Raw genomic sequence first — 52,554 nt, 5'->3', positions numbered from 1 at the left:
GGACGACAACTACCTGATCATTCCGTCCATCCGCGAAATTGACGGCGAGGAACGGTTCAAGGTTGTCGGAGTCGTCGAGGAGAAGCTGTTTACCGGCGTTTTCGTCTGGCGAGGCGATCTGCCGCGCTTCATCTCGGTGAATTGGGTAAGCAGGGTGACATCCCTTCACAACTTTGGTCCGTGGCGCCGGGGACTTCTCCCGGCGCCCCCGAGTTAGAGCTCTGGATGGCAGCTGGCCGCTGGTCAGAACAGCAGGACCAGACCCTGTCTGGTAATTTGCCGACAGCTGGAACCCACTAACCTCACCCCCCCCCCCCCCCCCCCCCCCCCCCCCCCCCCCCGGGACACATAGACACAGCCAAAAAAAAAACAGATTGCAATATATCCAAAAAAAAAAAGATGGGACTAGAAACCACAGCCGGGACATCTCTGACCTAGTAGGGATGGAGGCACTCCTCACAAGCAAAAACAAAACAGTTTTAAACAAAGCAGGGAATTTGCACGGTAGCAAAGTAGCCCCACCACCAGACAACTTAACCTCTGGCAGACCGCAGGACGAACGGGAGCCAAACTCTCTCCAGTGTTGAGACTGATCAGGCATCTCCATAGCAGTAATGGCATGGTTTTGTTAATGGAGGTGATTCCGTTCCTCAGCTGGGCCTCTGTTCATTCTTCTGAGCCCATGCCAGCCTCAAAAATGCAGGCTCCACCAAAGTGTGACTCTCAAGCCTTTGAGACCATTCTCAGGCGTGTGGTGTCCTACCACTTGGTGCATTCCTCATGGACCTGGCTCCCTGCTTTTTTTTTTTTTTTTTTTTTGTATTTTTGATTGTCCCGCCCTTTGCCGCGCTTCGTTTTCAAAACCTGTGCATCACTCAGGTTATGGGCAATCGCGACTGCAGCGATAGGTGCTTATGCCGCTTCATCCGCTTCTCCAATATGCTCAATGGAGATTTTCATGAGTGACACTTTCAAGGTCTACGATTTCGACCCTCGGAACCTTCCACAAGAACTTCTGTCAGCTATTGGCCTCATGGCCGCGTCAACCGCCCAGACTGAGCACATTGTCGAAATGGCCATCCACTGCTTTCTAGGTGTTGATATCGAATACGGTCAGGCCATTACATCCCACATGTCCATGCCTCAACGACTGAATTGCTTAATGGCCTCCGCAGAAATCAGAATAGACGATATAGAATCTCTGGTCGAACTTGAAGAAATCGTCGAGAAGATTGAGTCGTCATTCAATTTAAGAAACGCGGTCATCCATCACACTTGGTGTGTCGATCCGGAGACTGACCAGATTTCAACCGTAAAAACTTCTGCGAGAGGAACCGTCAAGACGGACTTCGTCCATATGACCGTCGACAAGGTCAAAGCGGACGCGCTCGTCGTCTACGCCGCTGGGATAAGCCTCATGGAATTTCTTATAGCGCGCGAATTTCGCCAAACGCTTCCGCCTATTGGCCGCCAACGTGGTCATAAGACTAAGGCGGCGAGAAAAATATTCCGAAAGAACAGATTGGACGGATCTGGGCGAAAGTGACCCATTGCTATCTTGTTCATTCATTTGCGTGTCCCTTCTTTCGTTGGGCCTCATTGGCGATGTAGACGAGGCGAGACGCTGCGGCAGTCATGCGCGCGCTCCCGACCGGCGCTTCCGCGAGAGCGCGAAACGCTTTTCCCGCCCGCGGATCAGTCAGAAGACGGGCAATCTCGCCTGTGTTCCGGCCAAGGTTCCAGCGGTCGAATGTCTCTTTGACGCGTGTCGGTAGCTTTAAGCCGCCGCCAGCGGCTACCGACGCCACTTCGCCAATTGGCGATCCGGATTTGAGCGCAGCGTTGATCTCTTGATTGAACGCTGTCTGCGAGCCAATGCGCTGGCGCTGCCCGGTCGCTTCCATGACTTTGAGCATCCGGTCAAAGCCGGGGAGGATAGCGTCGCCGCCGGGGAGCCCACGGATTGCCGCCGATAGGTTCTCAGCTTGCTGCGAGTTTCCGACAAGTTGCGCTCGGAATGACGCGCCGCCGAACTGGTTTGCTCCCGCCTGTAGATCGCGGGTCGCAGCGTTGAAGACGCTTTCGACATGGGCGCGGACGAGTTGACGCGCGGCCATCGGGTTACGCGCGGAGACTGCCTGCACGGCCGTCATGACTTCCGGCGCGCTATTCGGGATCGGGTTGCGGGGAAAAGCGCCTCGATCGCTCCTTTCACCTCCGGTCGTTCGGCGAGCTTTCCAATTGGGCCAGCCATAAGGGGCTCGAGAAATTGCGCGCGCATCGCCTCTTGCGCGCCGCGCGCTTGCGTCAATTCAGGCGATGCGGCCGGAATTTCGATAGGCGGTCTTCTGCGCGTCGCCATAGTTCGCCGCAGCGAGATTGGACGAATCCGCCTGTCCAGGAACGGCCGCGTTCGTCGCGCGCTCGCGAAGGCGACGTTGAACTAGATCGGCGACGACAGGGCTTTCATCCGGCAGTTGTGCAATCGTTCGGTTCAGCGCCGGGTCATTCCTGACCGCTTGCAGCTCGCGGGCGTAAAGCGGGTCAGCGGCGAGAGCCTGCGTCGCCGCCGGCCCCATGCTCTGCTGTTCGGCGGCCTGATACAATGGCCGCGTGCGGCGGTTGATGGACCCCTGAACGTCCTGGATCGTCCCTTGCGCGGCCCGCTGCACTTGCGGGCCGATCATGGATGGATTGGCGGGAGCCGGCGCAATTCGATCGATCGCCGCGCGCCCGGCCTGCTCCACCTGCTGCGGCCGCTGCGCCATCAAGTCGCGTAGGCCGCCATTGCCCTCGACGATGCGCTGAAGATCGGCGAGGCCGGTGCCGCCCTTGGTGACGGCCTGCGCGGCTTCCGCACGGGTCAGATCGACGCCCATCGTCTTGGCGTCGCGCATCAGCGCTTCCATGGCGTCGAGCTGCGATGACGTCATGCCGCGGGCCGCTGACATGACCATTGCGCCCGGCGTCCGGCTGTGGGCGAGAGCGGACAGGCCGCCAGCGCCGATTCCCGCGGCGACGCCAGCCGCTGCGGGAGCCCATGCAGGAAGACTACCTTCCGCCGCCAATTCCTTCGTGGCTTCGACAGCTGCGCCGGGCGCCACGGCGTATTTCGCGACGTTCCCGGCGCGGGCGGCAAGGCCGGCCCCGCCGAGCGCCGCCAAGGGAGCAAGTTCGCCGATGGTCCTGGCGTATTCTCCGGCGGTGGTCTGGGGCCGGTAGTTCATGCCGGGGACGATGGCTTCTAGGGAGCCGACCGTATCTCGCGAGGTTGGGGCGGTTTCGCGGCCGAAGATGCGGCCGAATAGCGAGCGCTGGGGGCTCGAAACCGAGCTTCCTACCGATAAAGCGCGAAGCCTCTTGCACGTCCCCGACAATGCCAGGGAAGGTCGCGACCCCGCGCTCTAAACCGGAAGCGGTTGAGCGCCCGACGTCTTCCGCGACTCCGGGTTTCTCGCCACTGGCGGGTGTGATAGGAATATCGTCGAAAACCCCGGCGAACTGGCTTTTTGCCGTAGCTGCCGGAATATCGTCGAACACTCCTTTGAACTGAGACATTATGAACCGATCCCATCAAGCATGGCTGCTTATCCAGTCAGTTGTGATGCTGGCTGTTGGAGCTTGGCTTTATGATGTCCTGAAAGATGCGAAAGAAATCGCTCCCGGCAATAAAGCGCTGATCATTTCTGTTATTTCTTACGTGTGCGCATGGCTCACGACGAAGGTCATAACCTTGACGGGTCGAATCCTAGGCTTTGGATTTTCTTTACTACGGCGTCGCGAGGCTTCCCCGCCTTCAAAGCGGATTGAGCCTCACTTATGAGATCGGCGGGAGGCGCCTTGAGGTCACCCACCTGGTTCGCCTGACCTTCGGCGCCCTTCTGCCGCACGGCGAACTCAGACCTGACCTTCTTAAACGCCTCATAGGGGCTCGGCAGGGCGCGCAGTTCCTTGATCGCGTCCTTATAGGAGATCTCCCCGGTCTGAGCACGTTCCGCGATTACCGCGCGATCGATCTTGCTTTGCGCGAGGCCAGCAAGCGTCGTCTGGATGATCGCGTTGCCCTCCGGCGTGTTGATGAGGCTCGGCAGGCTGTTTCGGAACATTCGCGCGTCATAGTCGGATGTGGCGCCAGAGCCCGGAACGCGCTGTTGCGGCGTCATCTTGTCGACAAGAGCGCTGTAGGCTTCGACCTGTCCGACATTCGCGCCTAATTTGATCCCGTGCGACGCGAGCCATCCCTGAAGCGCCGCGCCGCCGCCCGTCGAGATGTTGCCGCCAATATCGCGCAGCTCTTTAATCATCGCCATGTCTTGAGCGGCGGCGCTCCCTTCGTCTGAAAGATCCTGGAACCTCTTGGCGAGGCCTTTCCCGGTTTCCTTCGTGAACTCACTTTCTCCCCGGCTGTCGATATTAACCTGCGTATCAGGGCCTGCTTTCTGAACGCGAACTTGCCCCGTTTTTGCGTCCCGCTGGACGACGCCTTTGAAATCTCCAGGGAGGCCAACGTCAGTCGGGCGCACCGTGGCCCAGCTTTCGCGGTCGCCTTCCTTCAGCCGAAAATCGATGGCGTCGAGACGCTGTTTGACGGCTCTTTGCATCGTCTCGCTGCCCGGCATGATGCGAGAGAGTCGTTCACGCTCGGCGACAAGAGCCGCGCGCTGGTCTTGCGGGACGGCGCTTGCGGGAATCGCGCCGGAAGCGTCGGCGACTTGCACGGGCTTCGCGCCGCCAAGCGCTTGCGTAAACCGATCGACATAGCCGCGGCCCGTCATTCCGTTGACGTCGCTGGCGCTGACCCTTGCGCCAGCGGCTTCCCGGTAAACCACATGGATGCAGCATCCTGCGGATTGCCGTATTTCTGGACATAGCCGCCGAAGATCGTATCGAAGGTCTTGTCTTGCGCTGCTGGGTCCGCGAGAAACTGATCTGGCGTCAGCGAGTGGCCAAGCGCCTGCAACGTCCATTGCGGGACGTTTTTCCCCATGACTTGGTAACGGCCATAGGCGCGATCCCCGCCGGTGACCGGGCCAAGAGCCGAATAGTCGCCGCTCCCCTTGCTCTCGATTGAAGCGATCGCGTCTCGATAGGAATTGGGGGACGCGCTGCTGCCAGCCGGATTCGGTGTGACGCCTCCCGTCATCCCGCCAATGCCGCCGAGCGCCTTCCGCGCCTCGTCGTCGAGCGTCATCTGACGGCCAAGATCAAGAAGCTTTAGGCCGGAACTGAGATCGCCCCCGGCCAACGCCTTTTTCGCGGCTCCGGCGTAGTCGCCACTGCCGATAGCCGAGCCGAGATCAGATAGCAATTGCTGCTGGCGCTGCGACTCGCCAAACTTCTGCACGCGGTCGCCAAGGCCCGTCAGAAGCGAGTAAAGCTGCATCCCATCAACGGCCATCAGAACATGTTCCCCTTCGGGAGAGGGTTGCCGAATAGACCGAAACCAATATTTTTCAGCCCGTCAGCAACCCCAAATGGGTTCCCTTGCAAAACGCCCATTCCGAGATTGAGCCCGCCAAGGATGCCGCCGAGAAGGCCATTTTGATTTTGCTGCTGGCCCTGCTTCATCATCATCCCACCGAGGTCTTCACTGAGATTGTTCCAGACACCAGCGGCGTTGGAGCCGTAGTTCATGTCAATGCCAGCTTGCGCTCCCTGACGACTGGTCTGGCCCTGAGCGGCGTTGAAGCCCATCGTGCGCCGCCGCCGATGCGGGACAGCCAATCGCCGAACTTCTGATCGGCGAGGTTCTGTCCGAACTTCATCAGGTCCATCGAGTTATTGCCGCTCGCGAGCATGCCTCGCGACGCCGCAGATCGATTGATCGCCTCGAGCCCAGTGTCGAGTTCGTTCTGATAGCTCGGATTGGCGGAGCGGAAGGCGTCGAGCGCCGTCTTGCTCCCGTCTGCGCCGTTCAGCCCGAGCCCATTCCCGAGCATGGCGAGGCTTTTGTCGCCAAAGCCCGTATAAGGCGTATAGAAATTCGTATCGAACCGGCTCTGGGCATTCTTGTAGCCGTCGCCAAGCGCACCAAGAGCCTGCTGTCCGCCGACCATGCGGGCGAGCATCGCGAGTTGCTGATTGTCGGCCATTACGGGATGAGCCCTTTCATCTCTTCAAGGACGGCCATCAGCTCGACCAGGAAGGTATACCATTCGAACGAAATCTTTCCCGTTCCAGGATTCACGAAAGGGACATCCGGAGGGGGAGCGAAGGAAGATTTTTCGTCACAGGCATCAGTAGGGCGCCTCAAAAGCGGTAAACATGGCCCCGCCAAGCAAGCCGACATAAACGGGATCGCTCACCTTCAACCGCCACTGCCGGCCATAGACGGATGTGCGTCCTGTCCGGTTCACCGCAATGCGGTTGGCGTATTTCCCTTGCTGCCCGAGCTTTCGAATGAGCGGGACAGACCAGGACGCCCCGCCGTCATCACTCCATTCGATGGAGACGGATGGGTCGTAATCCGTGTTCGGATCGCCTTGCGCGATTCCGGTTCCCGCCGCAAAATTGAAATCCGCGCGCGGCACATTGAAGCGCGTCGGGAACTTCTCGACAGGAAGGCTCGTCGTCTCCCAGATAAGCGGCGACGCATCCTCTCGATAGGCGTCTTTGTCTGGGCGGAAAATATATCCCGTCGCGGCGTCGCCGATCAGCCAATCTCCCCACATATAATGCGACTGAGACGCGCGCCATGTCGGGGACAGATAGCTCTGCCTCTCCTGCCATGTCGAGGTCAGGAGATCGCGAACCCAGCACCATTGCGAGCATTTCAGCGCCCAAAACGGATGCCCAGAATTCATGAAAACGAACGCTTGTAGCTCGTCCTTGTTCGCGAGCCTTTGAAGATCGTTTTCGATATCATGGTTGGAAATCCGAACCGGATTGTAGCCGTCGAGCGCATAGACGATATTGTCAGAGCCGACCCAGATCAGGCTTTGCGTGAAATTGCCTTCCCACCCGGCGACAGCGTTCGTCGCGGCGAGCCCGCGAGGAATGACCGCCGCGCGGTTGAGAGGGAACCCAGAAGCATTTACCGGCCGCCCCCATGCTTCGATCGTCTCTTCCTTCATCAGGAAGAGTTGGCCGCGATAATAGACGCCACGGCGCAATTCTCCGGAGGAGGATTCGGCTTTCACGACATTGAGCGCGTTGATGCTCGTCGAATTCAGATCACTCGACTTGCATCGCCCATCGCCATAGGTGAAGAAGAAATATCCCTCACCAAAGCATACGCTGTTCGGGCTTTCAACGTCCGCGTCTGGATAGTTCGCCGGAGCGCCCCCGCCGTCAGCACGTAGGCGCCTGTCGCCGGCGACACACACACGATTTGCGGCGTCGTCGCGTTGTTCTTGGAGAGCGTGACGATATCGCTTCCAGGAAGGGCCCCAAGGACCGTGCTCGTCGATCCGCTCCCGGTAACGGCCTCGACTACACCATCATAGACGACGAGCAGCGTCCCGCTATTTGCGTCGATCATCCCCCGGCAATGCGCATTGCCATCCGCCGAGGTGATGAAACGCCGAAGTCCCGGCGCGCGCTTGCGGATGATCTTCCCGCCCTCGATTTCCTCGAGGATCGCATTGACGAGGCGGCCTCCGGAAAGCTGCTTGCGCTCCCCAGGGCTCGAGATCGTCGGGAAAGGGATATCGACGGCGCCGGCCATCAGAAGTAGTCTACGACCTGGGGCATGTAATGCGGAGAATTGGCGGTCACGCGCGCAAGAGCGCCAAGCAGGATATCCATCCCGGCGCGGTCCGCCTTGGCCCTCCCATAGGACTGCGCAACCTCGTTCGCCAGAAGATCGGCGAGCGGCGAAAGCACCTCTTCCGGGATGCTCTCATAGGCCTCGTTATCCGGGTTGATCCGAACATCCGCCACGTCCATGCGGCGCAGCATCGCGAGAAGCGACGGGAGCGCCTTGCGAAGCGTTTGGATGTCGTCTTCTTCGACCGGCTGTCCGGTCCCGACGACGCCAAGCGCGTTCTCAAGGGTGTAAACATACAAATCGCGCGCGGTCTTCATCGATCAGCCCTCAGCCGCCCGCGCTTCCGCAGCAGCGATCTCGGATTGGATGCGGGGCAAGCCCCAGCGTCCATCCACGGCAATCCCGAGCGCTTCGGCACGCGCAACAAGCGCGTCTCGGTCCTCAGAGAGCGCGACGGGTCGGCGCTCCACTTCAACTGGCTCCGCAGCCGCTCGGCGCTCGAAATGCGAATTACCGTCGAGCTTCGCGGCAAGCTCCGCGTCTTCGACCAACGTCCAGCCATCGCGCCTGAAAACGTGTCCACGGAAGTCGAGCGTATTCGGCCCAGATTTCCTGTCGCGCGGATCGCCAATGAAACGGTATTCCGGCATAATCGCCTCACAGTTGAATAAGGCGGGGATTTCTCCCCGCCTGTCGGATCAAGGAACGACGTAGAGCAAGACGACGCTCAGCGTCCCGGTCCCGCCCGCATTCGCCGCGGCGTTTATCGTGACGGTGACGGTCGTCTCAGCGGAGAAAGACAAGGGGCCGAGGTCCGCCAGTTTGCTGCCGGTGACCGAAGGGAGCCAATAATTGATGCCGGCGCTCATCGACAGATTTCCGGCGGAGAAGGCGTCTCCCGTCACCACGCCGAAATTGCCGAACCCATCCGGGTCAGCCTCTTCGACGCCGTTCGCGGCCCATCCGATATCGAAATCGAGCGCTTCCGTGCCAGTGTCGAGATCGTCGCCCATGACCCAGCCGCCAATAACGACGGCGCCGGCCGGCAGCTTGCACATTTCGATGGTGTCGGCCCCAAGCGCCGCAGCCCACGTATATTTCCCATACGCCGCAGCGACGGCCCCGAGCCCGCAGGCTTGAATACGGGGAATCCGTCCGCCGCGCGGTCAGCCGTAAGAGTTCCCATTTGAGATGCTCCAAATTCAGAAAAAGAAGGGAGAGCGTTGACCCTCCCTTTGGTTCATCAGGAGAGCCCGGCGGTCGCGAACCACCCCGTCACGATGCCGTGATCTTTCTGGTCGTCCGTATCCCCGGCGCCGGAGCCAAAACGCATCTTCTCGATCCCGTAGATCGACTCGATCGCGACGCCGTATTTGTCGCCGTAATCGCGGGTCTGCGTCTTCGACTGCCAACGCTTGGCGTAGGCCGCGCCGAACGCCTGAGCGCCGCACAGGAATGCGCCGACAACCGTCGTGTTGGCGCCGTTGCCGACCAAGCCGAGATTCCACTCAGACGACGCCTGTTCGATCTTCTTGATGATGCAGCCGTCCCAATAGAGATCGCCGCCTTCGAAGAGGCGCTCGTTCTCCATCGTCAGCACCACATCCTTTTGCGCCGCCTGAAGTGCGGTATCCGACTTCAGATCGTCGAACGCGTAAGGGTGCGCGTAGATGATGAAGTATTTGCGGCCGTTCTTGGCGACGGTCGAGCGAACGGGCTTGATGCGAGGATTGGCGATCGTCTCGGCGATCGTCTTCATCTTCGAAATCGCTGCCGTGTTGAACAGGTCGTTCGTCGTATCGAGATTCGCCAGAGACGCGCTGTGATCGTTGGCGGAGTTGTTCGAGCGGACCTTGCCGAAGAGCACGCGGTCGGCGTTGTCGACGAGCCACGCGTCCTTCTGGGCCTCACTCGCCGAGGAATAGCGGACGCCATTGATCGACGTCATCGAGCGGATGACGAGATTTTCCGTGTCCTCGATTGCCCATTCCTTGAGAGTGAACTTGGCGGCCTGGCGGATGCTGACGGCGGAATACTGCTCGTCGATCTCCGCAACCTGCGTGCCGTTGCGGCGCTTGTTGACGGTGACTTCGAACGAGCGGAACTTCTGCTGCTCTTCGTTGCCCTCGAGCCAATTCGAGCCGGTCACGGCCTCATTGGTCAGGCGGTTCGCGAGGGCGAAGACGACGCGGTCGCCCGGCTTCTTCGTCAGGTCTTCGCGGACCTGGATGAGAGACGTCTCGGCGGTGCCGAATTCTCCGGCAAAGCGATTGTCGCGGGAGACCTCCGTGAAAAAGTCGGAGTCCCACTGTTTGACCTTGAGGCCGTCAGCGACGGTAGTGTCTGCCATTTGCGTGATCTTTCTAAGAGACGACCGCCGTCACGCGCGCTCGTAAGCGCACGCGTTCAATGCCAAAAAGGCGCTGATTATCGACGGTCGAAGATGTCTTCGAAGGACGGCGGCCCGGACCATGCGGGGCCGCTGCGGGAGCCGACGTTGCGCCCCGTCGCGAAGTTCGAAGGCATGGCGGGCTTTTGGGCCTGCTGCGTCTTCTGACCTTCGTTCTGGAGTTCGGCCAACAATTCGGCTTTGAGCTTTTCCCGATAGCTGGCAGGATCGGAGCCGATCTCACTCATGAGTTGCTCGCGGCCGTGCCATTCGACCAAGGCGCCGTATGGGTGCGGCGATGACATGATCTGACGATAGACATCCTGATACTTCCCAGGATCAGACCGAAGTTTTCGGATAAACCCTGGTAAGCCGCCGAAACAGCTTGTTCGCCGTGCTTTTCGGTCGCCATCATGCGGGACATGGTTTCCCGCTGCTGCATGATGGCCTGCTGAAGAGGCGCGGCGAATTGGCTGACTTCGTGCTGAACCGCAGCGCGCGGGTCTTCGAAGAAATCAGGGGTCTGCTGCGGCTGCTGCTGCGGTTTGAGCGTCGCGATCAGTTGCTCGAACCGGCTTTCCCATGCACGGTTCTGTTGTTCGAGCTTCTGTTCGAACTGCGCCACTTGATCCGTGTAGCGCTTGGCCTTCTCGCGTTCTTTCTGGAGAGCGGCGACAGGGACCATGCGCTCGCCATCAGCGCCTTCCGTCGAAGCGTTCGCATCGGCGGTCTGGGCCTCTTGCTCTGCGCCTTGGTTGGCGTTCGCATCGGCGTTCTGATCAGCAGCGGACGCAGCTTCGCGCCCGGCGACATCATCGTCAGGTTCAGTCATTTGATCTTTCCGTTTTTACGTGAGGATCACGATGCGCCCGAGGCCCGGCGACGGCCGCTCGTTCATGGAGTGAGCGAATCTCCTAGCGCCCGTTACGCACGGCGGCGGCGGACCTTTGTCGCTGGTCTAGCGATTCTTCTTCTGGCGAGCGCGTGTTTTTGCGTAAGCGTCGGCAAGATGAATGAAGATGTGCTGGATCGAGTAAGCCTCGAATTCAGGAGATGGATTGTCTTCCCCCATTTCATCCCTGATCTTCTGCCAGACATGCACGGCTTCATGAGCGATCAGGCCGAATACGGCATCCTTCGAATGCCATCGATCTTTCTTCGATAGCGTGACGATTGCGGCGACATCTCCCTTGCACTCGAAAAACGTCACCTTCCCATCGGACGATGGGTATGGTTCGCTCTTGACGCCGAGGCGTCGCATCTCGCGCACCCACGCTGCCTCATTCGGACAGAAGCCAAAATAAACCGGGAAGAAACTGCGATCACACCAAATGACGCGGTCTTTGCCTTTCGCCATTTACTGCGAAATCCGATACGTGGCAGTCCCGGACGTGTAGGCCGTGCAGTTGAGGCGATACATCACATCGGACTCGTCATCCTCGAACTGTTCGGACGCTGGCGCCGTCCATGAATAGATGGAAACGCCGCCCGCAGTGAGCGGGTGCCACGTGCTTCCGCCGTTGAAAGAGCGCTCCAACTGAACCGTCGCGGAGAACGTCCCGCTGATGGTGACGTTGAACATCGGCCCAGGGATCGGCCTGAACGCCGCGCTTTGTCCCGTCGCCCCGAACGTCCCTGACACTGCCGCGATTTGTGACGGCGGATAGCGAACCTGTGCGACGGCATGGGCGGCCCCGGCGGACATGAATGCGGCGATGACAGCGGCAAGGACTGCCCTCATCATAGACCTCTCTGCATATTTTCGCGCGCCATCTTCTGCGGCGCGAGCGCAATATCCTGCATGATCTTCGCCGTGCTCGCTCGTTTCAGATCAGCGGAGGCCAGCGTATCCTCGATCTTCGCGCGCGATTCAGATGCTTGGATGTGCTGGTCGAATAGCGACGGGCCTTCTTCGCCTTGCATCTGCGGAACAGTCGCGCGCGCCTCAGACATGGCCTTTATGGCCTGTGCCTGTTTCAACTGCGCGCTCGCTTGCGCCTCGTCCACCTTCGCTTTGGCTCCAGCGAACTGCAACTGCATAGACGCCTGCTGCATCTGCGCGGCCTCCGGAGACGGCTGCTTGCCTTGATCCATCGCGGCGAGAACCTGTTCGCGATTCCGAAGATTCGGCATAGCGGCGACGATGGCGCGGAAAGGAAGCTCCCCATTCGCATCCATCTTCTTCAACTCGACCAGGCTCTGGAACTGCTCCATCTGAGGCGTCAGGCCGTCCGGCGCATCCTCAATGATAATGTCGCAGTCGAGTTCCGCGATGTTGCCGATGACGCCGGCGATCTTTTCCGCCAGTTGAGGGTTCTGCGCCGCCGCCATCTGAACTTGCATCGGATCGACGTTCAGACCGAGCCAGCGCACATTGCGCTCGTCGTCGGTGATCCTGATCCACTTCTCAGCCGTCCAGAACTGGCGGATGCGATACCATACGGCGCGAAAGACGCGAATGTCGAGACTGCGCAGCGAATCCATGATCGGCGCGATTTCCATTGCGCCGCCCTGCTGGGAAGCAATGATAGCGCGACCTGACGCCGCCGTCTTTTGCAGCGCGTTCCCCTGGAGCGCGATGTTCCCCGCCATCATATCGATCTCGTTTTTCGCCTCCTGCAACATCTGCATGTCAGCGGCGGCGAGGTCGGTTCGCGTCTCGAATTTGAACTTTTCAAAGTGGCCTGGGTTGAGCTCAATCTGTCCATCCGGACGCGCGGCCTGCGTCCGAGCCCGCTCCGGGTCCTGAAAGGCGCCGCGCTCGAACACCATCTGCGTCGTGCTCAAGCGATGCAATGCCTTCGACCGACGCTTGTTGATCTCGTCTTGAGGTGAGATCATCTCCCGGACGATGCCGTAGCGCTCATTGTCGCGAGAGACGTAGGCGGATCCGTAGATCAGGCCGCAGTCCGATTCTCCATCATCCGTCAGGTAAGGAGACGGCCCGGCGACGAGAATGCCTCCCTTGGTGAACTCAGCGAAATTCCAAGAATCGCCGCGCTTCACCCAAATCTGGCAGATGCGGACGCGCTTGCGCCGCTTGTCCGCCCAAATCCGATATTCCGGCTTGTCGTCGTATGTATCGCTGATCGAGACGCTGTTGAGCGTCGCGTCCAGGATTTCCTCGCTGCCGGGATATTGCGCGAGGGCTTCGCTGTAATCCTCCCAGCGGACGAGCCCGAGATATCGTGCGTCCGAGAAATCCCGCTCCCTGGAATGAGGATCGTAAAACATCCGATCCCACGGGACGCGGTCGATCGTGATATCGACGCCGCGAGCGTGCTCCATCACGCCGATGGCGTATCCGCCCATGCCCTCAATGACGAGGTTTTCGAATACGTCTGAGCGCTTATAATCGAAATTCTCTTCGTCGCACACGAAGCGAAGCGCCTGTTCGATAGACGAGGCGTCGTCGTCATGCTGAGGCGTGCGGGGGAGCGCGCGCGGATTGACGCGCTGCGATTGCTCGAACCCACGAAGGTAATCGACCTTACGCTTGATGCGGTTGATGATGACCGGAGGCTGGCGGCGTTTCGACAGGGCGGCCAATTCTGCGGAAGTGAGCTGGTCTCCGTCGTAATAGTCGCGGTCGCGCTCAGAAAGTTTGCGCGCGTCGGAAGTCGCTTCTTCCGAGTCCTCGAACATCAGCACGAGGTCGTTGACGTCCAGAAGATTGCCGCTCATACCGTCTTCCAGAATCTTCCGGCTCGTCCTGCATTGACCAACTCTCGCGGCGCTTCGGTGCGTCAGACTTCGGACGGTCCCCGCCAAGCATCTTGTCTAGGAGCTGCCCGACGAGGCCAAGCGCGTCGACGGAATCGTCATGCACCCCAGCCGGGAAGCGGAGAAGCTCGCTTGTCAGTTCGCTTCGCCACGGCGCGGAAGCCAAGACGCGCAGCCCACGCATCGCCATCCTGCCGCGGATCGATTGAGCGCGGACCGATTTATCTCCGCGCGTCGGAAACTGCGTCCTGACGCAATAGGCTTCCCGCTCGCGTGAGCGACGATCGAGGAAAGGGCCGACGCCAGATTTTATCTGGCCAGTTTCCTCAGCCCATTCGATCGGGCGCCATTTCAAGACGAGATCGCACCACGATTCGACCCACTCATCAGACGCGGCCTGTCTGCGCCATAGGTCGAGCAGATACATATTCTCGTCAGGATCGAGGCCGATAACGGCGTGGACCGTATAATCGCCACCGCCGCTCGTGACGGCGTAGTCGCTCCCTCCATAGACGCGCAGCGATGCGAGCGGCGGAAGGGAGGCGACCGGGACTATCCATTCGGAACGGAAATAGTCGCCCTCGTCAGGCGTCGGTTCTTGCTGGTAGAGAGCGGACCAGTCGCGAGATGGGAGCGCGCGCTTGATCCGATGCAACGCCTCGATATCGTATTGGTCGGGCCAGAGCGCCTCTCCGATCGAAGATATCGCTGGGAGGCTGATGACATCCCACCCTTCATGGGCGTGCTCTCTTAGCAGCCACCCTGCTAGGTCGTCTTCGTGCCAGCGGGTCTGAATTACCACCACCCTTCCGCCAGGCATGAGGCGAGTGTAGGCCGTCGATGTATACCAATCGCGCGTTTTTTGCGGATCGTTTCAGAGTCCGCCTCTTCCCTGTTCTTAACAGGATCATCGATCAAAAGAAGGTGCGCGCCACGGCCGGTAAGTGGACCGCCGACGCCGACAGCATAAAACGCGCCGGCTTGATGAAGGCGATGCTCAAACCCGCCCTCGATAATCTCCCCATCCTGTTCAATGTGAAACCGCTTTGCGCTCTTGCTGTCTCCTGCGAGACGCACACCAGGAAAAATTCCTGAAAACGCTTGGTCCTCGATCTGATTTTTGACCTTTCGACCGAAATCGTCGGCGAGGTCCTGCGCGTATGTTGCGGTGACCACGTAATGATCAGGGTTACGCCCGATATACCACGCGGGGAAGAACTCGCTGGCCAGCATCGATTTACCATGTCGTGGAGGCATGGAGATCATGAGGCGGGGAATCTCTCCCTCTCGACCGCTTCGAGTTTTCTCGCGATCAGCCGATGGTGCGGCGCATCCCGGTAATCAGGCCACTGGTAGGCGGCATACGAGATTAGCCGAGAATACGCGAAATCCTCAGGTGTCGGCTCTAAGAGCCGCTGTGACCGCTGCGTCACGCTGTTGCTTGCTCACAATCTGGATTGGTCCGCCCTTGCCATCGCCATCGATAGGCTGCGGGGCTTTCCCATAGCCACGGTCGAGCAATTCTTTAATGGCGGCTATCTTGGCTGCGTCGCTCTCCGCTTCACGAGCGAGGCGCGCAAGCTCGTTAATCGCCATTTCACCATGCATCTGGCATGCAGCGCGAATTTCGAACGCTATTTTATTTTTGCGCCCTTTGGACGGCCACGCCCTCGCGGCAGACCTTTCCCAGTCGGATTAGCCATTTTTCATCTTATTGGCCACTGTAGGCCGGTTGCTTTTGCGAACGTCCTAGCCGCAACCATCGCGTTCCGGCCTCCAATAGCTTTCCATGTTTTCCCGGTATTCTTTTTGCATAGTAGGCAATTGACCCAGATTTTATCGTCTCTGGCGTTGGTCCTGCTAACCCAATCTTACGCCCACCATTTTTTGCGCGCGGCTTTTCAAGTTTCATCCCGTGTAGGCGCATATGATCTACGCCATCGATCAAGACCAGATTGGACGGCGTGTCGTTTGAATGATCTCCGTCGCAATGGTGAACGTGAAACCCATCCGCCAACATGGCAGATAGCCATTTCTCATCTCGGTTTGGGTGGGTTGAGAGCCACGCATAATGATATGATTCGAGAGCCATTATTACCCAATAAAAATACCCCGCCTTGTTATGGGCGGGGATATTGGTCCTGGTTCAATTCTACGGCGGCGACGCAATCAGCAGCCGCCCTTGCCGCCCATCTTCTTCTTCGACTTGGCCATTGCGTAGTCCTTTCTTGGCTTGGTGAGGGGATGGATAAGGCATGGAGATCGGCGCGGATCACACAGCTGGGCGCCGGAGCCATGAGAGATGGCTCCGCCAGAATTGGCGCGCGAGCCTCTTGCTGGAGGTGATCGCGTGGCGCTGTGGCGGCAGGCATAATCGTGGAGCGGACAGCGGGATTCCAACCCGCGCGGCCAGTGTGGAAGACTGGGGCTCTACCTCTGAGCTATATCCGCTAGATTGTCTGGTTTGGCGCGGGGAATGCCGCAGCCCTGAATCGAAATCGCCCGGCAACTTTTCAGTTCCGGGCGCACGACGTCTAGTGTCGATTTCGGAAGTTAAGGCTATTCTCCCCTTCTGTCAATACGGCCTAGCGCCCGCTCGTCAAGCATCCCACAGGCGACCGATAGGGCCATGAGCGCGCCCTTCGTAGCAGATACCGATGCCCCAGGCGGTAAGTCGTAACCGTGAAGGGCCATCCAGACCACAGATAGGAGTCCGCTGGACCCGCCGGCATCGCGCATGGCCGTCTCCCATTCCAAGATCGTTTCCGCCCACTCCCTGACCTTCCTGAACTCGATATCTCCACCTGACCCGCCAAGACGATCAGGGAGCGGGGCCCCAACTGCCGCCAGCCACTTACGTTTCTTCTCGCAATATCGGAGCGCGGCGGCGTAGCATTCCGTCCGTATCTTGTATTTGAGGACGAACCGGCCTATTGCGCTTTCCGCGAGTTCCGACCGTTCTCCCCGGCGATGCGGCTGAGCAAGGGCGGTTTGGCGCTCCCGATCTGCAGCAATGCGCTCGGCCTCCTCGATCTGCTGCACGACGGTTTTTCGCTTCCCGCAGGGGTATCGATCGCCAGTTTTCTCTTTCTTCCGGCGCGCGGCATTATGGCCTCCTAAGCGGCTATCCGAATTTGAGCCGAAGAACGCCGGCGAGGGACAAGGACTGGGATAACTCTTGGTCCGCTTGGATAGCGGCGGACGATGCGGGCGCGGGTGGAGTAGGCGCCGGCGAGGAATCTGGCGAGGGCGAAGGTCACTGGCGCAGCGGCGGATTAATTTCAGGACCGTCGATCATGACCGTGGCACCCGGCTTGAATTCGACGTCGTGGCCGAACGTCACAGGCGCGCGAAGCTCTTCGCGAGCAACACTCGCAACCGGGAATGGCGCTGATGCGCCGCGCGGCCCTTGGAAGACGAGAGGCGTCCCGCAATGCTTGCAGTGGCCTTTGACTTCGATGGAGCCGTTGCCGGGCTTGTCTTCGAAGATCGCCACGCCGACGAAGCAGGTGAAATCGTGTTTGCATGTCATTCGGCGCACTCCATTGAGATAAAATCCCCGCACCAATCGGTAGGAGACACCCACGGCCAAATTGTCATCGTCGCCGCGTGCATTCCTCCAGTTACAATCGGAGCATGCCGGCGGCATTTTATCCCTGAGTGTTTTACGTCATGGTCGGGGGCGATATAGCTTCCTCCAGAGAATTTGCAGCGCAGACAGCTTTCGATAAGAAATGCCGCGCGCTCATCCGCAGTCTTCGGAATATTCAATTCGACGATGTTCCGACGCTCTGTCATTTTTCACCTCCATTCCCGATCAGCGCGCCAAGCTCAGATGTGGTATCACTTATTGCCTGCCATTCTTTCGCAGGCGGACCTTCATTGTCGATATAATCGACCAATCTCTTTGCTACCTTCAGCGTCGCATCAAACCTTTTTGCAATTCCATCCGCGCGTCTATCTCTTGCGCGAGGCGCTCTTCAGCTTCATGCGCTCGGCGGCTCATTGAGCTGAAATTTGCGAACATAGCTTTGTGTTTCTGAGATAACGCCTCATAATCTTGCGCCATCAACTCAATGCGCTCGTCCGCTTCGTCGCGTTCCCGCATCGCCTTTTGGCATAGCGCTTTGATTGTTTCAGGCTGGAACCCGTCGAGAGATCCATCATCCTCATCGTTTCTCATCTGTGGCCGAACTCCCCATATTTCTCGCGCCGCGTTTCCCACGCCCTCGCGCGAATTTCTGACGTTTCAAATGCAGACTTTGGCGCTGGCTTCTTGCGAGGCGCTTGGCCAGGGAGCCACACGCCGTCATCAATACCCGTCCCATCAGGACGGTTATCTGGTCGTTCGCGCGCCGCCGCCATGTTTCTCGCAACCATTTCCTCGAATGTTTCGGCCATCTCGTCGCCCTTCAAAACGGCGGCTCGCCATCTAGGCCGACGCTAGTCGGCTCCAAGTCCACGCGCTCAACCTCAACCCTACGATACCGAGCGACGGCGCGGAGGACGTAGAACGGATGGCCTGGATTGTTCCGTGCCAATCGTTCGGCCTCGCGCTCTGCGATCTCTCGGCATGAATGGCGGACGTTCGTCGGGCCATCGCCGTGGACCATCCAGAAGATTTCGATTTTGCTGCTGATCATTTCAATTTCCCTCGTCACCATTTCCCGAACGCCCTCAGAATGAGAACGCCAGGGCGTTTTTCATCTCGGCGCGGGCGCGGGTCATGGCCTCTATCGCGGACGCCTGAGGTTTGGGAGACGCCGCCACCCGCGGCTTTGGCGGCCTTTGCTGACGCTCCCGCCAGCCGCGCTTGCCGAGTTTCATGCGGTTAGCCTTTTTGGCGACAGACGCCTCCGGCCGTCCGAGATGCTCGCATATCGCTTTGGTCGGCAGACGCGCCCAGTTGGCGCGGAGATAATCCTCCTCGTCCACAGTCCACCACTGTTGCGATTTTACGGGCGCGTCGGCAGGAATACCGTGCTTCTCGCGGTATGCGCTACGGCCTATCACGGTCGCAGGAGTGTTTCTGGGTTGACGCCATTCTAGCCCCCGACACTCCGCGCGGCCATTTCGCGCTTGAATCCATCAACCAACGCTTGCACTCGCGCCTTTTCCGCGGCGCTAGGCGGCTTCCGATTTTCCACCTCGCGGCGTCTGGCGAGCATTTCATCTTCGGCGCGTTTCCTGGCAGCGGAGACGCGCTCCGCCTCCATGCGGCGCTGGACCTCTTGGCGAACCTCAGCAGCCTTGGGGACGAATTTCCCGTCCCCAAGATCGCCGACTCGGAACGCTGTCAGCGCGAACCGCACATGCCGCTCTGGAAGTTTAGCCAGCGCCTCTTCGAACAAATCGAAATAGGCCTCGGCGTTGCGCTTGTCGGGGAAGGCGAGCGCCTTGAACAGCAGCGTCAAATCCCCGACCAACCATGCCGGGGCCGGATCATCGGATCGCTTGAGCGTCGATAGTGCCCGGCCCGTCGTAGCTGGAAGGGTCATAGCCGGGTGGCTCTGCGGGTTCTGGATAGTCGGAGGCTTGAGGCGTTCCATGGCAGCTCTGGGCTAGTCTTCTCGCGGCGGCGGCGAGGATGGGATCGTTTACGGTGGATTGCTTTGGCGCAGGCCCGGCGCGGGCGAGCTGGAATTTCGGCATGCCGGATAGCCATGTCCGCCATGCCGCAGACCAATCGGCCATCAGCGATCCCTTGGCGCGGTGATGATCGCGGAAGTGTCGCCACTCGGAACGGAAGGCGTCTAGGCTCAGACCAGCCTCCTCCGCAGCTTTGCAGTCGCGTTCAGTCGGCTGTGCGTCTTCGGCGATTTGTGTTCGGGCTTTGGCGCGCTTCGCCTTGCGAGGCGCGGGAGGCGAAGCCACCAACAAACTAGGAGATGATCCACTATCTTTGGGTTCTATATATGGTTGTGGCTCTGGCAGCATTGCGTTCGCATCTGCGTCGGCACTGCCGATGTTATGCGTTCGCATTGCCTTCGCTTCTCGCTCCCTTTCCCAACGCAGTTCAGCGGCAACCTTCGCCGCTTCTGACTTACCAGACGCGCGCTTGAGCTCTTTGTCGATTCTTCGATGCTTCCAACCTGGTTGGAACAGCTCCTCGATCGACGGGCGAACGCCTTCCCACTCCTCGATCGTGAGTCCAGCTATGCGCGCCAGCCGCTTGTCGTCATCCGGCAGGCCGCCATTCGTCCAATACTCCATGATGAGGAGCATGTAGCGCCGTGCTCGAGAGTGGTCAGACGGCGCGTGTCCCTCAGATAGTCCCCTACATAGAGAGGCATCCATTGCGCGCTCATGCGGCATCTCCATGCCAGGCGCTGTCGCTGGTCACAGCGGCGAGAGCGGCTTCGACGCGCAAGATTGAGTGGCCGATCGCTTCGGTGATTTGCGGGAGAACTGCGTCTCCGTATGCGCTGATGCATTCGCGAGCCAGCCAGGAGGGTATCCCATGATCCACTCGTATGTGGCCAGCAATGCCGCCGTGCCAGTCAGCCCAATCGTCCGCCCATGACAATCCGGTTCGCCCCATTTGTTCGCGCGCGGCGTCCCGATCATCGTTCGAAGCGACGGGCGCACCTTCCCCACGCGCCCAGCCGACCCGCCGCAATTCGAGCCGTAATCCGTCTTCGTCGCTGTCGGGACGAGCTGGCGCAATTTCTTCCGCGCTCCGCTTCCGCCCTCCCAGCGCAACCCGCCAGACTGACTTTGTTTGCAGGGGGTCGGCAGCAATGATCCAGACCCTCTTGCGTTTGTGGGGAGCTCTAATATCGTCAGCACCGACCACGCACGGCCAGACGGCGTAGCCCATTCCCTCCAGCTCGCCGATGATCCAGTCTGCCCCGCGAGTTCTGAGGCCAGGGCTGTTTTCAAAAGCGCACCAACGAGGACGGCATTCGGAGACGAGCCGAATAGCGTCACGGAAGAGGCCTGTCCTTTCCCCTTGGACGCCCTTACCGCGGGAGTTGGCGAGGCTGGCGTCCTGGCAGGGAGGGCTTCCGACGATGACGTCTGGCAATGCTCCGAGGTCGGAAACAAGTCGGCTTGCAGTAAGGGTTCGAACATCGTCATAAATCCGTGCGTCGGGGAAATTCTTGGCGAAGACCGCACGGCGCCACGGGTCGAACTCGCAGGCCGCGACCGTGCGGAACCCGGCGCGGTGCATGCCGAGCGACCATCCGCCGCATGCTCCCGAAAAGAGATCTAGGACAGTAGGCGTCATCTTCCCCGCCTCACGTCAGCCGAGATCACGTCACCGAGCCCGCGTCGATCAGCGAAGCGGTCTTCTCTCTTCCGATCAACCATGGCTCGGTCACGGGATTTGAGATGGTCGCGATGGCGAGCTAGCCGGTCAGCAATCTGCGTGCGCTTGTCCGCTGTCGGAGGGAGCGTGGCGCGCAAGGCCGCAATCGCGTCGTCTATCGTTAGAATGGCTTCGTGCAGTTTCACTTCGTCCACCTCAGCGCCTGATCTACCGCCGCATGAACATGCGCGCGCGAAACGCCGAGATGATCAGCGATGCGCTGGACCGGCCATAGGTTGAACGCGTAGAGTCGGTAGACGCGCGCGATGAAGTCGATAGACATTTCGCCGCGCGTGTGGGTGGGGAGAGGGAGTGCGTAGGCGGTGGTCATGCAGCATCCCTTCTCGCGACGCTCTTTAGCGTCGCAAAAGCCGCGCGAAGCTCTTCAATCCGTCTGCGCTTGACCTCAAGCCATTCGGGCGGACGCTTGATCTTCCCGCTCTCGACGCGCGAGATAAGATCGTGCAAGCCGATGGCTTGGGGTTCGATGGCTTGCAGTTGTTCGGAGATCGGTATCGTATCGCTCACCGAGTCAGACCCCCAATAATTGATCACGTTGAGATCGAACTCGGAGAGGATCGCCAGCACGGCGGAAACGTCTCTTTCAACGAGAGCCGCGCGATCGCTCATCAAATCGTCGATGTTGAGAACCGCCGTCCGAACCGTCGAGTGGTCGCGCTTGAAATATTTTCCAATACGCGATTGAGATATTTTCATGAACTTCCACGCGATATACATTGAGACGTGGCGCGGGTAGGCGATATGAGCGTATCGGCTGTCGCCGAGGATATCGGCTTTCGACATAGAGAAATGCGCTGCGGTTGCGATGATGGCGCGCTCGATTTCGTTTAATTGAAACGCCGCTACATGCTGTCTCTTGATCCTATCGAGTTCGTGCATGGCGGTCTTTATCCGCGCATATCTGCGGTCAGCTTCATTGGCGAATTTTCGAACGCCAACGGTCGGCTTCTTCGGTTTGTCGTCCGCAGGATTGAACGGGATATGGACAGCTGGAGCTTTCGGAGCCATCCCCATCCGCGCGCGCGCCGCTTTCAATCGCTCAATATACGCCTGCTCAATACCCATCACATGGCCTCACGTGTTTTTACGCCAAGCGCCGCGAACGCCTTGCGAACATCGTCTATTGAGCGCACAACGAAATATGGCTGTCCGATCGCGACGCATCGCGTCCAGAAATTATGCTGGTCACCAGAAACACGGCCGTCCTCGGTCTTCACTTCAATGAACAATACCCGGCCCGGGAGCGCTGCGATGAGGTCTGGCGCGCCTTTGCACAGTCCAGGAACGGCATTGAGCGCGCGGCCCATGAATGATCGCGGCGAGGAATTCGGGCAGGCGAAGACAACAGCCCCGGGAACCACCATCTCAATGTACGAGATGATCGCCTTTTGGATCGCTTCTTCGCGCTTCTGGCGGAGGCTCATGCGCCATCCTCCAGCACGGGGGCCAAGGTTTCCCAGCTAATCGCCATGCAGAGTTGCTATCTTTCCAAAGTGGGGGCTGCGGGAGCGTCGGATGCGGGGCGATCTGCGCCGCCACCCTCAACAACTGAAACGATATCGGAGATATCCCGCTTCATGCGCGGGCTGAGAATAAGCGATCGCTTGATCCCCTCGCACAGTTGTCGAAGGAGCGACGGCGCAGCTCCGTGCGTCGCTAAGCAAAGCTCATCGATCGTTTCATCTGCGATCTTGAATGGGTGGAGATACCGCTTAATGATCGCAAATCTCTCGTCGAAACCAGGAATTTCGACTTCGATATGAATTCCAAAGCGACGCCATATCGCTTGGTCGAGGCCATCCGCAATGTTCGTCGCTGCAAAGAACAGCCCATCGTGCCGATCAATGTTGGTCAACAGCGCGGTTACGATTGCATTGAACTCTTTGCCGCAGGCCTGCGTATCGCCGGAGCGCGCCGTCGCTACGGAGTCAAATTCATCGAAAAATCCGACGACGCTCGATCGATGCTTTCTAATAGCGGCGAAGAACCGATGAATGTTTTGCCCGGTCCCGCCAAGGGCGCTCGACACGATCATCTCGCCGCTAGCGATTATCAGCACCAACCCGAGACGCGCTGCGAAATGGTGCGCGAGTGTCGTCTTACCGCACCCAGGCGGGCCATAAAGCAGACATGTCGTGCGTGGCTTGATTCCGACAGCGCGCAATTCTTCTTCGACACTTTGCTCAAGCATCCACTCGCGCACGGTTCGCCGAGTCGTCGGCCCAAGGATCGGCTCGTCGCAATCTGACGGAAGACGGATCTCCACCATATCCCCGAGTGTGCGGCTAATCTCCTCTGCTATTTCCTCTGGGCGTTCGGCTGGAGCGCGAGAGATGCTCGTCGGCTCCATTCTCTGCGCACGCCGGGTCATTGCGCGGCTTCCTTAGAATTTCCATCAGTCTTGCGTCTCCAAGCCTTCGGAATATCCATTCCGTCAGACCCATCGGATTCGCAATATCCTTCGTCCCACGCGGCGCGGTTGGCGCTACCAGCTTGGAAAGGATTTTCGATAATGCGCTTCCCCGCCAAGTGATCGGCGCGGCCGCGCTCGCGCGCTTCGTCTATAGTCGGTTCCTTCGATACATCGTCTTCGCCTTCGTTCCCGTCGTCTGATTCCTCTTTGTCTCCGTGGTGATCGTCTGCCTTCTCGTCATCCTCTCCATCACGCAGTTCGCGTTCATAGCGTCTCCGAGCTGCGTCGCCGAGCGGAGTGCCATCGAGAAGACCGAGGCTCGCGCGATATATATCGATAATGGCCTCAACCTCACGCACTGCCGCGCGCTCAGCCTGCGTCTGCATCGACTCTTTGACGATCGCGCGAATAGCCTTCGGATCGAACCCGTCGCTTTTTGCCTCCATCACGAGGTCTTTGACATCCTCCTTGAGGCTCGCGATCTCTTCGTTTAGCCGAACGATCCGCTCGACATATGATTTGAGTTTTTCGCGCCCAGTCGGTGAGTTCGGCTTCGCCCCGGCTTTCTTGGTCATTTATCAGCCCTCTTCGCTATCCAGAACATCAGCCGCGCGAGCAAGCGCAGAACCAGCGCTAACGAACGCCTTGCCAAAGAGGCTCTTTGCCTCCGCCATTTCACGATCGTGCCGTAGTGCATTTTCTTGTCGCTCGCATTCGGCAATGAACGCCTGTCGCAACGACAAATACTTGCTGACCAGCATGTCGCTCGGCGGGCGGTAGAGAAGATTCGATATCATCGAAGGGGTTAGCCCTTCGTAGCGGTTGCAAAGCCTACGGATGGCGTTGTCGTGGTCGCCAAATCCTCTCGACTCGCGAGTGACGAGGAACCTCGCCCACTCGCGCGCCTCGCTGACTACGATCTCGGCTACAGCCATTGTCTGTCCCCTACGCTGACACTTTCTGCGTTTCATGCAGTTGCTCCCGTGCTCTTCTCTGAGCACGGGAGACGACGCATGGAACTGCACTCTGAACGAACCCCTGCCACTCTCACATTCGAACCGATCGGCCTGCCAGCCTTACGGATCGTCACAACTCTTGCGGCCAAACGGATGCAAGCCCATTCGCTGGCCGCCGCAAGGCAGAGGGAAGGCCACAGTAAGCGTATCGTGGCCGACCCAACGCGCTCGAATTACCGGGGCGATATTACCGTGCGCCCCTCCACCCTTCCCCAAGGCCCGACAAGCGGCGCGGAAACTCCGCTCATCAGGGGCAAGTTCGAATTCAACCGGGGATGGCCTTCATGAGGTCGTCTCAATCGGCCATCCCCATACCGGCCTCGGGTCCGGCTTTCGTTCCTTGGATTAACGCCCCGGAACGGCGGCTCTCTTGCCCAGAGCATGGTGACGGCTGGAATTTCGGCTCCCCGTCGCTGCACCCGTGACCGCTGATAATGCGCCGTCACCGACCATTTGCTCCCGGCATTTGCCGGTGAAACTGGCCTCCGAAAAGACCCCGGCAGTCAGAGGAGATGACCGCCGGGGAGTCCCAGGGAGGAAAAGGCCGCACAACGCCCTGCGGCACAGGAAACTTTGAGGATGAAAGACGCCGGGGCCAAAACCCCGGCAGAGTCGTCATCCCCGCGCGCAACCCGGTTAGAAGCGCGCGAAGCTCGTCAAAGCATCTGCGTGGCGATCATGCCGCCGATCACGCCGACGACGGCGCCAGCGATGGCCGCGTAGATGCAGTCGATCAGCAGGTCTTCGTTCTGGTTCGTCATGTCTGCCCCTCAGAAGACAGCCGCGAGGATCAGGAATCCGCCAACGGCGTAGAGCACGCAGCCGATGCAGATGACGCGTGCGAGGTCGAGGCGCTGGTCAGCGGTCAGGCGGCGCATTGGCGAGCCTCGATAGTGACCGCGCGGCGGCATAGCTGCGCATGATGGGCGGAGCGATCGAGACGATCCGCGTCGCCGAGCGGGAGCGACATGAGCTTGCGGCGGGCGCTGAGACCGAGCGCGCGGCGGTAGCGCCACGCGCGCATTTCGCGGCTCGCGAGCGATTCATCGGAGACGCCGTCCAGCGCCGCCGACATATTGGAAATCAGGCAGATTTCGTCGAGACGATTCATGATGTCACCTCGTCAGGATGATTGCGATGGCGATGATGGCGAGCGCGACGGCGATCGGGACAGCAACGAACCAGAACTGCTCGCGGGCGGTTTCGCGGTCGATGGGGTCGCGGTCGGTCATTGGCGCGCTCCACGGCACTCGAAAATGTCCAAGCGCCTATCCGACACAACCCATGATCCGTGGGAGTTGACGCACGCCCGCGCCACTTCGTGTCCGTCAATTGTGCACCCAACCATCATGAGGATAGGAATGCAGACGATACAAAGTGCGACGATGGAGAACTTCTCGCCGATCATGTCGCCACCCCATGTCTTTCGACGAGGACGCACAAAAGCGCACCAGAGTCGGCACTCTGAACGTCATCCCGCGAGAACGCGGACAGATCGATCCCAGCAGCGTGGTAGAGCCGCATCCGCTCGCCTCGGAACGAGATGGCGTCGGCGCTGCGAAGTGCTGCCTCCATCCGATCGGATAGGCTGCTTAGGCCGGCGACTATCTGGCCGGCGGGTGAGAGAGACGCGCTCATTCGGCGGCCCTCACTTCTTCGGCTTCGGTGGCCAGCGGTATCGCCGCTGTTTGCGGGGGCGGGTCGGTAGAGAGCGAGGGGCGAAAGGGGCGGTCTATGTCACGCGGCCAAGTCGCGCCTTCTGGCCAGTTCTCGGAGAATGCCTCGATCGCCCTGCGAACCGTCCTGGTTCCCATGTCGCCGCCGCTGCGCAATTCCGTGATGCGCGTGCCACGTCCCAGAAATTTGGTTGATATCGTAGCTTCAGCGAGGCCGGTGTGGCTTGCGTAGGCGTCCACGATTTTCAGAAGGGCTTCGAGTTCGTCCATGCCCCAATGATAGCGTATTTTTATACGCCGTCAACGTATTTATATCCGCTTCTATCGCGTATTTGAATACGCGATTATCTAGCCATGAAAAAAGCAACAACGAACCCGCTCATTTTGGCCATAGAGCGCCTGGCAAAGGCGCGGGGCTCTAGTTTGACGGCTGTGGCCAGGAAGGCAGGGTTAAACCCGCGAACGCTTACGGCAAAAAAACTGCCACGGGCGGGGTGCATTCGAAAACGCTCGAAAGTGTCGCTTCGGTGTTAGGGACTACCGCGAATGACATCCTAGAAGAGGCAGACAAGCTTGCACGGGGGTATATCGACCCCCAAGGGTTCCCCAACATCAAATTCATCTCTGATCGCACTATCCCGCGAGGACTTCGCAGGCCTTTGCCGCCGCCTTGTCAGTCGAATGATTGCTATCGGGATTTCTGATATTCAATTGGCGCGTGAAGCCGGCATCCCGGCCGGAGCCGTTGAGATTTTCATGGATGCAGCCAAAGAGGCAGAGATCGCTGTCCCAGCACTGCGCCCAGACTACATCGAGGCTATCGCTACGCGTCTCGGCACGAATCGGACATGGCTTCTCACTGGAGAGGGCGATGAAAATTTCTGCGAAGAGCCGTTCGAACTGCAAACTGTCATCCGGCGCTTGCGCCGATCAGGACCCGAGACATGGGCTGAGGTCGACCTTCTTCTTGACATGCTGGATCTGCGCAAGGAGCGTCGCCATGACCGCAAAGCTGAATGAATATAATGGCACATAATCCGGCGCCTAATGCCCCAGGGGGAGGACTATGCGGATTGTCTTGTTTTTTTGCAGCCTAATTCTCGCGTCCGCGTTTGGATATGGGCTTAAACCTGAAGCAAAGCAGCAATCGCCTCAGGATGCGGTAAGAGCGGCTATCGTGGCGGAGCATAGGCGATGATTGGGGCTGACAAAGTAGGAACTACTCTTCGCTACCTAGTGCAGAAATACAGCGAGAGCTATCGCAATCCCAACCTCGCGGCCTTCATAGTTTGCGAACCACACACCATGACAAGCTGGTATGCCACGCCTGAGGCGAGCAAACCGGGGTGCTATGTGTTTTATTCTGCTACCGGGGAAATCCTCTATGTCGGCAAGGCCTCACTAACCAGCGATATGGGGGCTAGGATAGCAGCCCATGATTATCAAAAACCGCGCTCGGCGTGGCGAGAGCAAGCTGCCTTTGTTCAATTCGTGATAGTTCCTGAAGCCTTTGAATCCCCGTCGCTGGAAGAATTCTTAATCAATGAGCTTCGGCCGACCGGGAATATCCGAGGCCGACCGCTCACCACTTCAGAGTAAAATTAGGACACTACCGGCGCGAGGATCACCGCCGCATGCCGAACGGCGAGCAGTTCCAGCGCATCGCGGGGCTCGCGATGCAGCGTAAGGCGTCGGTCGATTTCACCGGTTACTGGCAGCGCCACATCAAAGCATAAAGATATGGTTATGCGTGCATCTAATTGAAAAGGCGCCAATAACTAGCGCTTGACATTGACGACTGCCAACGAATCGTACGTGATGGGAAGCTGATCGTTCCTGAAAAACGAACGCCCTAGAGCTGCAACTCTAGGGCGTTTGAAATTGGAGCGAAGACCGCTTTGTTTGGAACCGCTGCGGTCTACCTGTGGAGACCAACCACGTATGCTTCATATGCTGATTTGCCTCCCTTGTTCAAGGCGGTTTCGAAACCTAGCCGAACAAAGGAGACCAGCTTTGGCTAGCAGACGCTCTAATAGCGGCAACCGCCGTCCATCCCGTCCCATCAACGTTTGCGACGTTCCGACAATCAAGAAACGCATCCTTGAAGGAGAGTTCTTGCATCGGATCGCCGCTGACTACGATGTGAACCCCGGTCGGATCAGCGAAATCAAGAGCGGGAAGAGATTTCCTCTGATCCCGCCTGCCGCATAACGGGCAGACAGGGGGCGCGAGAAATCGCGCCTCCTACCCCATCAAAGCCCACTTCACTGGACGCCCTTCGCCAACCGCCTGCACGGTCTTCCCGTCGTTATTCCGCAGCGACGATTGCACGCCCCCAAAGAGGTTCCTGAAATCCTCCCGCGAGGGTTCGGGAACGCCTTTCGAGGCCAAGAGGCGGGAAGTGATCTCCGAGGCCGTAAGCGGCTCCTGCGTCTCTCTCAGAAGCTCCAGCACGCTGCGGAAGATCGTCCCGCGCTTGAAGTAGGGATTTGGCTTGCGGCGCCTGACTGCCACGGTCGCGAGATTGTAGCTCGGGGCGATGAGCTTAATCACCGCCTCTACGTGCTTCATGTTCTCGCGGAGTTTGTCGGCGGCTTCTTCGTTCACCTGGAGTTGGCCCGCCAGATCGGCGTGAAGGGTGCGGAGCGCGGAGAGTGTGGGATGGTTCGGTTGCATCCCGAAAATCTAGGAATTATGGGCTTGTACGTCTTGTGGCGTTTGCGCCATAATATCGTCTGAAAGCGCTGGCGCTCCCCTCGTTATCGGGGCCAGCCCCAGCGCTATGAGACTGCGCGTCGGCAAGATGTTCCATCACTTCTGCTCTCCCCAGCCCGGCCCCGCGCCGGGCTTTCTTTTGGCATGGGGAGAGGATGACAGCAATCTGAAAACGTATTTTTATACTCTTTTTTTGATTGACAGCGTATTTTTATACGCTATCTTCCCCATACCCGCCACGGATCACGGCGGGGATGGAGAGCGAGATGGCGATGCTGCTCGATAAGCGCTGGCTGGATAAAAACCGAATTGATTATGTTGAGGCGGAGGATGGCGCACTCCACGTCGGCGGCTACCTCGACCTCCGTGGCACGCAGATCACCGCGCTGCCCGACAATCTCCACGTCGGCGGCTCCCTCTCCCTCCGTGGCACGCAGATCACCGCGCTGCCCGACAATCTCCACGTCGGCGGCTACCTCGACCTCGAGGGCACGCAGATCACCGCGCTGCCAGACAATCTCCACGTCGGCGGCTCCCTCTACCTCGAGGGCACACAGATCACCGCGCTGCCAGACAATCTCCACGTCGGCGGCTCCCTCTACCTCGAGGGCACACAGATCACCGCGCTGCCAGACAATCTCCACGTCGGCGGCTCCCTCTACCTCGAGGGCACGCAGATCACCGCGCTGCCAGACAATCTCCACGTCGTCGGCTACCTCTCCCTCCGTGGCACGCAGATCACCGCGCTGCCAGACAATCTCCACGTCGGCGGCTCCTCTCCCTCCGTGGCACGCAGATCACCGCGCTGCCCGACAATCTCCACGTCGGCGGCTCCCTCTACCTCGAGGGCACGCAGATCACCGCGCTGCCCGACAATCTCCACGTCGGCGGCTCCCTCGACCTCCGTGGCACACAGATCACCGCGCTGCCAGACAATCTCCACGTCGGCGGCTCCCTCGACCTCCGTGGCACACAGATCACCGCGCTGCCAGACAATCTCCACGTCGGCGGCTCCCTCTACCTCGAGGGCACGCAGATCACCGCGCTGCCAGACAATCTCCACGTCGTCGGCTACCTCTCCCTCCGTGGCACGCAGATCACCGCGCTGCCAGACAATCTCCACGTCGGCGGCTCCCTCTCCCTCCGTGGCACGCAGATCACCGCGCTGCCCGACAATCTCCACGTCGGCGGCTCCCTCTACCTCGAGGGCACGCAGATCACCGCGCTGCCCGACAATCTCCACGTCGGCGGCTCCCTCGACCTCCGTGGCACACAGATCACCGCGCTGCCAGACGGGCTAACAGCAGAGGAAATCTTATTCGACGGGATGCTCGACGGGCGTGCTTTCGCAATATTCGACGGCATGGGCTGTGTCGTCCTCTCAGAAAAAGAGATTGAGGGCGTCACTGTCCGCCACTGTCAGAAATCGCATTTCGATACCGGAGAGTGCATCGGCGACAAATTCTATGTCGCGTCCAGCAATGGCAAGAACGCGCACGGAGATTCGATCCGCGAAGCGATTGAGGAACTCGCGTTCAAGGGCGGCGAGCGCAACGTCGAGCAATATCGCAATATGCCGCTCGACACGGAAAAGAGCCCGCAGGATTGGGCGTTCGTCTATCGCATGGTGACTGGGGCATGTCAGTTTGGTGTGAGGGAATTCATTGGCTCGAAAGGGCAGCTAAAGGAATCCTATTCCCTCAAGGAGATTCTGGAAGAAACCAGAGGAGCGTTTGGGCACGACAAATTCAAAAGTGTCGTTAGTTGTGATGCGGAGATTGCGCGATGAAAACAAGCTTCTCTGAAACGACATACGTAAGATCGATCCTTGATTACGATGCGGAGACTGGCGCCTTCACCTGGAAGGTTCGACCGTGTGCGCATTTTAAGACGCGACGCGCATGTTCGGCATGGAACGCTCGATTCTCTGGGTCAATCGCTGGCGCGACGAACCGTGATGGATATAGATTAATCCAAATCGATAGCCGCCGCCATTACGCACATCGACTTGCGTGGCTCATGATAACAGGCGAATGGCCGAACAAGCTAATCGACCATATCGACGGCGATCCATCTAATAACAGATTTGCCAACCTACGCATGGCGACATTCTCGCAGAATAGCGCCAACAGTCGTGTGCATTCCATTAATGCTAGTGGCCGAAAGGGAGTCTTTTGGCACAAGCAATGCGGAAAATGGATGGCGTCGATTACGATCTTCGGCAAGCAAAAACATCTTGGCCTCTTCGACGAGATAGAGGATGCAGCCAATGCTTATGATCGCGCGGCGCGCGATGCGTTCGGCGAATTCGCGAGGTCAGCATGACAATTTCGGAAATTCTGGAGCAGACGCGCGGCGCTTACGGGCATGATCGTTTTGCCAGCGTCGTTGCATCGAGAGCCGCCGCCTAACCGCACGCCCCGGCTCTGCCGATGGAGGATCACATGAAGCCGAAGCTTCCAGACAACCCGGACGAACGCTTCCGCGAACTCGCGAGAAGCATCGCGAAAGACTCAATCGTGACGCAGGCGACGGCGCGTCTGATCGAGCAAGTCGTCCAAGCCTGCCATGCGCACAGCGCCGAATCCATTGCCTCCCTCAAGGAAGCGAATGAGGAACTGGTGAAGGCGCTGGCTCCATTCGCCGCCGAAGCCGCCGCGCAGGACGATCGCAATAAACACGTGGACGATAATTTGCCGACCGTCGGCAAATTCACGATCGCGCAATGCAGGGCCCGCGCCGCCATCAAGAAAGCGCGAGGCTGACATGTCTAGCACAGCGCCCATCCGAGACAAGTTCATCGTCGGCATTATGCAGGCTTTCTCGAAATGCCCCGACCTACACGAAGACGCTGACAGCGCGCTCCTGACTCGCGACCTAGTGCGAGACCTCGCGACGCTCGTTGATGCGGCGGCGGTGTCTCTCGCATTCCATGCCGGGCTCGACCGCGACGAGTTCAACCCGCGCCTCGTCGATGCGCTAGACGGAAGCGACTTCGAAGTCGCCTGCGAGGAATCCGCGCACGAGCGCGACGCCGACGCTCGATCTTACAGCGATTACCGGCGCGAGCACAGCACGCTGCATCGTGCTGGTCAGGGGTGCTGAAATGGAGCCCTCCTATCCCTACCGCTTCGGTCGCATGCTGGCGCGCCACGAGGACGTAGCGGATCGGATCGACCGCTATCTGCGCAATCGCCCGCACATTGCCGGGATCGACCGCGAGATGCTCGCGGAAATCTCGGACGACATTCGCCGCGTCGTCGCGAGCGAGAATAACAGCATCGTTGATATTCGCACTTTGGAGAAGGCGTCATGAAGATCGACAAGTCAGCAATTTTCCGCGACGCCCATTTGCGCTTCCGCCAAGGAAAGCGTTTCGGCATCGGGTGGACGTTCGGACATTGTCTATCGACCGCGTGGGCTGCGGCGAAGATGCGCAAGGCAGCTATCGAAGCCTACCACTCGACGAACCGCGCTGGACGCCCGGCGCGTGAATTCACGATTGCTGCGTGAGGATAGCATGCGCGTCTGGATCACGAAATATGCGCTGTCATCCGGCGTGTTTGAAATGGATGCAGATCACGACGAGCGCTGGCCAGACATGGTCTCGAACCGATCGAACAGATTGCAGAACTTCCATGGCGACGGACGCGATTGGCACAGAACGAAAGAAAGCGCGCTCGTGAAAGCTGAGGAAATGCGCGTCGCCAAGATCGAGGCTCTCAAGAAGCAAATCGCGAAGCTCGAAAATATGAGGTTCGAGTGATGAACTCCGCTCCTGCCCGCTGGCCAACCAATATCGATTACCGCGCTACGCGCCTCCTGCATCGAATCCAACGGCGCGAGCATCATCGCAGATTTTGGCGGAACTACTGGCGAGCTTTCGTCGCCGAAGGCATGTCGAGCGCGGGGAGGATGAGATGAGCATAGCGGAGCTAGAGAAGGCTGTCGCCCGCATCAGGATGATCCGTGAGCGCTTGATTGAAGCGGAACGTAATCGTCCTGACAGATATGCGCATAACGTCAAAAATGTCAGATTGGATATTTACATCAATAATGATGATGCGCGCGCTGCGTTAAAAAGCGTTCAAGCCGAATTGGAAGTATCGGAACGTAAACGTGGAGAAGCCGAAAGAGACGCTGCGCTATCTGCGCTCGCTATGGACCTAGAATCCCTCCGTGCAGTCCTCCCACAATTGGCCGCCGCTGCATCAATTGAGATTGGTGTGATCGCACGCGATTTAGCTCATGAAGCGAGCGCGGGGAGGATGGCGCGATGAGCAAGTTCCCTGAAACATGCAAGCGCTGCGACGGCTCCGGCGAGATCGGCATTTCGAGTGCTGACATTCGCCGCGAGAAGCCGGGGCCCGTTCCTGATGACGCGCGAGGATGGGCGGCGTTCACATGTCCCGATTGTCGCGGGATGGGAATGATCGAGGTCGAGATCGAGGATGATGGCGATGAGTAATGCGGTCGAGAACGAATGGCTCTATTGGTCCGAAGCGCTCAAGGGGAACTTCATTGAAGACCTGATCCAGCGCGGGCATCCGCAACTCGGCTGCTATCGCGATAAGTTCCGCGCGGTCTACATCTACCGCGACGAGGCCGGCGCGCTTGGGTGCCGCGTCACGGCCGGTTACGCGCCGCGTCACGACGACGAGATTGACGAGCTTTTCGGCTTCGTCTGCCGCAAGCCCATCCCCTACGAGCTTTACGAGACGATCCGCGACGGCGGCAAATGGCCGGAGGACGTCGAGCGCCGGCCGAGCGCGGCATGGGCGACAATTCGCAGAACCTCGAACCGCACGAGGCCCTGCAAGCCGACATCAACAATCTCGCCGACGCGGCGCGGGACTGGCTCAAGTCGATCGGCGGCAAGATCACGACGCAGGAGCAAGCCGACAAGGCGGCGAACTACGCCACCGAGTTCGGCAAGCTGGAAAAGCGTGGGCAGGACAAGCACAAGGCCGAGAAGGCGCCGCATCTCGAGGCGGGCCGCGCCGTCGACGCGGCGTGGAAGCCGGTCATCGACCTCGCCGACCAGAAGAAGCGCTTCATGAAGAAGGCTTTCGAGACGTGGGCGGTTGAAGAGCAACGCAAGCGCTCCGAGGAAGCCGCGCGCCTGCGCGCCGAGCAAGAGCGGCAGGCCGCAGAAGCGCGCGCCGCCGCCAAGGCCGCTGGCGAGCCTCCCCGGACGAGGAGGAGCCGCCCGTCGTCGAGAACGTCAAGGCCGGCACGCGCGGCCGTGTCTCGATGCGGACGCGCACGAAGTGGGAAATCACCGATCGCCGCGCCTTTGTCGACTACCTGCTCGCGATGGACGCGCCGCCGCCGGACCTCCTCTCGACGCTCGACCTTATCGCAAACCGCATCGGATCGGCCGGCGGAAGCCCGCCCGGCGTCGAGCGGAAGACCATTTCTTACGCCGCGTAAGGAGACGATATGAACGACGTCGTCACTCTCGACCAAGCGCGCCCGCGCCCGGCGATCGTGGCCGGGCACAAGCCTCAGGCCATCGTCCCCACCGATTTTGACTCGTGCTGGCGCCTCGCTATAGCGATCTGCGCTTCTGGCATCACGCCGCAGGGGATAGACACCCCGGAAAAGGCCATGGTGGCGCTCATGCACGGGCTGGAAATCGGCCTGCCGCCGATGGCCGCCATGCAGCGCATCGCTGTGGTCAACGGCCGCCCGACGATTTGGGGCGACGCCGCCATGGGCTTGGTCCGCGCCTCCGGCCTCTGCGAATACGTGTCGGAGACCGTCGATGGCGAAGGCGATGCGCGCGTCGCCATCTGCGAGGCGAAGCGCAAGGGAGACCCCAAGCCGGTCGCCCGCCAGTTCTCCGTTGCCGACGCCAAGCGCGCCGGGTTGTGGAGCCCGGAGGCGAAGGTCACGCGCTACAAGAAGGATGGCGGCACCTATCAGAAGGAAAACGATAGCCCGTGGCATCGTTACCCTGATCGCATGTTGCAGATGCGCGCACGCGCCTTCTGCCTGCGCGATCTTTTCGCTGACGTGCTGGGCGGCCTGTATCTGCGCGAGGAGATAGACGACGAGGCGCGGCCGGCCGAAGCTCGCACCGAGCCGCCGCCTCCGCCGCCTCCGGCCGTCGCGCAGATCGAGACGAAGGCCATCGAGCCGCCGCCGCCGGCCGCCGCCAAGGAGCCAGCACCGCCCCCAGGGGCAAGCGCGAAAGAGCCCGCGCCCCTCCTCCTCCTCCGCCCCCGCCGCCGGCCGCGCGCGACAAGCGCCCGCTGATCGACCGCTACAAGGACGCAATCTCGACCGCCAAGGACGGCGACGAGCTCGACAAGATTTTCTCGGAGATGGTCGAGCCTGCCATGGGGGCGTTCACGCGCGAGGAATATGAGGAGTTCATGGCGGCCGACGACGCCAGGCGCGGGGAGCTTGAAGGATGACCGCCCCGATCGTCGCACGCTACGACGGAGAAGGCGTCTTCCAAGCGCTTGGCCGCTGTGCGCGCGAGTGCGACGCGACGTTTGTCATCGGGCAGCGCTACCGCCTCGTCGAGCACCAAGAGCGCTCAGAAGCCTCTCACGCCCATTACTTCGCGCAGATCGCAGAGCTTTGGGCGACGCTTCCCGAGAGCTATTCGCCCCGCTTCCAGAATCCGGAGGCGCTCCGCAAGCACGCACTGATCGCCACCGGCTACGCGACGCAGCGGCAATATGTGGCGGGGTCGCGCGCCGAGGCGCTGCGTGTCGCCGCCTTCGCCCCTTCGACAGAAGAATACGAGATCGCGACCGTCGAGGGGAACATCGTCACCATCTGGCGCGCCGAGTCGCAGAGCTATCGCGCCATGGGCAAGAAGAAGTTTCAGGAAAGCAAGGACCGCGTCCTCGGCTACATCGCCGAATTGCTCGGCGTCAATGTGCATGAACTCGGGAGGGCGGCGTGAGCGATAAGCCTGATTTTGACAAGCTCCGCGCCGAGCGCGATGCAGCGATCAATAAGCTTATTGACGCCGTTTGCGCCGATAGAGGATGGGAGCGAGAGAATATCGGCGTTCATGTCTCAGGTGCTGGCGAATGCTACTGCGCTTGCCCGGACGGACCTTGCGAGCATTCGTTTAAAGGCTGGCGCGAGGCCGAGGACGGATGCGGCGGCGAGACGGTCTGCCAGAAATGCGGCATGGGCGCGATGAGCCATTCGCTGAGGTGCGGACCATGAACCCGGCAATTGGAAGTCTGCCGCGCGCAGAACGTCGACACTTGCTGAATATCGAGGCGAAGCGCCGGAAGTCTGGCGACTGGCCAATATGGGAGACAATCGAGCTTCCGAACGGGATCAGCGACCATGGATGGGGCTCTGAGATTCGCCGCGTCCACCGCAATTGGGTGTTTTCTGTTCTGGAACGCAAGACGGATGGCGCGACACATCTTGCCATTTCGTCGCTGTCCGGCATCCGCCCGTCGTTCCACGAAATGCAAAGGATCAAAAACGAACTAGCTGGTGCGGATGCAACCGGTGTCGAAGTCTATCCGCCGCAAGCGCAAATGGTCGACCAAGCGGATATGTTCCATTTGTGGATAGTCAAGCCGCTCCCATTTACGATTTTCGAGGGGCGAAAATGACCACTTCCCCAAAGATCGCCAAGGCGACTGGCAGATCCGTAAACGAGTGGATTGGAAAATCGCCCGACGCCAAGGTTCCAGACCGCGTCCGCCTGCGCATCCTGCGGCGCTTCGAAGGCAAGTGCTACCTGACGAAAATTCTCATCGCGGACGGGCAAGCCTTCGATCTTGAGCACATCAAGCCGCTGGAGGAAGGCGGGGAGCACCGCGAGGGAATCTCGCGCCCGTTCTGCGCCTCGCCCACGAAATCAAGACGGCCGCCGAGCGCAAGCGCGCGGCCAAAGCCGACCGGATCGCCAAGCGCGCCCACGGCCTGACCCCGCCAACACGCAAGATCGAGAGCCGCGGATTCGAGCCCAGCAACAAGAAGCCGAAGATCGACAAAGGGGCGCTGCCTCCACTTGGGCCGCCAGCAATCGCAAGAAGATTCGCCCCTCAATAGACTTGGAGAATGCGCAGCATGAAACGTCCGCCGTTTCCTTGGGATAGAGAGTCGATCTTTCTTTTGCGCTCGCTTTGGAACGATGGTGTATTGCCGTCGATCATCGCGATTCAGCTAGGCAAGGGCGCTACGGCGGCGGCCGTCTCCAAAAAGCTCGGCGCATAGGGTTGCAGGCCATGCGCGGCCGGAGGGAACTTCTCAGACATACGGCAAAAGCAGGCAAAAGAGGCGCGCGAGCGTTCCAAACGACTGCGCGCCTTCATCGCGGCGGAAATCGAGCGCGGCGCCGAACGCGAGCAAACCATATCGGCTGGCGTTAGCCTATCAGGAACACCGCGTCGGCGCGTGGTGACCATATTTCGCGAAGAGCTTGAAAAGCGGACGGTCAATGCCATGCAGCTTAGCGAACTCGAATTCGCGCCCGGCGTCTTCGCCGCCGACGCGCGGTCCTATGAACTGATCCAGCGCGCGAGGGCGGCATGACGATGGACGCTGAGAAGCTGTTGGAGCACGTCGCGCGAGAGATTTGCGAAGAACGCTGTTGGCGCGGCGCTTGGGAGAATGCGAACGAGGTCGAGCGCGATTCGTGGCGGCGAGATGCGCGCGTCGCTATTCGCACTGTCCTGAAGGAGTGTGCGAAGACTGTCGGCGACCACAATAAGGCTGGTCGTGAGTGGCTCCCAAAGAGCGTATGGGGATCGATCACACGCGAAGCCACGCAGCGCATCCTCGCCATCGCGCCAGCAGACAGAACGAAGGGGGAGGAGGGATGAGCGCTTGTGCGTGGAAAAAGGAACTTGCTCGCCTGCAATTCGAAAGGTGTATTCTTTGCGGCGGCGAAGTGCTTCCGATCGACAGATCGTGGGATCATTTTGTGCCGCAAGCGTTTTCTGGGAAGGGGAACAAATCGCCGAAGATCGGCCTTGTTTTTCTTGCGCATCGAGATTGCAATTCAAGGCGCGGCCACGGGGCTCCAACCCCGAACCAAATCCGGTTAGCAGCCTCCACCATCAACGCGATGGACGATGGGGCGAGATCGGTCGCGATAGGAAACATAAGGCGAGTTTTAAGCGAGCAAGAGACGTTCGTGCAAACTCTCCGCGAAATGGTTGAAGCCGTCAGTTTGAAAAAATCCCGCGCGAAAGAGGACGCCTAATGCCGCGCCGCCCCGCTCAAATAACGCAGGCCGATATCGCCCGCGCCCTACGCGCGGCGAAGCGGGAAGGCGCGTCGGGCGTGTCAATAGAGGGCGGGAAAATAACCATCGTATTTCCGCCGCCGGGTGAGAACAATGGGGAAAGCGGGGAAAAGCTTACGCCAACGGTTGTCAAGCGGCGCGAGGTGCTCCTGTGACGATAAATGAGCAAATCCTACCCCTATCTTCACAAGAGCATCTCCAGGCATGGGGTGGAGCGCTGGTATGTCTGGCGCCGCCCCGGTCCGAAGATCAGGATTCGCGGCGTTTACGGTTCGCCGGAGTTCATCGCAGCCTACAGATCCGCGCTATGGGGCGAGAAGCCGCCGGAAAAGCCAAGAGCAGCTCAGGGAAGCCTTTCGGCGCTTATCGACGCCTACAAAACATCATCGGATTGGAAGAGGCTTTCACCGGCTACGCAACGCCAGCGCGCGAACATATTCAAGAGAGTTTCCAAGGCAGCGGGGCAGGACCCCGTGGCGTCAATCGACACCACCATGATCAGGAATACCCGAGACAAGCTCGGCCCGGGCGCTGCCAAGCATTTTGTCCAGACGATGCGCGGGCTCTTTCAGTGGGCAGTCAAGACCGGCGAGGCGGGGGCGAACCCAACGGATGGCGTCACGGTCGAGCGACCCGCAACAGATGGGTTTCACACATGGACGGAGGAGGAGATATCTGCCTACGAGGATCGTTGGCCTACAGGAACCCGGGAAAGGCTTTGGCTGGCCATTCTTCTCTATACAGGGTTGAGACGTGGGGATGCGGTCCTAATCGGCCCGAGACACGTCAAAAATGGTGTTCTCACCCTATCGACCGGGAAAACTGGCGTAGTTGTTACGCTTCCGGTCTCGTCAGAGTTGCGGTCTGTATTACGAGCTTCTCAGGCCGGGAAGGAAACCTTCATCGCTACGGTTCACGGCGCGCCAATGACCAAGGAGTTTTCGGGAACCTCTTCCGAGAAGCCTGCGACAAGGCAGGGCTGAAACATTGCTCGGCGCATGGCCTGCGCAAAGCGGCGGCAACGCGGCTCGCCGAAGCCGGCGCCACAGTTCCCCAGCTCAACGCCGTTTTCGGCTGGAAAGGGGCAAAGCAGGCGCTTCTCTATATCGAGAAGGCGGACCGCGCACGATTGGCGCGAGACGCCTTTGCTAAACGCTATGTTCTCCCCGATAAGCAGTGAGAACATTTCATCAGGAGAATGAGTATGTATAGGATGATGGTGGTAGGCCGGGAGGGACTCGAACCCCCAACCAGACCGTTATGAGCGGTCGGCTCTAACCATTGAGCTACCGGCCCCTGTGTCTCGGGGACGCTACGTCCTATACAGCAAACCGTCCGGCGGGCAATATCGTTCGGCGAGAGGACGCGATGACGGAGGCGGAGGGCCGCGCGGCCATTGTGGCTGGGGCTTTGGAACTGGACCGGCTCGGGCTCAATCACGGCTCGGCCGGCAATCTGTCGCTGCGCCTCGGCGATGGGGCGCTGGTGACGCCGAGCGGCGTTCCGGCGCGCGAGCTCGCGCCCGGGCAGATCGCGCGCATGAGGCTCGATGATGAGAGCGGCGCGTATGAGGGCCGCTGCCGCCTTCGAGCGAATGGCGATTCCATCTCGACGTCTATCGCGCCCGGCCCGACGTGAACGCGGTCGTTCACATGCATTCGGCCTACGCCACGACGCTCGCGACCCTGCGGCGCGACATCCCCGCCGTGCATTACATGATCGCGGCCTTCGGCGGCCCGACCGTGCCCTGCGTCGGCTACGCCTCCTACGGCACGGCGGCGCTGTCGGCGCTCGTCGTGGAAGGGCTGAGGGAACGGGACGGCGTGCTGCTCGCCAATCACGGCGCCATCGTCGCCGGCCCCGACATGCGCAAGGCGCTATGGCGCGCGGTGGAGCTCGAGGCGCTGGCGCAGGTCTATTATCTCGGCTCGCTCGCGGGCGCGCCGGTCGTGCTGCCGGACGACGAAATCTGGCGCACGGTGGAGCGGTTCAGGAATTACGGGCCGCGCGGCGACACGCAATAGCCGTCTTCGCCGCCTCGCAAGAACGGTTGCGCTATGCGGCCGAATTTGGAAACAGTCCCGTCAATCCCGCTTCCGTCGCCGCGCACACGCCGCGCTCGGTAATCAGCCCGGTCACATATTTCGCGGGCGTCACGTCGAAGGCCCAGTTGCGGGCGGGCGAGCCTTCGGGCGTGACCAGCACCTCCGTCACCGCGCCGTCGGGCGCGCGGCCGGCGATATGCGTCACCTCGCGCGCGCCGCGCTCCTCGATGGGGATGTCGGCGACGCCGTCGCTGATGCGCCAGTCGATGGTGGAGCTCGGCAATGCGACATAGAAGGGCACGCCATTGTCATGCGCGGCGAGCGCCTTGAGATAGGTGCCGATCTTGTTGCACACGTCGCCAGCGCGCGTGGTGCGGTCCGTGCCGACGATGACGAGATCGACCATGCCGTTCTGCATCAGATGCCCGCCCGCATTGTCGGCGATGACCGTATGGCTCACGCCTTCGGAGAGAAGCTCGAACGCGGTCAGGCTCGCGCCTTGATTGCGCGGGCGGGTTTCGTCGACCCACACATGGAGGTCGACGCCGGCCCGCGCCGCCTTGTAGACGGGCGCCAGCGCCGTGCCCCAGTCGACGGCGGCGAGCCAGCCGGCGTTGCAATGGGTGAGGATGTTCACCGGGCGGCCGGGATTCTTCTCCGCCGCCGCGCGAATGAGCGCCGCCCCATAATCGCCGATCCTGGCGCAGCAGGCGACGTCTTCCTCGGCGATCCGCCCGGCCTCGGCGAAGCGAGGGCGGCGCGTTCGGCGACGCGCGCCGCGAGAAGCAAAGCCTTCACCCTGTCCAGCGCCCAGCGCAGATTGACCGCAGTGGGGCGCGTCGCCAGCAGCGTCCCATAGGCCGCCTCCAGCGCCGCGTCGCTCGCATCCTCGGCCGCCGCCAAAGCGAGTCCATAGGCGCCCGTCACGCCGATGAGCGGCGCTCCGCGCACGATCATCTCTCGGATGGCGCGGGCGGCTTCATTGCTGTCGCCGAGGATCGCCGTCTCGAATCGGTGCGGCAGGCGGGTCTGGTCGATGACATGCACCTGACGGCCCGTCTCCGCTCGGCGGCCGGTCCCGCCGAGCCATATCGTCCTGTAGTCGCGGCCGTCGATGCGCATCTTCGCCTGCTTTCGGGTGGCTTTCGGCCCTTGTGCCTTCCGGCTTGGAGCTTGTAAACCGGGGCGGCCCGCGCCCGGAGGCGTTGCGGCGGGCCGGGGAGACCCCATGACCTATTGCTGCGGCATTCTGGTGCGCGACGGACTGGTGATGATCGCGGATACGCGCACCAACGCCGGCCTCGACAATATCTCGACCTTCCGCAAGCTGCATATTTTCGAACAGCCCGGCGAGCACGTGCTCATGCTCGCTTCCGCCGGCAATCTCTCCGTGACGCAGGGCGTCGTCAATTTCCTCAAGGAGGGCTTCGAAAATCCCGAGACGGGGGAGATCGAAAGCGCCATGACCGCGCCGACCATGCTGAAGGCGGCGCAGCTCGTCGGCCGCGCCGTGCGCCGCTCGCGCGCCGAGACCTTCGATCCCACCGACCAGACGAATGGCGTGAGCTTCGACGTCACGATGCTGCTCGGCGGCCAGATCAAGGGCGGCGAGCCGCGCCTCTTCATGATCTACACCGCCGGCAACAGCATCGAATGCACGCCCGACACCAACTATCTCCAGATCGGCGAGCACAAATACGGCAAGCCCATTCTCGACCGCGCGGCCAATTACGACAGCGACATCTACGACGCGCTGAAGATCGGCCTCATCTCGATGGATTCGACCATCAAGTCCAATCTCTCCGTCGGCCTGCCCATCGACGTCGCGCTTTTGCGCAGGGATACGATGCATCTGGAGGTCGAGACGCGGATCGACGCGGGCGACGAATATTTCCGCGACCTGCGCGAGCGCTGGTCCAAGGCGTTGCGCGCGGCGCATATGGCGATTCCGGCGCCGCCCTATCGCGGCCGCGAGCCGTGACCATCCTCGCGCCGGCCGACGCGGCGTCGATCGCGCGGGCCGCGGAGGTCCTGCGACAGGGCGGCCTCGTCGCTTTCCCGACGGAAACCGTGACGGGCTCGGCGCCGACGCCACGAACGCCTGGGCCGTCGCGCGCGTCTATGACGCCAAGGGGCGCCCTCCTTCAATCCGCTGATCGCCCATGTCGCCGATCTCGACGCCGCGCGGCGCGAGGCGCTCCTGCCGGCCGCCGCTCTCGAGCTTGCCGAAGCCTTTTGGCCGGGTCCGCTGACGATCGTCGCGCCGGCGGCGCCGGGCGGCTCGGTCTGCGAATTGGCGCGGGCGGGATTGCCGAGCGTCGCCTTGCGCATCCCGGATCATCCGGCGGCGCGCGCGCTCATCGAAGCTCTGGGCCGGCCCGTCGCGGCGCCCTCGGCCAATCGCTCCGGCCATGTGAGCCCGGTGACGGCCGCGCATGTGGCGGAGGATCTGTCGGGCCGGGTCGATATGATCCTCGAGGGAGGCCGCGCCACGGCGGGACTGGAGTCGACCATCGTCTCCTTCTGCGAGGCCGAGCCCGCGCTGCTGCGGCCGGGCGCCGTGGCGCGGGAGAAGATCGAGAAGCTTCTCGGCGCGAGGCTCGCGGCGCCCTTGCGCGCCGGAATCACGGCGCCGGGCATGACCGCCTCCCATTATGCGCCGAATGCGAGATTGCGGCTGGAGGCGCATGAAATCGAGGCGGGGGAGGGCGCGCTGGACTTTGGCCGGCGGCTGGCCTCGCGGGCGCCGCAGGGCGCCGTCGTGCTCGATCTCTCGCCCGAGGGCGATCTCGTCGAGGCGGCGGCCAATCTCTTTGCCTGTCTGCGCGAACTCGACGCGCGCGGAGTCGAGAAGGCCGCCGTCGCGCATATTCCCGAGCGCGGCCTCGGCGAGGCGATCAATGATCGCCTGCGCCGCGCCGCGGCTCCGCGGCTCGGCTGAAGCAAAACGGCGGCGCTCCGCGCGTCGAAGTCGGCCGCATTTTTCCGCGACCGGGCGAGGCCGCCCGATCGCGGCGCGATCTATATCAATTTTCCGTCGCTTCGTTTCCGTCATCATTGCGAGTGGAAGCGAAGCAATCCAGCGGCCGTCCGACGGCTCCGGATTGCTTCTGCGGCTGCGCCGCCTCGCAAACGACGGCGGAAAAGTCCGTCAATTCGCGACACAGATTAGCCGATCTTGTCGACCTTTACGCGCGCGACGGAGACATTGTCCGAGAAGATTTCGACCTCCTCATATATCGGGCCGTTCGGACCGATAATGTCGTCATAGCGCGCTGTGGTCCAGGTCATGACCTGCTGCCACATGCCCGGCTGCTGCACCAGATGCAGGTCGAGAAGCAGGATATTCGGATTGAAGCCCTGGGGCTCCTTGTAACAGAGCTGGGCGAGAATCCCGGGATTGCCGACCAGCACTTTGCCGATCACATGAAAATCATCCGGCTTGGGCGGCGTCAAATTGATCCAGGCGTACCAATCTTTGGTCTCAGGCATAACACATCTCCTTCAAAAAATTTTTGAAACGAACTTTGCTCAGAAGGCGCAACGATTACGACGACAATGCAAAGCCCGTCTCCGGCTCTCCCCGTCATCGCGGGAAGAGGCTCCGCCAAAAAATGCGACGGAGCAAGATGATTGTGCGTTCAAACGACCGCCGAGGCAAGCGCTAAGATTCTCAAGCCGCCAGCGCCATCGGACTTGCCGCGCGCAGATGGAAATCCTCCGTCACGGGGCGCGGCGCGCCTTCAGCAAGGCGCATTCATAGCCGCGCGCGACGAAGTCGCCGGCGCCGGCCGAGGTCATCTCCAGAGCGAGTCTCGTCAGCCGGTTCAGCACGGGCTCCGTCACCCAGGAGAAGCGCGGGGCGTCAGGCGCGACTCCGCGCATCAGCGCGACGCGCGCGTCGTTATTGGCCTGGCTCATGCGCGCCTGCCAGCCCGGCTGCGGCTCCTGCCAGTCATTGGCGACGATCACGGGGCCGCGATAGATGCGCGCATCGCCCTCGGTGCGTTCGATCAGCGCCAGCTCGCCGCGGCGGACGCCGGCGAGCGTGAACAGCGTCGGCCGCGCCAGCGGCTCGCGGGCGATCAACTGGACAGCCTCCTCGAAGGTCTCACAAGTCTCGAAGGCGTAGCGCAGAAGGTGGTCCGGCGGCCAGCCGCCCTCGCTCGCGAGCGCGTTGCGCAGATTGATCGCGGCGTCCACCGCGAAGCCGAGCCTGCCCTTGATGCGGCGCAGCATGGGCGCCTGATTGATGACGGCGCAGAACCGGCCCGGAGCCATGGCGGAAAGCACGCCGACCGCGCCCGGCCAGGTGGCGTTGTAGAAATCGCCGGCGGAACCCAATTGCCATGTCATCTCCACCGCTTCGCCCAGGCCTTTGAAAGGCCAGTCCAGCGTGCGGCGGATGCGCGGCGTCCCGTCCGGCCCCTCATAGGCCTGCGTCGTGCAGGCGAAGAGATAGGACATGTTGAGCGTCATCGCGCCGGGAAAGCCGAGAATCGAGACGACGTGCTCAAGCTCCGCCCGATAGGCCGAGCCGGATTTCTTCAGCCAGTTCGACGCCATGCGATCGATCGGAGACAGGCAGTAACGGCCGAGCGGCGCGATGGCGCCCAGGCAGGCGTCGCGCAGCGCCGCGGCGGCGTCGACCCGCGCCTTGGCATGAGCCACGGGTCCGCCGTCGCGCACGTCGAGGAGGGGATCGGGTTCATCGTCGTCCTTCTGTCAGAAAATCGTCATTGAACCGATATCGGTTCCACATCTTGCTGTCATAATACAGTAAAAAATCGGACAGCTTTCGCCGCGCTGCAACAGCTCTTTCTTTGGAGTAATTCTCTAGTCCCCGCGTCGGCCGATTCGGCCGACCGCAACCCGCCTCGAGACGAAGATGTCCCACGCCGTCGCCGCCGCTTTCCTCGCCCTCGACTCTCACGCGCCAAGCCTCGATGCGATCCGCACCATCGATCTGTTCCGGAAAGATGGCGCGCGCTTCGCAAATTTCAGCGTCGCGCTCGACCAGGACTTCCTCTTCGACTTCTCTAAGCACAAGGCGACGCGCGAGACGATCGGCCTGCTCGTGGCGCTCGCCAAAGCGCGCAATCTCGAGGCGTGGCGCGACAGGCTCTTTGGCGGCGAGACGGTGAACAACACCGAGAAGCGCGCGGCCATGCATATGGCGCTGCGCGATCTCTCGACGCGGCCCTTGCTCGTCGGCGGCGAAGATGTGCGGCCGCTGATCGAGGCCGAGCGCGAGAAGGTCTACGCCTTCGCGCGCGCCATCCGCGGCGGCGAGGCGACGGGCGCGACGGGCCTGACCTTCACGGATGTCGTGAATATCGGCATTGGCGGCTCGGATCTTGGCCCGGCAATGGCCGCGCGCGCGCTGTCGCCTTATTCGGAGGGCGGCCCGCGCGCGCATTTCGTCTCCAATGTCGACGGCGCCGATCTCGCCGACACGCTCGCGGGACTCGATCTCGCGCGCACGCTCTTCATTGTCTCGTCCAAGACCTTCACCACGCAGGAAACCATGGCCAATGCGGCGAGCGCCCGCGCGCGTCTCGTCGCGGCGCTCGGAGAAGGCGCGGTGGCCAGGCATTTCGCCGCCGTCTCGACCAGGCTCGACAAGGTCGCGGCTTTCGGGATCGACGCGTCGCGCGTCTTCGGCTTCTGGGACTGGGTCGGCGGGCGCTATTCCTTGTGGTCGTCGATCGGCCTGGCGCTGGCGATCGCCGTCGGTCCCGAGAATTTCACGCAGTTTCTGCTGGGCGGCTTCGATGTTGACGAGCATTTCCGCTCGGCGCCGCTCGACAAGAACATTCCCGCGCTGATGGGCCTGCTCGGCGTCTGGCATCGCAACGTGATGAAGCGCGGCGCGCATGCGGTCATCCCGTACGACCAGCGCCTCGCGCGTTTCCCTGCCTATCTGCAGCAGCTCGACATGGAGTCGAATGGCAAGTCGGTCACGCGCGACGGCGGCCTCGTGACGCATGCGACGGGGCCGGTGATCTTCGGCGAGCCGGGCACCAACGGGCAGCACGCCTTCTTCCAGTTGCTGCATCAGGGCACGGACGTCACGCCCATCGATTTCCTCGTCGCCGCCAAGCCGACGAAAGCCGATGCGCATCATCACGCGCTCTTGTTCTCCAACTGTCTCGCACAGGCCGAGGCCTTCATGCGCGGCCGCACGCTGGACGAAGCGAAGGCGCAATTGCGCGGGCAGGGGCTCGACGAGGCCGAAGTCGAACGGCTCGCGCCGCATAAGGCGTTTTCGGGCGACCGCCCGTCGAGCGTCTTCCTTTACACCCAGCTCGATCCGCGCACGCTCGGCCGCCTCGTCGCGCTCTATGAGCACAAGGTCTTCGTCCAATCGGTGATCTGGGACATCAACCCCTTCGATCAATGGGGCGTGGAGCTCGGCAAGGAGCTCGCCAGCCGGCTGGGGCCGATCGTGGAGAATGCGGGCGCCTCGACGGCGGAGCTCGACGGATCGACGGCGGGGTTGATCGCATGGCGGCGCGCGAAGGGCTGATCTCCGCCGCCATTGCGAACGGACGCGAAACAATCCGCAGCCGCGACGTCGCCTCGGAATTGCTTCGCCTTCGGCTCGACGCCGCGGCTACGCCGCCTTCGCCACGAGAATGCTCGTCAGCGTCGGAAGCGCATTGTTCAGCAGCCTGAACCCGCCAAACCCCGTCTGCCGCAGCAGCGCTTCGATCTCATCCACCCGCCTCGGCTCGCCGCGGCCCATGGCGAGGGTATAGAAGCCGTAATAGGCGTCGAGCGGCTCAGCGCCCTTCACGCCGGACATCGCCTCGATGACGAGCAGCGTCGCGCCGGGCGCGACCGCGCGCCGGACGTTTTGCAGCAGCGCGCGTGCGCGCGCCTCGTCCTGATCGTGAACGATGCGGATCAGCGTGACGAGGTCGGCGCCTTCGGCAGCTCGTCGCGCAGGAAATCCCGCCCGTGAGTCTCCGCGCGGGAGGCGAGCCTGGCCGCCTCCAATCGCGTCCGCGCCCGATCCGCCACGGCAGGGAGATCGACGAGCGCAAGCTCCAGATCTGGCGCGCGCTCGGCGGCGGCGCAGAGAAGACGCCTTCGCCGCCGCCGACATCCATGAGCCGCTTGTGCCGCGAGACGTCATAGGCGTCGAGCGCCTCTTGCGCGACCATGGGCTGCGAGGCCGCCATCAGGGCGCTATAGGGCGCGACCTGCTCGGTCCGAAGCGCCTTGGGTCGTTCGAGGTCCGAATAAGGCCAGTAGTCGGCGAGCGCGGCGCGCTTCTCGCCGCGCAGCAGCGCGACCGGGTCGGCGAGATCGGCGTAAAGCGCCGGCTGGTGCTCGACGAGCGCCCGCGCCGCGGCGTTGCCGAGGAAGGCCGCGCCAAGCTGGCCGAGCCCGTATCGGCCGCCCGAGCGCCGCTCGGCGAGATCGAGCGAGGCGGCCGCGTCGAGGAGCCGGCGCGCCGCCTCCGGCGAGAGCGAGAGCCGGGCGGCGATCTCGGCGACGGTCAGCGGGCCGTCGCCCAAGGCCTCGAAAGCTTGAGCTGCGTGCAGGCGAAGAGCGCCTGCGAATAGACGAAGCCGGCCGTAAGATCGAGCGCCGCCCGCGCGCGCCGCCGGGCGATCGGCCGCGTGAGCGGGTTGGCCAGCGACCAGCGCTGGAATTTCGGATCGGCGATCAGCCGGTCGCGCCGCGCCCGCAGCCGGTCGAGCCAATCCTCCAGAAATCGCGTCATCCCTTCGGCTCCCGCAGAGTCGCGCCCAGATAGCATGAGCTTGCGAAGTCGCGAAGGGCGGGGGCGATTGCGGGCGCGCCCCGCTTCCTGTAAAAGGGAAAGAGCGTTGAATCGCCGCAAGCGCCCGTAGCTCAGCTGGATAGAGCGTTGCCCTCCGAAGGCAAAGGCCGCACGTTCGAATCGTGCCGGGCGCGCCATTTTTCCGCCAAATCCAGTCCTTGCCGCGATCTCCCTCGTTTCCGCGAGCGGATTTTGGCCCGCCGACTGACTTTGGAGGGCGTTCATCGCCGCCCTGGATTGCTTCGCTTCGCTCGCAATGACGGAAACATGAGTAAAAAGCCTCTATCGGAGGCCGGGTGGTCTATGCGATCGCGGCCTGCAAGCCTGGGCGGAGTTGAACGCCGCTCGCCGGCGCCCGATCGTTCGCGCGCGCAACATCTTATTGTCTCCCGGCGGACGGCCCTTATCTAAAGGTGAGCCCTGGTGAAAGCGATTCGTCTCCCGGCGACGCTGGAGACCTGCAAAGCCGCCCGAATGAATTCTCGCGACGAGAGGTCTCGAAAATGTCTCGGCCATTCTGAAGTTGTGAAGTCGAACCGTCGGCGCGGCCGGCGGCGCCTATCCGCAATATTATCGGGTTGCATGCATGCCGGGACTGACGAGAGAAGAAGCGCATTCGCGTCTCGCCCAATATGGGCCGAACGCTCTGCCGGAGGCTCGGCCGCCATCCTTTCTCATCGTATTCCTGCGGCAGTTCCTCAGCCCGCTGATCTACATCCTCGTCGCCGCGGCGGTCGTCGCCATGGTGATCGGCGACCTCAAGGACGCGCTGTTCATCGGCCTCGTGCTGTTGATCAACGGGATCATCGGCGCCGTTCAGGAGCATTCCGCCGGCCAGGCGGCCGCCGCGCTGCGCGAGCATGACCAACCACACGCTTTCGTGGTCCGCGACGGCGTTCAGCAGGAGATCGACGCGCGCGACCTTGTGCCGGGCGATCTCGTGTTGCTGGAGGCCGGCCGCCGCGTGCCCGCCGACATGCGCCTTCTGGAGGCCAATGATCTGCGATGCGACGAGTCGCTGCTCACCGGCGAATCCATGCCCGTGAAAAAGACGGCGGCGGGAGAAGCGCGGCAGGGACGCGAAGCGGAGCGCGGCGTCATGGCCTTCGCCGGCTCGATGGTCACGCGCGGACGCGGCGCCGGCGAGGTGACGGCGACCGGCCTCGCGACCGAGGTCGGCAAGATCGCCGGCGAGCTCGTCAAGCCCTCCATCTCCCAGCCGCCGCTGATCATCCGCATGGAGCGCTTCTCCCGGATGATCGCCGCGCTCGTCGCCGTCGCCGTGGCGATTCTCGTCGCGATCGGCTGGCTGCGCCATATGGCGCCCGCCGAATTGTTCATGATGGCGGTCGGGCTCGCGGTTTCCGCGATACCGGAAGGCTTGCCCGTGGCGATCGCCGTCGCCCTCGCGATCAGCATGCGCCGCATGGCGAAAGCCCATGTCATCGTGCGCAAGATGCCGGCCGTGGAAGCGCTCGGCTCCTGCACCATGATCGCCACCGACAAGACCGGCACGCTCACGCTGAACGAGCTGACGGTCACCGATATCGCGCTTCCCGACGGCTCGCATTTGCGCTGCGAGGCCAGCGAGGGCGTCGAATCCTATTCCTTCCGGGCCGAGAGCCGGAAAAGCGAGGAGGCCGACCTTCTCGTCGCGGCGCTGTTGCGCGCGGCGGCGCTGCCCAACGAAGCGGAGATGAGGCGCGAGAAGGAGGAATCAGCGCGGTCGGCGACACGGTCGACGTTGCGCTGCTCGTCGCGGCGCACCGCATCGGCGTCGCGCATGAAGACTTGCGGGCGCGCTTCCCCCTCGTCTGGCGCATCCCCTACGAACCGGACCTCAAATACGCCGCCTCGTTCCACCGTCACGAGGAAAAGGCCGAGTTGCGCGTCTTCGTCAAGGGCGCTCCGGAAACGCTGATCGCCATGGCCGACCGCATGGATCTCGGCGGCGCGCTGGCGCCGATCGATCGGCAGGCGCTCGCGCGGCAGAAGGACGCCTTGTCGGAGAAAGGACTGCGCGTTCTCGCTTTCGCCGAGGGCGAGATCGTTCCCGAGCCAGGGCAGGACTATGGGCCGAGGCACCTCGAAAATCTGATCTTCCTGGGGCTCGTCGGCATGCAGGACCCGCTGCGTCCGGAAGCCGCGCGCGCCATTCGGGACTGCTACGGCGCCGGCGTCGAGGTCGCGATGGTCACGGGCGATTCGCCGGGAACCGCATCCGCCGTCGCGAGGCAGGCGGGCATGGCGTTCGGGCCAGACCAGATCGTTACTGGCGCGGAGGTGCGTCAAGCCGAGGAGTCGGGCGAAGCGGCGCTCGACGAGCTGACGCGCCGCGCCCGCATTTATGCGCGCGTCGAGCCGATCCAGAAGCTCGCCATCGTGCTGTCGCTTGCGCGCAACGGCCATTTCGTCGCCGTCACCGGCGACGGCGTCAACGATGCGCCCGCTCTCAAGCACGCCCATGTCGGCGTCGCCATGGGCAAGCAGGGCACCGACGTCGCCAAGGAAAGCGCCGACATCATCATCACGGATGATAATTTCGCCTCGATCCTGCGCGGCGTCCTGGAAGGGCGGGTCGCCTACGCCAACATCCGCAAGGTCATTTTCCTGCTGGTCTCCACTGGAGCCGCGGAGCTGTTGCTCTTTCTTCTGACCATTCCGCTGGGCCTGCCCATGCCGCTGCTGCCGGTGCAGCTCTTATGGCTCAATCTGGTCACCAACGGCGTTCAGCATGTGGCGCTCGCCGCCGAAAAGCCCGAAGGCGACGAGCTGACCTATCCGCCGCGCCGGCCGCAGGAGCCGATTTTCGACCGGGTGATGATCACGCGCAACGTCTATTCGGCGCTGGTCATGGGCGGCGTCGGCTTTGGCGTCTTCTACTGGCTGTTGCAGCGCGGCTACGACCTGGATCATGTCCGCAATCTTCTGCTGCTCCTCTTCGTCGTCTTCGAGAATTTCCAGGCGCTGAACGCGCGCTCGGAGCATCATTCGCTTTTCATCGCGGCCTGTTCACCAGTCCCCTTCTCATCGGCAGCGTCGTCGGCGCGCAGGCGATTCACCTGGCCGCCATGCATGTTCCCGGCCTCGCCGACACGTTGCGGATCTGGCCGGTGACTTTCGAGGAATGGGGCGTCCTTCTGCTCGCCGGCTCGTCGCTTCTCGTCGTCATGGAGCTGGAGAAGTGGTGGATGGAGCGGCGGAAACGGCCGGCGGCGGCGCCTGCGCCGGCCGCAAGGCCCGCCGCGCCCGCGCGAATAGCGATGAACTGGCGCTGGGCGGGCGCCGCCGGAAGCCTCGCGATCGCGGCGGCGGCAGGGTCCCTCTATCTCTCGACGCGACGGGAAAGCGAGATCGCCGACCGCGCGCCGGCCAGGCAAGTGGTCGAGACGCGCGGCGTCGTCGCCTTGCTTCGCCCCGCGCCCGTGAAACCTGAAATCGCCGGGATATTGAGGACGGTCGAGTGCAAGCTCGGCGCGGCCGTCGACGCCGGGCAGATTTGCGCAAGGATCGACTCGCGCGCTTTGGAGGAGGGCGTCGCGCGTGCGCAGACCGCGCTCGACGCAGCGCGCCGGCGGTTGGAGCGGAGCGCCGCAAAGGTCGACAGCGCCAAAGCGGGCCTTCAGCGTATCGAGGCTCGGAAGGCGTCGCGCCAGTCTCTGGCGCGGGCGCGCGCGGCGCTGCAGCGCGCGCAGACCGCCCTTTCGAGCGACGAAGCCGAGGTCGCGCGCCGGGAGAAGGCCATCGTGTCCGCGCGGGCGAATCTGGCGGCGGCGGAGATCGTCTCGCCGCTCGCGGGAACGGTGACGGAAAGCAATGCGACGCCGGGCCAGAAAGTTTCGCCGTCGGACGGGAAGCCGCTATTCGTCGTGTCTCCGAAAGAGGCGTTGCGCGTCCGGGCGACGATCGAGGCGGCGCAGGCGGGGCTCGTCAAGGCCGGCGACGAGGCGCTTATCGCGATAGAGGCCGGCGGCGGGGAAGAGTTCGCGGGAAGGCTGCGAGAGGTCGAAGAGCTCGAGGGCGGGCGCAAGGCCGTCATCATAGCAGCCGAGAGCCCGGGCTTGTCCGTGGAAGCGGGCTCGGGGGCGAGCATAAGGATTCAAGCCGACCCTTCATATTAGGACATCGGCCCGCCGCCGCGCGCTTTATGGCTGAACGAGATGCGCTACTCCGACCACTTCCTCGACAGGCAATACGAAGGCGAGGCCGTGCCCGGGCAGGCCCAGCTCGGCCGCGCGTACGATCCGTTCGAGAATCTTGTCCTTCAAATCCCTGGGCGCGACCGTCAGGACGATTTCCTTCTCGGGCTCGATCTGAATGCCGAACACCTTCTGCTGCTCGTTTCGGCCGATTCCGCGTCCGAACAGCACCGTGCCGCCATGAGCCCCCGCGTCGATCGTCGCCTCCAGCACCGAGTCGCCCCAGCCCTTTCGCACAATGCTGACGATGAGACATGGGTTTTCCATCTCTATCTCTCCTGTCTTTCGGCCCTTCTGATGAGGA

At 61.6% G+C, this 52,554-nt stretch carries 68 protein-coding genes, 3 tRNA genes and 6 pseudogenes (2 of these 77 only partly in view); 31 read left to right on the top strand and 46 right to left on the bottom strand.

Features of this window, described 5'->3' with window-relative positions; genetic code table 11:
- Nucleotides 1-217, top strand: partial view of a BrnT family toxin gene (locus ACV7JP_RS02270; RefSeq protein WP_457797640.1) — the 3' portion only. Its footprint begins 89 nt before the window's first position; only the last 217 of its 306 coding nucleotides appear in the window; its start codon lies beyond the left edge, outside the window; the stop codon is at nucleotides 215-217.
- A gap of 741 nt (nucleotides 218-958) precedes the next feature.
- Complete coding sequence (locus ACV7JP_RS02265; RefSeq protein WP_457797639.1) at nucleotides 959-1,546, top strand: hypothetical protein; 588 nt, start codon at nucleotides 959-961, stop codon at nucleotides 1,544-1,546.
- Between the two features lie 16 nt (nucleotides 1,547-1,562).
- Here the strand turns inward: ACV7JP_RS02265 and ACV7JP_RS02260 are convergent, their stop codons facing one another.
- From ACV7JP_RS02260 to ACV7JP_RS02085, 36 genes are all read right to left on the bottom strand, one after another.
- Entirely contained in the window at nucleotides 1,563-2,153 is a 591-nt protein-coding gene (locus ACV7JP_RS02260) for a hypothetical protein (RefSeq protein ID WP_457797638.1), read from the bottom strand.
- A 159-nt stretch (nucleotides 2,154-2,312) separates the two neighbouring features.
- Complete coding sequence (locus tag ACV7JP_RS02255) at nucleotides 2,313-3,227, bottom strand: hypothetical protein (RefSeq protein ID WP_457797637.1); 915 nt, start codon at nucleotides 3,225-3,227, stop codon at nucleotides 2,313-2,315.
- Nucleotides 3,228-3,725: 498 nt separating this feature from the next.
- A complete protein-coding gene (locus ACV7JP_RS02250; RefSeq protein WP_457797636.1) occupies nucleotides 3,726-4,829 on the bottom strand; it encodes a hypothetical protein in 1,104 nt (367 codons plus the stop codon).
- Entirely contained in the window at nucleotides 4,772-5,398 is a 627-nt protein-coding gene (locus ACV7JP_RS02245; RefSeq protein ID WP_457797635.1) for a hypothetical protein, read from the bottom strand. The genes ACV7JP_RS02250 and ACV7JP_RS02245 overlap by 58 nt, the downstream gene beginning before the upstream one ends.
- Nucleotides 5,398-5,634: a hypothetical protein gene (locus ACV7JP_RS02240; RefSeq protein WP_457797634.1), complete on the bottom strand. Its 237-nt coding sequence runs from the start codon at nucleotides 5,632-5,634 to the stop codon at nucleotides 5,398-5,400. Before ACV7JP_RS02240 ends, ACV7JP_RS02245 begins: the two co-directional genes overlap by 1 nt.
- Complete coding sequence (locus tag ACV7JP_RS02235; RefSeq protein WP_457797633.1) at nucleotides 5,631-6,092, bottom strand: hypothetical protein; 462 nt, start codon at nucleotides 6,090-6,092, stop codon at nucleotides 5,631-5,633. Before ACV7JP_RS02235 ends, ACV7JP_RS02240 begins: the two co-directional genes overlap by 4 nt.
- Nucleotides 6,093-6,236: 144 nt before the next feature.
- Nucleotides 6,237-7,139 (bottom strand): hypothetical protein, encoded by a 903-nt coding sequence (locus tag ACV7JP_RS02230; RefSeq protein WP_457797632.1) that lies wholly within the window; start codon nucleotides 7,137-7,139, stop codon nucleotides 6,237-6,239.
- A gap of 29 nt (nucleotides 7,140-7,168) precedes the next feature.
- Entirely contained in the window at nucleotides 7,169-7,666 is a 498-nt protein-coding gene (locus ACV7JP_RS02225; protein ID WP_457797631.1) for a hypothetical protein, read from the bottom strand.
- Nucleotides 7,666-8,025, bottom strand: a complete 360-nt coding sequence (locus ACV7JP_RS02220) for a hypothetical protein (protein ID WP_457797630.1) — start codon at nucleotides 8,023-8,025, stop codon at nucleotides 7,666-7,668. The genes ACV7JP_RS02225 and ACV7JP_RS02220 overlap by 1 nt, the downstream gene beginning before the upstream one ends.
- 3 nt (nucleotides 8,026-8,028) lie before the next feature.
- Nucleotides 8,029-8,358, bottom strand: a complete 330-nt coding sequence (locus ACV7JP_RS02215; RefSeq protein WP_457797629.1) for a hypothetical protein — start codon at nucleotides 8,356-8,358, stop codon at nucleotides 8,029-8,031.
- A 48-nt stretch (nucleotides 8,359-8,406) separates the two neighbouring features.
- A complete protein-coding gene (locus ACV7JP_RS02210) occupies nucleotides 8,407-8,766 on the bottom strand; it encodes a hypothetical protein (RefSeq protein ID WP_457797628.1) in 360 nt (119 codons plus the stop codon).
- 185 nt (nucleotides 8,767-8,951) lie between these two features.
- On the bottom strand, nucleotides 8,952-10,058 hold the full coding sequence (locus ACV7JP_RS02205; protein ID WP_457797627.1) for a N4-gp56 family major capsid protein: 1,107 nt from the start codon (nucleotides 10,056-10,058) through the stop codon (nucleotides 8,952-8,954).
- 77 nt (nucleotides 10,059-10,135) lie between these two features.
- Nucleotides 10,136-10,345 (bottom strand): hypothetical protein, encoded by a 210-nt coding sequence (locus ACV7JP_RS02200; protein ID WP_457797626.1) that lies wholly within the window; start codon nucleotides 10,343-10,345, stop codon nucleotides 10,136-10,138.
- Complete coding sequence (locus ACV7JP_RS02195) at nucleotides 10,342-10,929, bottom strand: hypothetical protein (RefSeq protein WP_457797625.1); 588 nt, start codon at nucleotides 10,927-10,929, stop codon at nucleotides 10,342-10,344. Before ACV7JP_RS02195 ends, ACV7JP_RS02200 begins: the two co-directional genes overlap by 4 nt.
- 126 nt (nucleotides 10,930-11,055) lie before the next feature.
- Nucleotides 11,056-11,454, bottom strand: a complete 399-nt coding sequence (locus ACV7JP_RS02190) for a hypothetical protein (RefSeq protein ID WP_457797624.1) — start codon at nucleotides 11,452-11,454, stop codon at nucleotides 11,056-11,058.
- Complete coding sequence (locus tag ACV7JP_RS02185) at nucleotides 11,455-11,841, bottom strand: hypothetical protein (protein ID WP_457797623.1); 387 nt, start codon at nucleotides 11,839-11,841, stop codon at nucleotides 11,455-11,457.
- The gene (locus ACV7JP_RS02180) at nucleotides 11,838-13,781 is read right to left on the bottom strand and encodes a portal protein (protein ID WP_457797622.1); all 1,944 of its coding nucleotides are present in this window, start codon (nucleotides 13,779-13,781) and stop codon (nucleotides 11,838-11,840) included. The genes ACV7JP_RS02185 and ACV7JP_RS02180 overlap by 4 nt, the downstream gene beginning before the upstream one ends.
- Nucleotides 13,693-14,622, bottom strand: coding sequence for a phage terminase large subunit (gene terL, locus ACV7JP_RS02175; protein ID WP_457797621.1), 930 nt, complete (start codon nucleotides 14,620-14,622; stop codon nucleotides 13,693-13,695). Before terL ends, ACV7JP_RS02180 begins: the two co-directional genes overlap by 89 nt.
- The gene (locus ACV7JP_RS02170; RefSeq protein ID WP_457797620.1) at nucleotides 14,616-15,086 is read right to left on the bottom strand and encodes a terminase large subunit domain-containing protein; all 471 of its coding nucleotides are present in this window, start codon (nucleotides 15,084-15,086) and stop codon (nucleotides 14,616-14,618) included. Before ACV7JP_RS02170 ends, terL begins: the two co-directional genes overlap by 7 nt.
- Before the next feature lie 126 nt (nucleotides 15,087-15,212).
- On the bottom strand, nucleotides 15,213-15,416 hold the full coding sequence (locus ACV7JP_RS02165) for a hypothetical protein (RefSeq protein WP_457797619.1): 204 nt from the start codon (nucleotides 15,414-15,416) through the stop codon (nucleotides 15,213-15,215).
- A 781-nt stretch (nucleotides 15,417-16,197) separates the two neighbouring features.
- A tRNA-Gly gene (locus ACV7JP_RS02160) sits at nucleotides 16,198-16,271 on the bottom strand.
- A 108-nt stretch (nucleotides 16,272-16,379) separates the two neighbouring features.
- Nucleotides 16,380-16,862, bottom strand: a complete 483-nt coding sequence (locus ACV7JP_RS02155) for a hypothetical protein (protein WP_457797618.1) — start codon at nucleotides 16,860-16,862, stop codon at nucleotides 16,380-16,382.
- Nucleotides 16,863-17,076: 214 nt separating this feature from the next.
- On the bottom strand, nucleotides 17,077-17,406 hold the full coding sequence (locus ACV7JP_RS02150; protein WP_457797617.1) for a hypothetical protein: 330 nt from the start codon (nucleotides 17,404-17,406) through the stop codon (nucleotides 17,077-17,079).
- 330 nt (nucleotides 17,407-17,736) lie between these two features.
- A complete protein-coding gene (locus tag ACV7JP_RS02145; RefSeq protein ID WP_457797616.1) occupies nucleotides 17,737-18,003 on the bottom strand; it encodes a hypothetical protein in 267 nt (88 codons plus the stop codon).
- A gap of 229 nt (nucleotides 18,004-18,232) precedes the next feature.
- Complete coding sequence (locus tag ACV7JP_RS02140) at nucleotides 18,233-18,463, bottom strand: hypothetical protein (RefSeq protein WP_457797615.1); 231 nt, start codon at nucleotides 18,461-18,463, stop codon at nucleotides 18,233-18,235.
- A 402-nt stretch (nucleotides 18,464-18,865) separates the two neighbouring features.
- A complete protein-coding gene (locus tag ACV7JP_RS02135; RefSeq protein ID WP_457797614.1) occupies nucleotides 18,866-19,234 on the bottom strand; it encodes a hypothetical protein in 369 nt (122 codons plus the stop codon).
- A gap of 28 nt (nucleotides 19,235-19,262) precedes the next feature.
- Nucleotides 19,263-20,045, bottom strand: a complete 783-nt coding sequence (locus ACV7JP_RS02130) for a DUF1376 domain-containing protein (RefSeq protein WP_457797613.1) — start codon at nucleotides 20,043-20,045, stop codon at nucleotides 19,263-19,265.
- Nucleotides 20,046-20,124: 79 nt separating this feature from the next.
- On the bottom strand, nucleotides 20,125-21,051 hold the full coding sequence (locus tag ACV7JP_RS02125) for a DNA cytosine methyltransferase (RefSeq protein ID WP_457797612.1): 927 nt from the start codon (nucleotides 21,049-21,051) through the stop codon (nucleotides 20,125-20,127).
- Between the two features lie 223 nt (nucleotides 21,052-21,274).
- Complete coding sequence (locus ACV7JP_RS02120; RefSeq protein ID WP_457797611.1) at nucleotides 21,275-21,463, bottom strand: hypothetical protein; 189 nt, start codon at nucleotides 21,461-21,463, stop codon at nucleotides 21,275-21,277.
- Complete coding sequence (locus ACV7JP_RS02115; RefSeq protein WP_457797610.1) at nucleotides 21,460-22,218, bottom strand: helix-turn-helix domain-containing protein; 759 nt, start codon at nucleotides 22,216-22,218, stop codon at nucleotides 21,460-21,462. The genes ACV7JP_RS02120 and ACV7JP_RS02115 overlap by 4 nt, the downstream gene beginning before the upstream one ends.
- A complete protein-coding gene (locus ACV7JP_RS02110) occupies nucleotides 22,218-22,577 on the bottom strand; it encodes a VRR-NUC domain-containing protein (RefSeq protein WP_457797609.1) in 360 nt (119 codons plus the stop codon). The genes ACV7JP_RS02115 and ACV7JP_RS02110 overlap by 1 nt, the downstream gene beginning before the upstream one ends.
- A 56-nt stretch (nucleotides 22,578-22,633) precedes the next feature.
- On the bottom strand, nucleotides 22,634-23,524 hold the full coding sequence (locus tag ACV7JP_RS02105) for an AAA family ATPase (protein WP_457797608.1): 891 nt from the start codon (nucleotides 23,522-23,524) through the stop codon (nucleotides 22,634-22,636).
- Nucleotides 23,521-24,141: a DUF2312 domain-containing protein gene (locus tag ACV7JP_RS02100; RefSeq protein ID WP_457797607.1), complete on the bottom strand. Its 621-nt coding sequence runs from the start codon at nucleotides 24,139-24,141 to the stop codon at nucleotides 23,521-23,523. Before ACV7JP_RS02100 ends, ACV7JP_RS02105 begins: the two co-directional genes overlap by 4 nt.
- A 3-nt stretch (nucleotides 24,142-24,144) precedes the next feature.
- The gene (locus tag ACV7JP_RS02095; protein ID WP_457797606.1) at nucleotides 24,145-24,501 is read right to left on the bottom strand and encodes a hypothetical protein; all 357 of its coding nucleotides are present in this window, start codon (nucleotides 24,499-24,501) and stop codon (nucleotides 24,145-24,147) included.
- A 946-nt stretch (nucleotides 24,502-25,447) separates the two neighbouring features.
- Nucleotides 25,448-25,693: a hypothetical protein gene (locus tag ACV7JP_RS02090; RefSeq protein ID WP_457797605.1), complete on the bottom strand. Its 246-nt coding sequence runs from the start codon at nucleotides 25,691-25,693 to the stop codon at nucleotides 25,448-25,450.
- A gap of 523 nt (nucleotides 25,694-26,216) precedes the next feature.
- Complete coding sequence (locus tag ACV7JP_RS02085) at nucleotides 26,217-26,528, bottom strand: hypothetical protein (protein ID WP_457797604.1); 312 nt, start codon at nucleotides 26,526-26,528, stop codon at nucleotides 26,217-26,219.
- Nucleotides 26,529-26,939: 411 nt separating this feature from the next.
- On the opposite strand from ACV7JP_RS02085, the gene ACV7JP_RS02080 reads away from it, so the two are divergent.
- Both ACV7JP_RS02080 and ACV7JP_RS02075 read left to right on the top strand, forming a co-directional pair.
- Nucleotides 26,940-27,278 (top strand): hypothetical protein, encoded by a 339-nt coding sequence (locus ACV7JP_RS02080; protein ID WP_457797603.1) that lies wholly within the window; start codon nucleotides 26,940-26,942, stop codon nucleotides 27,276-27,278.
- 174 nt (nucleotides 27,279-27,452) lie between these two features.
- A complete protein-coding gene (locus ACV7JP_RS02075; protein WP_457797602.1) occupies nucleotides 27,453-27,857 on the top strand; it encodes a GIY-YIG nuclease family protein in 405 nt (134 codons plus the stop codon).
- Nucleotides 27,858-28,502: 645 nt separating this feature from the next.
- Here ACV7JP_RS02075 and ACV7JP_RS02070 read toward each other — a convergent pair.
- From ACV7JP_RS02070 to ACV7JP_RS02060, 3 genes are all read right to left on the bottom strand, one after another.
- On the bottom strand, nucleotides 28,503-28,934 hold the full coding sequence (locus ACV7JP_RS02070; RefSeq protein WP_457797601.1) for a hypothetical protein: 432 nt from the start codon (nucleotides 28,932-28,934) through the stop codon (nucleotides 28,503-28,505).
- A gap of 257 nt (nucleotides 28,935-29,191) precedes the next feature.
- Nucleotides 29,192-29,737: a hypothetical protein gene (locus ACV7JP_RS02065; protein ID WP_457797600.1), complete on the bottom strand. Its 546-nt coding sequence runs from the start codon at nucleotides 29,735-29,737 to the stop codon at nucleotides 29,192-29,194.
- Nucleotides 29,686-30,216 carry a hypothetical protein gene (locus ACV7JP_RS02060; protein WP_457797599.1) on the bottom strand — a complete coding sequence of 177 codons (531 nt, stop codon included), beginning with the start codon at nucleotides 30,214-30,216 and terminating at the stop codon, nucleotides 29,686-29,688. Before ACV7JP_RS02060 ends, ACV7JP_RS02065 begins: the two co-directional genes overlap by 52 nt.
- Nucleotides 30,217-30,300: 84 nt before the next feature.
- On the opposite strand from ACV7JP_RS02060, the gene ACV7JP_RS02055 reads away from it, so the two are divergent.
- The 20 genes and pseudogenes from ACV7JP_RS02055 to ACV7JP_RS01960 all read left to right on the top strand — a co-directional run bounded on the left by ACV7JP_RS02055 (nucleotide 30,301) and on the right by ACV7JP_RS01960 (nucleotide 39,391).
- Nucleotides 30,301-30,762: a hypothetical protein gene (locus tag ACV7JP_RS02055; RefSeq protein ID WP_457797598.1), complete on the top strand. Its 462-nt coding sequence runs from the start codon at nucleotides 30,301-30,303 to the stop codon at nucleotides 30,760-30,762.
- A pseudogene (locus ACV7JP_RS02050) lies at nucleotides 30,759-31,085 on the top strand (HNH endonuclease signature motif containing protein); the annotation flags it as partial. The gene ACV7JP_RS02055 and the pseudogene ACV7JP_RS02050, both read left to right, overlap by 4 nt.
- Before the next feature lie 87 nt (nucleotides 31,086-31,172).
- Entirely contained in the window at nucleotides 31,173-31,298 is a 126-nt protein-coding gene (locus ACV7JP_RS02045; RefSeq protein ID WP_457799136.1) for a hypothetical protein, read from the top strand.
- Nucleotides 31,299-31,417: 119 nt separating this feature from the next.
- Nucleotides 31,418-31,738, top strand: a complete 321-nt coding sequence (locus ACV7JP_RS02040; protein ID WP_457797597.1) for a hypothetical protein — start codon at nucleotides 31,418-31,420, stop codon at nucleotides 31,736-31,738.
- Nucleotide 31,739: 1 nt separating this feature from the next.
- Complete coding sequence (locus ACV7JP_RS02035) at nucleotides 31,740-32,078, top strand: hypothetical protein (RefSeq protein WP_457797596.1); 339 nt, start codon at nucleotides 31,740-31,742, stop codon at nucleotides 32,076-32,078.
- Nucleotide 32,079: 1 nt separating this feature from the next.
- Nucleotides 32,080-32,289, top strand: a complete 210-nt coding sequence (locus tag ACV7JP_RS02030; protein WP_457797595.1) for a hypothetical protein — start codon at nucleotides 32,080-32,082, stop codon at nucleotides 32,287-32,289.
- Complete coding sequence (locus ACV7JP_RS02025) at nucleotides 32,286-32,486, top strand: hypothetical protein (protein ID WP_457797594.1); 201 nt, start codon at nucleotides 32,286-32,288, stop codon at nucleotides 32,484-32,486. The genes ACV7JP_RS02030 and ACV7JP_RS02025 overlap by 4 nt, the downstream gene beginning before the upstream one ends.
- A 7-nt stretch (nucleotides 32,487-32,493) precedes the next feature.
- Nucleotides 32,494-32,739, top strand: coding sequence for a hypothetical protein (locus ACV7JP_RS02020; protein WP_457797593.1), 246 nt, complete (start codon nucleotides 32,494-32,496; stop codon nucleotides 32,737-32,739).
- A 154-nt stretch (nucleotides 32,740-32,893) separates the two neighbouring features.
- Nucleotides 32,894-33,253: a hypothetical protein gene (locus tag ACV7JP_RS02015; protein WP_457797592.1), complete on the top strand. Its 360-nt coding sequence runs from the start codon at nucleotides 32,894-32,896 to the stop codon at nucleotides 33,251-33,253.
- A 494-nt stretch (nucleotides 33,254-33,747) separates the two neighbouring features.
- Nucleotides 33,748-34,419, top strand: a complete 672-nt coding sequence (locus tag ACV7JP_RS02010; protein ID WP_457797591.1) for a hypothetical protein — start codon at nucleotides 33,748-33,750, stop codon at nucleotides 34,417-34,419.
- Nucleotides 34,416-35,234 (top strand): recombinase RecT, encoded by an 819-nt coding sequence (locus ACV7JP_RS02005; protein ID WP_457797590.1) that lies wholly within the window; start codon nucleotides 34,416-34,418, stop codon nucleotides 35,232-35,234. Before ACV7JP_RS02010 ends, ACV7JP_RS02005 begins: the two co-directional genes overlap by 4 nt.
- A gap of 157 nt (nucleotides 35,235-35,391) precedes the next feature.
- Entirely contained in the window at nucleotides 35,392-35,895 is a 504-nt protein-coding gene (locus ACV7JP_RS02000) for a hypothetical protein (RefSeq protein WP_457797589.1), read from the top strand.
- Nucleotides 35,892-36,167, top strand: coding sequence for a hypothetical protein (locus ACV7JP_RS01995; RefSeq protein WP_457797588.1), 276 nt, complete (start codon nucleotides 35,892-35,894; stop codon nucleotides 36,165-36,167). Before ACV7JP_RS02000 ends, ACV7JP_RS01995 begins: the two co-directional genes overlap by 4 nt.
- A complete protein-coding gene (locus ACV7JP_RS01990; protein ID WP_457797587.1) occupies nucleotides 36,164-36,571 on the top strand; it encodes a DUF7694 domain-containing protein in 408 nt (135 codons plus the stop codon). The genes ACV7JP_RS01995 and ACV7JP_RS01990 overlap by 4 nt, the downstream gene beginning before the upstream one ends.
- A complete protein-coding gene (locus ACV7JP_RS01985; protein WP_457797586.1) occupies nucleotides 36,568-36,888 on the top strand; it encodes an HNH endonuclease in 321 nt (106 codons plus the stop codon). The genes ACV7JP_RS01990 and ACV7JP_RS01985 overlap by 4 nt, the downstream gene beginning before the upstream one ends.
- A gap of 143 nt (nucleotides 36,889-37,031) precedes the next feature.
- Entirely contained in the window at nucleotides 37,032-37,178 is a 147-nt protein-coding gene (locus ACV7JP_RS01980) for a hypothetical protein (RefSeq protein WP_457797585.1), read from the top strand.
- A 183-nt stretch (nucleotides 37,179-37,361) separates the two neighbouring features.
- Entirely contained in the window at nucleotides 37,362-37,496 is a 135-nt protein-coding gene (locus ACV7JP_RS01975; protein ID WP_457797584.1) for a hypothetical protein, read from the top strand.
- A gap of 286 nt (nucleotides 37,497-37,782) precedes the next feature.
- The gene (locus ACV7JP_RS01970) at nucleotides 37,783-38,169 is read left to right on the top strand and encodes a hypothetical protein (protein WP_457797583.1); all 387 of its coding nucleotides are present in this window, start codon (nucleotides 37,783-37,785) and stop codon (nucleotides 38,167-38,169) included.
- Nucleotides 38,170-38,372: 203 nt separating this feature from the next.
- Nucleotides 38,373-39,194, top strand: a complete 822-nt coding sequence (locus ACV7JP_RS01965; RefSeq protein ID WP_457799135.1) for a site-specific integrase — start codon at nucleotides 38,373-38,375, stop codon at nucleotides 39,192-39,194.
- Nucleotides 39,080-39,391 (top strand): tyrosine-type recombinase/integrase, encoded by a 312-nt coding sequence (locus ACV7JP_RS01960; protein WP_457799016.1) that lies wholly within the window; start codon nucleotides 39,080-39,082, stop codon nucleotides 39,389-39,391. Before ACV7JP_RS01965 ends, ACV7JP_RS01960 begins: the two co-directional genes overlap by 115 nt.
- A 40-nt stretch (nucleotides 39,392-39,431) precedes the next feature.
- Here the strand turns inward: ACV7JP_RS01960 and ACV7JP_RS01955 are convergent.
- Nucleotides 39,432-39,507: transfer RNA gene (locus tag ACV7JP_RS01955), tRNA-Ile, on the bottom strand.
- Between the two features lie 72 nt (nucleotides 39,508-39,579).
- Here ACV7JP_RS01955 and ACV7JP_RS01950 point away from each other — a divergent pair.
- Nucleotides 39,580-40,235: pseudogene (locus tag ACV7JP_RS01950) on the top strand (class II aldolase/adducin family protein).
- 31 nt (nucleotides 40,236-40,266) lie between these two features.
- Here the strand turns inward: ACV7JP_RS01950 and mtnA are convergent.
- A pseudogene (gene mtnA / locus ACV7JP_RS01945) lies at nucleotides 40,267-41,378 on the bottom strand (S-methyl-5-thioribose-1-phosphate isomerase).
- Between the two features lie 106 nt (nucleotides 41,379-41,484).
- Here mtnA and ACV7JP_RS01940 point away from each other — a divergent pair.
- Nucleotides 41,485-42,237, top strand: coding sequence for a peptidase (locus ACV7JP_RS01940; RefSeq protein WP_457797582.1), 753 nt, complete (start codon nucleotides 41,485-41,487; stop codon nucleotides 42,235-42,237).
- Nucleotides 42,234-43,197 (top strand): annotated as a pseudogene (locus ACV7JP_RS01935) (L-threonylcarbamoyladenylate synthase). Before ACV7JP_RS01940 ends, ACV7JP_RS01935 begins: the two are co-directional and overlap by 4 nt.
- A gap of 227 nt (nucleotides 43,198-43,424) precedes the next feature.
- Here ACV7JP_RS01935 and ACV7JP_RS01930 read toward each other — a convergent pair.
- Together ACV7JP_RS01930 and ACV7JP_RS01925 are read right to left on the bottom strand one after the other, a co-directional pair.
- The gene (locus ACV7JP_RS01930) at nucleotides 43,425-43,748 is read right to left on the bottom strand and encodes a hypothetical protein (protein WP_457797581.1); all 324 of its coding nucleotides are present in this window, start codon (nucleotides 43,746-43,748) and stop codon (nucleotides 43,425-43,427) included.
- Between the two features lie 231 nt (nucleotides 43,749-43,979).
- Nucleotides 43,980-44,927, bottom strand: a complete 948-nt coding sequence (locus tag ACV7JP_RS01925; protein ID WP_457797580.1) for a hypothetical protein — start codon at nucleotides 44,925-44,927, stop codon at nucleotides 43,980-43,982.
- Nucleotides 44,928-45,144: 217 nt separating this feature from the next.
- Here ACV7JP_RS01925 and pgi point away from each other — a divergent pair, with 217 nt between their 5' ends.
- Nucleotides 45,145-46,785, top strand: coding sequence for a glucose-6-phosphate isomerase (gene pgi / locus ACV7JP_RS01920; RefSeq protein WP_457797579.1), 1,641 nt, complete (start codon nucleotides 45,145-45,147; stop codon nucleotides 46,783-46,785).
- 87 nt (nucleotides 46,786-46,872) lie between these two features.
- Here pgi and ACV7JP_RS01915 read toward each other — a convergent pair.
- A pseudogene (locus tag ACV7JP_RS01915) lies at nucleotides 46,873-47,991 on the bottom strand (methyltransferase).
- A 120-nt stretch (nucleotides 47,992-48,111) separates the two neighbouring features.
- On the opposite strand from ACV7JP_RS01915, the gene ACV7JP_RS01910 reads away from it, so the two are divergent.
- The 3 genes and pseudogenes from ACV7JP_RS01910 to ACV7JP_RS01900 all read left to right on the top strand — a co-directional run bounded on the left by ACV7JP_RS01910 (nucleotide 48,112) and on the right by ACV7JP_RS01900 (nucleotide 52,172).
- Nucleotides 48,112-48,188, top strand: a tRNA-Arg gene (locus ACV7JP_RS01910).
- A gap of 449 nt (nucleotides 48,189-48,637) precedes the next feature.
- Nucleotides 48,638-51,239 (top strand): annotated as a pseudogene (locus ACV7JP_RS01905) (cation-translocating P-type ATPase); the annotation flags it as partial.
- Entirely contained in the window at nucleotides 51,222-52,172 is a 951-nt protein-coding gene (locus tag ACV7JP_RS01900) for an efflux RND transporter periplasmic adaptor subunit (protein WP_457799015.1), read from the top strand. The pseudogene ACV7JP_RS01905 and the gene ACV7JP_RS01900, both read left to right, overlap by 18 nt.
- Nucleotides 52,173-52,196: 24 nt before the next feature.
- On the opposite strand, the gene ACV7JP_RS01895 is transcribed toward ACV7JP_RS01900, so the two are convergent.
- Together ACV7JP_RS01895 and ACV7JP_RS01890 are read right to left on the bottom strand one after the other, a co-directional pair.
- On the bottom strand, nucleotides 52,197-52,517 hold the full coding sequence (locus ACV7JP_RS01895; protein ID WP_457797578.1) for a P-II family nitrogen regulator: 321 nt from the start codon (nucleotides 52,515-52,517) through the stop codon (nucleotides 52,197-52,199).
- Between the two features lie 2 nt (nucleotides 52,518-52,519).
- Nucleotides 52,520-52,554: the 3' end of a DUF1538 family protein gene (locus tag ACV7JP_RS01890; protein WP_457797577.1), read on the bottom strand. It continues 382 nt past the right edge of the window; only the last 35 of its 417 coding nucleotides appear in the window; its start codon lies off the right edge, out of view — the gene reads right to left on this strand; the stop codon is at nucleotides 52,520-52,522.

Source organism: Methylocystis sp. S23 (assembly GCF_054106005.1).
Note: the sequence above shows the minus strand (reverse complement) of the source record. Positions and strands in the feature narration are given on the sequence as shown.

Coding starts and splice junctions, on each gene's coding strand:
- ACV7JP_RS02265 (WP_457797639.1), top strand. CDS start 959: ATGAGTGACACTTTCAAGGTCTACGATTTCGACCCTCGGAACCTTCCA.
- ACV7JP_RS02260 (WP_457797638.1), bottom strand. CDS start 2,153: ATGACGGCCGTGCAGGCAGTCTCCGCGCGTAACCCGATGGCCGCGCGT.
- ACV7JP_RS02255 (WP_457797637.1), bottom strand. CDS start 3,227: ATGAACTACCGGCCCCAGACCACCGCCGGAGAATACGCCAGGACCATC.
- ACV7JP_RS02245 (WP_457797635.1), bottom strand. CDS start 5,398: ATGGCCGTTGATGGGATGCAGCTTTACTCGCTTCTGACGGGCCTTGGC.
- ACV7JP_RS02240 (WP_457797634.1), bottom strand. CDS start 5,634: ATGAACTACGGCTCCAACGCCGCTGGTGTCTGGAACAATCTCAGTGAA.
- ACV7JP_RS02235 (WP_457797633.1), bottom strand. CDS start 6,092: ATGGCCGACAATCAGCAACTCGCGATGCTCGCCCGCATGGTCGGCGGA.
- ACV7JP_RS02225 (WP_457797631.1), bottom strand. CDS start 7,666: ATGGCCGGCGCCGTCGATATCCCTTTCCCGACGATCTCGAGCCCTGGG.
- ACV7JP_RS02220 (WP_457797630.1), bottom strand. CDS start 8,025: ATGAAGACCGCGCGCGATTTGTATGTTTACACCCTTGAGAACGCGCTT.
- ACV7JP_RS02215 (WP_457797629.1), bottom strand. CDS start 8,358: ATGCCGGAATACCGTTTCATTGGCGATCCGCGCGACAGGAAATCTGGG.
- ACV7JP_RS02210 (WP_457797628.1), bottom strand. CDS start 8,766: ATGTGCAAGCTGCCGGCCGGCGCCGTCGTTATTGGCGGCTGGGTCATG.
- ACV7JP_RS02205 (WP_457797627.1), bottom strand. CDS start 10,058: ATGGCAGACACTACCGTCGCTGACGGCCTCAAGGTCAAACAGTGGGAC.
- ACV7JP_RS02200 (WP_457797626.1), bottom strand. CDS start 10,345: ATGAGTGAGATCGGCTCCGATCCTGCCAGCTATCGGGAAAAGCTCAAA.
- ACV7JP_RS02195 (WP_457797625.1), bottom strand. CDS start 10,929: ATGACTGAACCTGACGATGATGTCGCCGGGCGCGAAGCTGCGTCCGCT.
- ACV7JP_RS02190 (WP_457797624.1), bottom strand. CDS start 11,454: ATGGCGAAAGGCAAAGACCGCGTCATTTGGTGTGATCGCAGTTTCTTC.
- ACV7JP_RS02185 (WP_457797623.1), bottom strand. CDS start 11,841: ATGATGAGGGCAGTCCTTGCCGCTGTCATCGCCGCATTCATGTCCGCC.
- ACV7JP_RS02180 (WP_457797622.1), bottom strand. CDS start 13,781: ATGAGCGGCAATCTTCTGGACGTCAACGACCTCGTGCTGATGTTCGAG.
- ACV7JP_RS02170 (WP_457797620.1), bottom strand. CDS start 15,086: ATGATCTCCATGCCTCCACGACATGGTAAATCGATGCTGGCCAGCGAG.
- ACV7JP_RS02165 (WP_457797619.1), bottom strand. CDS start 15,416: ATGGCGATTAACGAGCTTGCGCGCCTCGCTCGTGAAGCGGAGAGCGAC.
- ACV7JP_RS02145 (WP_457797616.1), bottom strand. CDS start 18,003: ATGAGAAACGATGAGGATGATGGATCTCTCGACGGGTTCCAGCCTGAA.
- ACV7JP_RS02140 (WP_457797615.1), bottom strand. CDS start 18,463: ATGATCAGCAGCAAAATCGAAATCTTCTGGATGGTCCACGGCGATGGC.
- ACV7JP_RS02130 (WP_457797613.1), bottom strand. CDS start 20,045: ATGCTCCTCATCATGGAGTATTGGACGAATGGCGGCCTGCCGGATGAC.
- ACV7JP_RS02125 (WP_457797612.1), bottom strand. CDS start 21,051: ATGACGCCTACTGTCCTAGATCTCTTTTCGGGAGCATGCGGCGGATGG.
- ACV7JP_RS02120 (WP_457797611.1), bottom strand. CDS start 21,463: ATGACCACCGCCTACGCACTCCCTCTCCCCACCCACACGCGCGGCGAA.
- ACV7JP_RS02115 (WP_457797610.1), bottom strand. CDS start 22,218: ATGGGTATTGAGCAGGCGTATATTGAGCGATTGAAAGCGGCGCGCGCG.
- ACV7JP_RS02110 (WP_457797609.1), bottom strand. CDS start 22,577: ATGAGCCTCCGCCAGAAGCGCGAAGAAGCGATCCAAAAGGCGATCATC.
- ACV7JP_RS02105 (WP_457797608.1), bottom strand. CDS start 23,524: ATGACCCGGCGTGCGCAGAGAATGGAGCCGACGAGCATCTCTCGCGCT.
- ACV7JP_RS02100 (WP_457797607.1), bottom strand. CDS start 24,141: ATGACCAAGAAAGCCGGGGCGAAGCCGAACTCACCGACTGGGCGCGAA.
- ACV7JP_RS02095 (WP_457797606.1), bottom strand. CDS start 24,501: ATGGCTGTAGCCGAGATCGTAGTCAGCGAGGCGCGCGAGTGGGCGAGG.
- ACV7JP_RS02090 (WP_457797605.1), bottom strand. CDS start 25,693: ATGAATCGTCTCGACGAAATCTGCCTGATTTCCAATATGTCGGCGGCG.
- ACV7JP_RS02085 (WP_457797604.1), bottom strand. CDS start 26,528: ATGGACGAACTCGAAGCCCTTCTGAAAATCGTGGACGCCTACGCAAGC.
- ACV7JP_RS02080 (WP_457797603.1), top strand. CDS start 26,940: ATGATTGCTATCGGGATTTCTGATATTCAATTGGCGCGTGAAGCCGGC.
- ACV7JP_RS02075 (WP_457797602.1), top strand. CDS start 27,453: ATGATTGGGGCTGACAAAGTAGGAACTACTCTTCGCTACCTAGTGCAG.
- ACV7JP_RS02070 (WP_457797601.1), bottom strand. CDS start 28,934: ATGCAACCGAACCATCCCACACTCTCCGCGCTCCGCACCCTTCACGCC.
- ACV7JP_RS02055 (WP_457797598.1), top strand. CDS start 30,301: ATGCTCGACGGGCGTGCTTTCGCAATATTCGACGGCATGGGCTGTGTC.
- ACV7JP_RS02045 (WP_457799136.1), top strand. CDS start 31,173: ATGGCGTCGATTACGATCTTCGGCAAGCAAAAACATCTTGGCCTCTTC.
- ACV7JP_RS02040 (WP_457797597.1), top strand. CDS start 31,418: ATGAAGCCGAAGCTTCCAGACAACCCGGACGAACGCTTCCGCGAACTC.
- ACV7JP_RS02035 (WP_457797596.1), top strand. CDS start 31,740: ATGTCTAGCACAGCGCCCATCCGAGACAAGTTCATCGTCGGCATTATG.
- ACV7JP_RS02030 (WP_457797595.1), top strand. CDS start 32,080: ATGGAGCCCTCCTATCCCTACCGCTTCGGTCGCATGCTGGCGCGCCAC.
- ACV7JP_RS02025 (WP_457797594.1), top strand. CDS start 32,286: ATGAAGATCGACAAGTCAGCAATTTTCCGCGACGCCCATTTGCGCTTC.
- ACV7JP_RS02020 (WP_457797593.1), top strand. CDS start 32,494: ATGCGCGTCTGGATCACGAAATATGCGCTGTCATCCGGCGTGTTTGAA.
- ACV7JP_RS02015 (WP_457797592.1), top strand. CDS start 32,894: ATGAGCATAGCGGAGCTAGAGAAGGCTGTCGCCCGCATCAGGATGATC.
- ACV7JP_RS02010 (WP_457797591.1), top strand. CDS start 33,748: ATGGGCGACAATTCGCAGAACCTCGAACCGCACGAGGCCCTGCAAGCC.
- ACV7JP_RS02005 (WP_457797590.1), top strand. CDS start 34,416: ATGAACGACGTCGTCACTCTCGACCAAGCGCGCCCGCGCCCGGCGATC.
- ACV7JP_RS02000 (WP_457797589.1), top strand. CDS start 35,392: ATGACCGCCCCGATCGTCGCACGCTACGACGGAGAAGGCGTCTTCCAA.
- ACV7JP_RS01990 (WP_457797587.1), top strand. CDS start 36,164: ATGAACCCGGCAATTGGAAGTCTGCCGCGCGCAGAACGTCGACACTTG.
- ACV7JP_RS01985 (WP_457797586.1), top strand. CDS start 36,568: ATGACCACTTCCCCAAAGATCGCCAAGGCGACTGGCAGATCCGTAAAC.
- ACV7JP_RS01980 (WP_457797585.1), top strand. CDS start 37,032: ATGAAACGTCCGCCGTTTCCTTGGGATAGAGAGTCGATCTTTCTTTTG.
- ACV7JP_RS01970 (WP_457797583.1), top strand. CDS start 37,783: ATGAGCGCTTGTGCGTGGAAAAAGGAACTTGCTCGCCTGCAATTCGAA.
- ACV7JP_RS01965 (WP_457799135.1), top strand. CDS start 38,373: ATGAGCAAATCCTACCCCTATCTTCACAAGAGCATCTCCAGGCATGGG.
- ACV7JP_RS01940 (WP_457797582.1), top strand. CDS start 41,485: ATGACCTATTGCTGCGGCATTCTGGTGCGCGACGGACTGGTGATGATC.
- ACV7JP_RS01930 (WP_457797581.1), bottom strand. CDS start 43,748: ATGCCTGAGACCAAAGATTGGTACGCCTGGATCAATTTGACGCCGCCC.
- pgi (WP_457797579.1), top strand. CDS start 45,145: ATGTCCCACGCCGTCGCCGCCGCTTTCCTCGCCCTCGACTCTCACGCG.
- ACV7JP_RS01900 (WP_457799015.1), top strand. CDS start 51,222: ATGGAGCTGGAGAAGTGGTGGATGGAGCGGCGGAAACGGCCGGCGGCG.
- ACV7JP_RS01895 (WP_457797578.1), bottom strand. CDS start 52,517: ATGGAAAACCCATGTCTCATCGTCAGCATTGTGCGAAAGGGCTGGGGC.